This window comes from Escherichia sp. UTM R2 (assembly GCF_048593455.1).
GTDB lineage: Bacteria > Pseudomonadota > Gammaproteobacteria > Enterobacterales > Enterobacteriaceae > Escherichia > Escherichia coli.
The window spans coordinates 54,671-110,910 of the sequence record NZ_JBFWDY010000001.1; the positions used below are offsets into that span (position 1 = coordinate 54,671).

54 protein-coding genes and 17 pseudogenes (2 of these 71 running past the window's edge) are annotated in these 56,240 nt (G+C 50.2%); 34 read left to right on the forward strand and 37 right to left on the reverse strand.

Going from position 1 to position 56,240, the window contains the following annotated elements:
- Both AB4H76_RS00390 and AB4H76_RS00395 read left to right on the forward strand, forming a co-directional pair.
- Positions 1-304, forward strand: the 3' portion of a protein-coding gene (locus tag AB4H76_RS00390; RefSeq protein ID WP_038988888.1) for a hypothetical protein. Its footprint begins 44 nt before the window's first position; the window shows 304 of its 348 coding nt (coding positions 45-348); the start codon falls outside the window, past its left edge; its stop codon occupies positions 302-304.
- Between the two features lie 14 nt (positions 305-318).
- A pseudogene (locus tag AB4H76_RS00395) lies at positions 319-384 on the forward strand (EAL domain-containing protein); the annotation flags it as partial.
- Positions 385-523: 139 nt separating this feature from the next.
- Here AB4H76_RS00395 and AB4H76_RS00400 read toward each other — a convergent pair.
- The 5 genes and pseudogenes from AB4H76_RS00400 to dfrA14 form a co-directional block, all read right to left on the reverse strand.
- Positions 524-697: pseudogene (locus AB4H76_RS00400) on the reverse strand (IS6 family transposase); the annotation flags it as partial.
- 1 nt (position 698) lies between these two features.
- Positions 699-1,160, reverse strand: a complete 462-nt coding sequence (locus tag AB4H76_RS00405; RefSeq protein WP_196451626.1) for a DMT family transporter — start codon at positions 1,158-1,160, stop codon at positions 699-701.
- Between the two features lie 86 nt (positions 1,161-1,246).
- A pseudogene (locus AB4H76_RS00410) lies at positions 1,247-2,059 on the reverse strand (Tn3 family transposase); the annotation flags it as partial.
- Between the two features lie 52 nt (positions 2,060-2,111).
- Positions 2,112-2,816 (reverse strand): IS6-like element IS26 family transposase, encoded by a 705-nt coding sequence (locus AB4H76_RS00415; RefSeq protein ID WP_001067855.1) that lies wholly within the window; start codon positions 2,814-2,816, stop codon positions 2,112-2,114.
- A 246-nt stretch (positions 2,817-3,062) separates the two neighbouring features.
- Positions 3,063-3,536, reverse strand: a complete 474-nt coding sequence (gene dfrA14, locus AB4H76_RS00420) for a trimethoprim-resistant dihydrofolate reductase DfrA14 (RefSeq protein WP_004201280.1) — start codon at positions 3,534-3,536, stop codon at positions 3,063-3,065.
- Between the two features lie 158 nt (positions 3,537-3,694).
- Here dfrA14 and intI1 (AB4H76_RS00425) point away from each other — a divergent pair, with 158 nt between their 5' ends.
- Positions 3,695-4,807 (forward strand): class 1 integron integrase IntI1, encoded by a 1,113-nt coding sequence (gene intI1 / locus AB4H76_RS00425; RefSeq protein WP_024166810.1) that lies wholly within the window; start codon positions 3,695-3,697, stop codon positions 4,805-4,807.
- On the opposite strand, the gene AB4H76_RS00430 is transcribed toward intI1 (AB4H76_RS00425), so the two are convergent.
- Together AB4H76_RS00430 and AB4H76_RS00435 are read right to left on the reverse strand one after the other, a co-directional pair.
- Positions 4,753-5,457 carry an IS6-like element IS26 family transposase gene (locus AB4H76_RS00430; protein ID WP_086525284.1) on the reverse strand — a complete coding sequence of 235 codons (705 nt, stop codon included), beginning with the start codon at positions 5,455-5,457 and terminating at the stop codon, positions 4,753-4,755. The two genes, intI1 (AB4H76_RS00425) and AB4H76_RS00430, sit on opposite strands and share 55 nt — an antisense overlap.
- Before the next feature lie 66 nt (positions 5,458-5,523).
- Positions 5,524-6,140: pseudogene (locus AB4H76_RS00435) on the reverse strand (transposase); the annotation flags it as partial.
- A gap of 394 nt (positions 6,141-6,534) precedes the next feature.
- Between AB4H76_RS00435 and AB4H76_RS00440 the strand changes: the two are divergent.
- Positions 6,535-7,191 (forward strand): quinolone resistance pentapeptide repeat protein QnrS1, encoded by a 657-nt coding sequence (locus tag AB4H76_RS00440; RefSeq protein WP_001516695.1) that lies wholly within the window; start codon positions 6,535-6,537, stop codon positions 7,189-7,191.
- Positions 7,192-7,509: 318 nt separating this feature from the next.
- Here AB4H76_RS00440 and AB4H76_RS00445 read toward each other — a convergent pair.
- The 4 genes and pseudogenes from AB4H76_RS00445 to AB4H76_RS00460 all read right to left on the reverse strand — a co-directional run.
- A pseudogene (locus AB4H76_RS00445) lies at positions 7,510-7,938 on the reverse strand (recombinase family protein); the annotation flags it as partial.
- A gap of 32 nt (positions 7,939-7,970) precedes the next feature.
- The gene (locus tag AB4H76_RS00450; RefSeq protein ID WP_001493761.1) at positions 7,971-9,362 is read right to left on the reverse strand and encodes an ISKra4-like element ISKpn19 family transposase; all 1,392 of its coding nucleotides are present in this window, start codon (positions 9,360-9,362) and stop codon (positions 7,971-7,973) included.
- Between the two features lie 36 nt (positions 9,363-9,398).
- Positions 9,399-9,971 (reverse strand): recombinase family protein, encoded by a 573-nt coding sequence (locus tag AB4H76_RS00455; protein ID WP_001493762.1) that lies wholly within the window; start codon positions 9,969-9,971, stop codon positions 9,399-9,401.
- A gap of 136 nt (positions 9,972-10,107) precedes the next feature.
- The gene (locus AB4H76_RS00460; protein ID WP_012477564.1) at positions 10,108-10,698 is read right to left on the reverse strand and encodes a plasmid pRiA4b ORF-3 family protein; all 591 of its coding nucleotides are present in this window, start codon (positions 10,696-10,698) and stop codon (positions 10,108-10,110) included.
- Between the two features lie 117 nt (positions 10,699-10,815).
- On the opposite strand from AB4H76_RS00460, the gene AB4H76_RS00465 reads away from it, so the two are divergent.
- Complete coding sequence (locus AB4H76_RS00465; RefSeq protein WP_000844627.1) at positions 10,816-11,058, forward strand: transposase; 243 nt, start codon at positions 10,816-10,818, stop codon at positions 11,056-11,058.
- A 31-nt stretch (positions 11,059-11,089) separates the two neighbouring features.
- Here AB4H76_RS00465 and tetR(A) read toward each other — a convergent pair whose 3' ends face one another.
- Positions 11,090-11,740, reverse strand: a complete 651-nt coding sequence (gene tetR(A), locus AB4H76_RS00470; protein ID WP_001493764.1) for a tetracycline resistance transcriptional repressor TetR(A) — start codon at positions 11,738-11,740, stop codon at positions 11,090-11,092.
- Positions 11,741-11,845: 105 nt separating this feature from the next.
- Between tetR(A) and tet(A) the strand changes: the two genes are divergently transcribed.
- Positions 11,846-13,045: a tetracycline efflux MFS transporter Tet(A) gene (gene tet(A) / locus AB4H76_RS00475; protein WP_001493765.1), complete on the forward strand. Its 1,200-nt coding sequence runs from the start codon at positions 11,846-11,848 to the stop codon at positions 13,043-13,045.
- 31 nt (positions 13,046-13,076) lie between these two features.
- Here tet(A) and AB4H76_RS00480 read toward each other — a convergent pair whose 3' ends face one another.
- Together AB4H76_RS00480 and AB4H76_RS00485 are read right to left on the reverse strand one after the other, a co-directional pair.
- On the reverse strand, positions 13,077-13,961 hold the full coding sequence (locus tag AB4H76_RS00480) for a DMT family transporter (protein WP_000058717.1): 885 nt from the start codon (positions 13,959-13,961) through the stop codon (positions 13,077-13,079).
- A gap of 137 nt (positions 13,962-14,098) precedes the next feature.
- The gene (locus tag AB4H76_RS00485) at positions 14,099-14,491 is read right to left on the reverse strand and encodes a cysteine hydrolase family protein (RefSeq protein ID WP_001351729.1); all 393 of its coding nucleotides are present in this window, start codon (positions 14,489-14,491) and stop codon (positions 14,099-14,101) included.
- Positions 14,492-14,494: 3 nt separating this feature from the next.
- Between AB4H76_RS00485 and AB4H76_RS00490 the strand changes: the two are divergent.
- Positions 14,495-15,244: pseudogene (locus AB4H76_RS00490) on the forward strand (Tn3 family transposase); the annotation flags it as partial.
- A gap of 23 nt (positions 15,245-15,267) precedes the next feature.
- Here AB4H76_RS00490 and AB4H76_RS00495 read toward each other — a convergent pair.
- Complete coding sequence (locus AB4H76_RS00495; RefSeq protein ID WP_000509965.1) at positions 15,268-15,873, reverse strand: recombinase family protein; 606 nt, start codon at positions 15,871-15,873, stop codon at positions 15,268-15,270.
- Between the two features lie 94 nt (positions 15,874-15,967).
- Between AB4H76_RS00495 and AB4H76_RS00500 the strand changes: the two are divergent.
- The 4 genes and pseudogenes from AB4H76_RS00500 to AB4H76_RS00515 form a co-directional block, all read left to right on the forward strand.
- Positions 15,968-17,308, forward strand: a pseudogene (locus AB4H76_RS00500) (Tn3-like element Tn5403 family transposase); the annotation flags it as partial.
- A 78-nt stretch (positions 17,309-17,386) separates the two neighbouring features.
- Positions 17,387-18,091 carry an IS6-like element IS26 family transposase gene (locus tag AB4H76_RS00505; protein ID WP_001067858.1) on the forward strand — a complete coding sequence of 235 codons (705 nt, stop codon included), beginning with the start codon at positions 17,387-17,389 and terminating at the stop codon, positions 18,089-18,091.
- A 134-nt stretch (positions 18,092-18,225) separates the two neighbouring features.
- Positions 18,226-19,086, forward strand: a complete 861-nt coding sequence (locus AB4H76_RS00510; protein WP_050190632.1) for a class A beta-lactamase TEM-215 — start codon at positions 18,226-18,228, stop codon at positions 19,084-19,086.
- A 148-nt stretch (positions 19,087-19,234) separates the two neighbouring features.
- Positions 19,235-19,327 (forward strand): annotated as a pseudogene (locus tag AB4H76_RS00515) (tRNA modification GTPase); the annotation flags it as partial.
- A gap of 42 nt (positions 19,328-19,369) precedes the next feature.
- Here the strand turns inward: AB4H76_RS00515 and AB4H76_RS00520 are convergent.
- The 10 genes from AB4H76_RS00520 to AB4H76_RS00565 all read right to left on the reverse strand — a co-directional run bounded on the left by AB4H76_RS00520 (position 19,370) and on the right by AB4H76_RS00565 (position 27,941).
- Positions 19,370-22,006 (reverse strand): DEAD/DEAH box helicase family protein, encoded by a 2,637-nt coding sequence (locus tag AB4H76_RS00520; RefSeq protein WP_023281054.1) that lies wholly within the window; start codon positions 22,004-22,006, stop codon positions 19,370-19,372.
- 4 nt (positions 22,007-22,010) lie between these two features.
- Complete coding sequence (locus AB4H76_RS00525; protein WP_023281053.1) at positions 22,011-24,059, reverse strand: DNA methyltransferase; 2,049 nt, start codon at positions 24,057-24,059, stop codon at positions 22,011-22,013.
- A gap of 248 nt (positions 24,060-24,307) precedes the next feature.
- Positions 24,308-24,511, reverse strand: a complete 204-nt coding sequence (locus AB4H76_RS00530; RefSeq protein WP_001567330.1) for a hypothetical protein — start codon at positions 24,509-24,511, stop codon at positions 24,308-24,310.
- A gap of 42 nt (positions 24,512-24,553) precedes the next feature.
- Entirely contained in the window at positions 24,554-24,961 is a 408-nt protein-coding gene (locus tag AB4H76_RS00535; protein WP_001567331.1) for a hypothetical protein, read from the reverse strand.
- Positions 24,962-25,032: 71 nt separating this feature from the next.
- Positions 25,033-25,551, reverse strand: a complete 519-nt coding sequence (locus tag AB4H76_RS00540; protein WP_224435189.1) for a hypothetical protein — start codon at positions 25,549-25,551, stop codon at positions 25,033-25,035.
- Positions 25,552-25,558: 7 nt separating this feature from the next.
- Entirely contained in the window at positions 25,559-26,008 is a 450-nt protein-coding gene (locus AB4H76_RS00545) for a hypothetical protein (protein ID WP_039021304.1), read from the reverse strand.
- Positions 26,009-26,018: 10 nt separating this feature from the next.
- On the reverse strand, positions 26,019-26,558 hold the full coding sequence (locus AB4H76_RS00550; protein WP_039021305.1) for a hypothetical protein: 540 nt from the start codon (positions 26,556-26,558) through the stop codon (positions 26,019-26,021).
- 519 nt (positions 26,559-27,077) lie between these two features.
- A complete protein-coding gene (locus AB4H76_RS00555) occupies positions 27,078-27,227 on the reverse strand; it encodes a hypothetical protein (RefSeq protein ID WP_152930637.1) in 150 nt (49 codons plus the stop codon).
- Positions 27,206-27,655, reverse strand: a complete 450-nt coding sequence (locus AB4H76_RS00560) for a helix-turn-helix domain-containing protein (RefSeq protein WP_023281052.1) — start codon at positions 27,653-27,655, stop codon at positions 27,206-27,208. The genes AB4H76_RS00555 and AB4H76_RS00560 overlap by 22 nt, the downstream gene beginning before the upstream one ends.
- 7 nt (positions 27,656-27,662) lie before the next feature.
- Positions 27,663-27,941 carry a hypothetical protein gene (locus AB4H76_RS00565; protein WP_063116921.1) on the reverse strand — a complete coding sequence of 93 codons (279 nt, stop codon included), beginning with the start codon at positions 27,939-27,941 and terminating at the stop codon, positions 27,663-27,665.
- Between the two features lie 24 nt (positions 27,942-27,965).
- Between AB4H76_RS00565 and AB4H76_RS00570 the strand changes: the two genes are divergently transcribed.
- The 3 genes and pseudogenes from AB4H76_RS00570 (at position 27,966) to AB4H76_RS00580 (ending at position 29,913) form a co-directional block, all read left to right on the forward strand.
- Positions 27,966-28,670 carry an IS6-like element IS26 family transposase gene (locus AB4H76_RS00570; RefSeq protein ID WP_001067855.1) on the forward strand — a complete coding sequence of 235 codons (705 nt, stop codon included), beginning with the start codon at positions 27,966-27,968 and terminating at the stop codon, positions 28,668-28,670.
- 53 nt (positions 28,671-28,723) lie between these two features.
- Positions 28,724-29,395: pseudogene (locus tag AB4H76_RS00575) on the forward strand (winged helix-turn-helix domain-containing protein); the annotation flags it as partial.
- Positions 29,395-29,913, forward strand: a complete 519-nt coding sequence (locus AB4H76_RS00580) for a FidL-like protein (RefSeq protein ID WP_034169467.1) — start codon at positions 29,395-29,397, stop codon at positions 29,911-29,913. The pseudogene AB4H76_RS00575 and the gene AB4H76_RS00580, both read left to right, overlap by 1 nt.
- Positions 29,914-29,917: 4 nt before the next feature.
- Here the strand turns inward: AB4H76_RS00580 and AB4H76_RS00585 are convergent, their stop codons facing one another.
- Positions 29,918-30,334 (reverse strand): fosfomycin resistance glutathione transferase FosA4, encoded by a 417-nt coding sequence (locus tag AB4H76_RS00585; RefSeq protein ID WP_034169466.1) that lies wholly within the window; start codon positions 30,332-30,334, stop codon positions 29,918-29,920.
- Positions 30,335-30,719: 385 nt separating this feature from the next.
- On the opposite strand from AB4H76_RS00585, the gene AB4H76_RS00590 reads away from it, so the two are divergent.
- Positions 30,720-31,424 carry an IS6-like element IS26 family transposase gene (locus tag AB4H76_RS00590; protein ID WP_001067855.1) on the forward strand — a complete coding sequence of 235 codons (705 nt, stop codon included), beginning with the start codon at positions 30,720-30,722 and terminating at the stop codon, positions 31,422-31,424.
- Positions 31,425-31,476: 52 nt separating this feature from the next.
- Here AB4H76_RS00590 and intI1 (AB4H76_RS00595) read toward each other — a convergent pair.
- Positions 31,477-32,274: pseudogene (gene intI1, locus AB4H76_RS00595) on the reverse strand (class 1 integron integrase IntI1); the annotation flags it as partial.
- 148 nt (positions 32,275-32,422) lie between these two features.
- On the opposite strand from intI1 (AB4H76_RS00595), the pseudogene AB4H76_RS00600 reads away from it, so the two are divergent.
- From AB4H76_RS00600 to AB4H76_RS00620, 5 genes and pseudogenes are all read left to right on the forward strand, one after another.
- A pseudogene (locus tag AB4H76_RS00600) lies at positions 32,423-33,261 on the forward strand (AadA family aminoglycoside 3''-O-nucleotidyltransferase).
- 84 nt (positions 33,262-33,345) lie between these two features.
- On the forward strand, positions 33,346-34,167 hold the full coding sequence (gene lnu(F), locus AB4H76_RS00605; protein WP_000939727.1) for a lincosamide nucleotidyltransferase Lnu(F): 822 nt from the start codon (positions 33,346-33,348) through the stop codon (positions 34,165-34,167).
- A 152-nt stretch (positions 34,168-34,319) separates the two neighbouring features.
- On the forward strand, positions 34,320-35,024 hold the full coding sequence (locus AB4H76_RS00610) for an IS6-like element IS26 family transposase (protein ID WP_001067855.1): 705 nt from the start codon (positions 34,320-34,322) through the stop codon (positions 35,022-35,024).
- A gap of 53 nt (positions 35,025-35,077) precedes the next feature.
- Positions 35,078-36,034, forward strand: a pseudogene (locus AB4H76_RS00615) (Tn3 family transposase); the annotation flags it as partial.
- Entirely contained in the window at positions 35,968-36,459 is a 492-nt protein-coding gene (locus AB4H76_RS00620) for a hypothetical protein (RefSeq protein ID WP_000068661.1), read from the forward strand. The pseudogene AB4H76_RS00615 and the gene AB4H76_RS00620, both read left to right, overlap by 67 nt.
- Positions 36,460-36,935: 476 nt before the next feature.
- Here the strand turns inward: AB4H76_RS00620 and AB4H76_RS00625 are convergent, their stop codons facing one another.
- From AB4H76_RS00625 to AB4H76_RS00635, 3 genes are read right to left on the reverse strand one after another with little or no spacing between them, the layout of a single operon-like run.
- The gene (locus AB4H76_RS00625; RefSeq protein WP_000627831.1) at positions 36,936-37,202 is read right to left on the reverse strand and encodes a hypothetical protein; all 267 of its coding nucleotides are present in this window, start codon (positions 37,200-37,202) and stop codon (positions 36,936-36,938) included.
- Positions 37,202-37,696 carry a hypothetical protein gene (locus AB4H76_RS00630; RefSeq protein ID WP_001442119.1) on the reverse strand — a complete coding sequence of 165 codons (495 nt, stop codon included), beginning with the start codon at positions 37,694-37,696 and terminating at the stop codon, positions 37,202-37,204. Before AB4H76_RS00630 ends, AB4H76_RS00625 begins: the two co-directional genes overlap by 1 nt.
- Before the next feature lie 55 nt (positions 37,697-37,751).
- Complete coding sequence (locus tag AB4H76_RS00635) at positions 37,752-38,354, reverse strand: ProQ/FINO family protein (RefSeq protein WP_000517689.1); 603 nt, start codon at positions 38,352-38,354, stop codon at positions 37,752-37,754.
- 353 nt (positions 38,355-38,707) lie between these two features.
- Here AB4H76_RS00635 and yagA point away from each other — a divergent pair.
- Both yagA and AB4H76_RS00645 read left to right on the forward strand, forming a co-directional pair.
- Positions 38,708-40,053 (forward strand): annotated as a pseudogene (yagA, locus tag AB4H76_RS00640) (protein YagA).
- Between the two features lie 278 nt (positions 40,054-40,331).
- Positions 40,332-42,212 carry a colicin Ia central receptor-binding domain-containing protein gene (locus AB4H76_RS00645; protein ID WP_001283356.1) on the forward strand — a complete coding sequence of 627 codons (1,881 nt, stop codon included), beginning with the start codon at positions 40,332-40,334 and terminating at the stop codon, positions 42,210-42,212.
- 17 nt (positions 42,213-42,229) lie between these two features.
- On the opposite strand, the gene AB4H76_RS00650 is transcribed toward AB4H76_RS00645, so the two are convergent.
- Complete coding sequence (locus AB4H76_RS00650) at positions 42,230-42,577, reverse strand: colicin E1 family microcin immunity protein (protein WP_000762580.1); 348 nt, start codon at positions 42,575-42,577, stop codon at positions 42,230-42,232.
- A 118-nt stretch (positions 42,578-42,695) separates the two neighbouring features.
- Here AB4H76_RS00650 and AB4H76_RS00655 point away from each other — a divergent pair, with 118 nt between their 5' ends.
- Entirely contained in the window at positions 42,696-43,043 is a 348-nt protein-coding gene (locus AB4H76_RS00655) for a DUF6404 family protein (protein WP_000142424.1), read from the forward strand.
- A 17-nt stretch (positions 43,044-43,060) separates the two neighbouring features.
- Here AB4H76_RS00655 and AB4H76_RS00660 read toward each other — a convergent pair whose 3' ends face one another.
- Both AB4H76_RS00660 and AB4H76_RS00665 read right to left on the reverse strand, forming a co-directional pair.
- On the reverse strand, positions 43,061-43,651 hold the full coding sequence (locus tag AB4H76_RS00660) for a hypothetical protein (RefSeq protein WP_000194555.1): 591 nt from the start codon (positions 43,649-43,651) through the stop codon (positions 43,061-43,063).
- The gene (locus AB4H76_RS00665; protein WP_000343102.1) at positions 43,648-43,908 is read right to left on the reverse strand and encodes a hypothetical protein; all 261 of its coding nucleotides are present in this window, start codon (positions 43,906-43,908) and stop codon (positions 43,648-43,650) included. The genes AB4H76_RS00660 and AB4H76_RS00665 overlap by 4 nt, the downstream gene beginning before the upstream one ends.
- A gap of 570 nt (positions 43,909-44,478) precedes the next feature.
- On the opposite strand from AB4H76_RS00665, the gene AB4H76_RS00670 reads away from it, so the two are divergent.
- From AB4H76_RS00670 to cmi, 4 genes are all read left to right on the forward strand, one after another.
- On the forward strand, positions 44,479-44,829 hold the full coding sequence (locus tag AB4H76_RS00670) for a hypothetical protein (RefSeq protein ID WP_000493379.1): 351 nt from the start codon (positions 44,479-44,481) through the stop codon (positions 44,827-44,829).
- 43 nt (positions 44,830-44,872) lie between these two features.
- The gene (locus tag AB4H76_RS00675) at positions 44,873-45,562 is read left to right on the forward strand and encodes a hypothetical protein (protein ID WP_000796228.1); all 690 of its coding nucleotides are present in this window, start codon (positions 44,873-44,875) and stop codon (positions 45,560-45,562) included.
- Positions 45,559-46,350 (forward strand): site-specific integrase, encoded by a 792-nt coding sequence (locus AB4H76_RS00680; RefSeq protein WP_000016493.1) that lies wholly within the window; start codon positions 45,559-45,561, stop codon positions 46,348-46,350. Before AB4H76_RS00675 ends, AB4H76_RS00680 begins: the two co-directional genes overlap by 4 nt.
- A 177-nt stretch (positions 46,351-46,527) precedes the next feature.
- Positions 46,528-46,881 carry a colicin M immunity protein gene (gene cmi, locus AB4H76_RS00685; protein WP_000864812.1) on the forward strand — a complete coding sequence of 118 codons (354 nt, stop codon included), beginning with the start codon at positions 46,528-46,530 and terminating at the stop codon, positions 46,879-46,881.
- A 49-nt stretch (positions 46,882-46,930) separates the two neighbouring features.
- Here the strand turns inward: cmi and cma are convergent, their stop codons facing one another.
- Entirely contained in the window at positions 46,931-47,746 is an 816-nt protein-coding gene (gene cma / locus AB4H76_RS00690; RefSeq protein WP_001312845.1) for a lipid II-degrading bacteriocin colicin M, read from the reverse strand.
- Positions 47,747-47,989: 243 nt separating this feature from the next.
- On the opposite strand from cma, the gene cbi reads away from it, so the two are divergent.
- The gene (gene cbi, locus AB4H76_RS00695) at positions 47,990-48,517 is read left to right on the forward strand and encodes a colicin B immunity protein (protein WP_000203272.1); all 528 of its coding nucleotides are present in this window, start codon (positions 47,990-47,992) and stop codon (positions 48,515-48,517) included.
- A 17-nt stretch (positions 48,518-48,534) separates the two neighbouring features.
- Here the strand turns inward: cbi and AB4H76_RS00700 are convergent.
- Positions 48,535-48,702 (reverse strand): annotated as a pseudogene (locus AB4H76_RS00700) (colicin-B); the annotation flags it as partial.
- A gap of 172 nt (positions 48,703-48,874) precedes the next feature.
- Here AB4H76_RS00700 and AB4H76_RS00705 point away from each other — a divergent pair.
- From AB4H76_RS00705 to iroN, 6 genes and pseudogenes are all read left to right on the forward strand, one after another.
- A pseudogene (locus AB4H76_RS00705) lies at positions 48,875-49,078 on the forward strand (hypothetical protein); the annotation flags it as partial.
- A gap of 541 nt (positions 49,079-49,619) precedes the next feature.
- A complete protein-coding gene (gene cvi, locus AB4H76_RS00710; RefSeq protein ID WP_014640552.1) occupies positions 49,620-49,856 on the forward strand; it encodes a colicin V immunity protein in 237 nt (78 codons plus the stop codon).
- Positions 49,834-49,908 (forward strand): annotated as a pseudogene (locus AB4H76_RS00715) (colicin); the annotation flags it as partial. The gene cvi and the pseudogene AB4H76_RS00715, both read left to right, overlap by 23 nt.
- 51 nt (positions 49,909-49,959) lie before the next feature.
- Positions 49,960-50,657, forward strand: a protein-coding gene (locus AB4H76_RS00720) for an IS1-like element IS1B family transposase (RefSeq protein ID WP_225375057.1) whose coding sequence is annotated in 2 segments (ribosomal slippage) — positions 49,960-50,209 and positions 50,209-50,657 — 699 coding nt in all. Because the reading frame shifts where the segments join, the coding sequence is not laid out codon by codon here.
- Between the two features lie 17 nt (positions 50,658-50,674).
- A pseudogene (locus tag AB4H76_RS00725) lies at positions 50,675-51,601 on the forward strand (3-deoxy-7-phosphoheptulonate synthase); the annotation flags it as partial.
- Between the two features lie 853 nt (positions 51,602-52,454).
- Positions 52,455-54,632 carry a siderophore salmochelin receptor IroN gene (iroN, locus tag AB4H76_RS00730; protein WP_072657522.1) on the forward strand — a complete coding sequence of 726 codons (2,178 nt, stop codon included), beginning with the start codon at positions 52,455-52,457 and terminating at the stop codon, positions 54,630-54,632.
- A gap of 44 nt (positions 54,633-54,676) precedes the next feature.
- Here the strand turns inward: iroN and iroE are convergent, their stop codons facing one another.
- On the reverse strand, positions 54,677-55,633 hold the full coding sequence (iroE, locus tag AB4H76_RS00735) for a catecholate siderophore esterase IroE (protein WP_000271276.1): 957 nt from the start codon (positions 55,631-55,633) through the stop codon (positions 54,677-54,679).
- Between the two features lie 84 nt (positions 55,634-55,717).
- On the reverse strand, positions 55,718-56,240 hold the end of the coding sequence (iroD, locus tag AB4H76_RS00740; RefSeq protein WP_001552738.1) for a catecholate siderophore esterase IroD. Its footprint extends 707 nt past the window's final position; only the last 523 of its 1,230 coding nucleotides appear in the window; its start codon lies beyond the right edge, outside the window; the stop codon is at positions 55,718-55,720.

Consider the following 56,240-nt stretch of genomic DNA (forward strand, 5'->3'; position numbering starts at 1 on the left):
TGCTGCGCCGGAGCGGATGAACGCTGATGCGACCGGGTACTACATCATCCGGCGCGGCGATGACGTGTTAGTCCGCGAGCACGGCCAGGAACGGCCCATGCCTGAGCGGCTGACCGTAGCCGGGGTGCCATTTGACCGGGAGCAGTTCGAGCACACCCACCCCCTGCCTCTGCGAGCGGAGATGAAACGAGACGGCCAATGGGCGCGGGCGCAATTGCAGGCCCGCGACCGGGCCGAAATCGCCCTGCCGCTGGAATTGCCCATTTGGGTGACGAAAACGCCGCTGACCGAGGGCAAGGCGTGATCCTGTCGCCCGTTGTCATTTTCAGAAGACGACTGCACCAGTTGATTGGGCGTAATGGCTGTTGTGCAGCCAGCTCCTGACAGTTCAATATCAGAAGTGATCTGCACCAATCTCGACTATGCTCAATACTCGTGTGCACCAAAGCGAGGTGAGCATGGCGACGGAGGCTCTGTTGCAAAGATTGGCGGCAGTCAGAGGTAGGCTGTCGCTCTGCGCCGATCAGGCGGCTGCTGCGAAATGGTGGTTGAGCATGCCCATGGCCTCCGTCAGCGCCGAGGGCCCAATGCCAAAAGCTCTCTCCACAAGGCGCACCTCGCCCCTGATGCCGGGCTGCAGGCACCAGGGGCGAGCCTGTCCTTTGCGCAGGGCTCGCATGACTTCGAATCCCTTGATCTTATGCCTGCCATCTGATCAGCACTACCCCAAGAACAAGCAGGACAACGCCCAGCAGGCGGATACCGGTGACAGGATAAACCGGGATACCAAGAAGGCCATAGTGATCGAGCATCAGGGAAAGCAGCATTTGCCCGACCACCATCAATGCCAGAACCGTTGTTGCTCCCAGTTTCGGGATCATGAAAATGGCCGTGGCAATGTAAATCGCCCCTAAAATACCGCCTGTCCATGAAAACGGGCTGGTACGCGAAAGCATATCCCATGACAGGCCAGGGCCGCGACAAACCAGCGCCATGACCAGCATGGCCAGGGAACCGCCGACATAACTGATGAAACCTGCCCACCATGGTGAAAGCAGTTCTGCGCGAAGATGGTTGTTGGCCGCCTGTTGCAGGGAAAAGCTGGCGCCGGCAGCAACAACCAGGAGATAAAACGCCAGATTCATCAGAATGTTTTGCATGGTTTTTCTCGTCGAAGAAGTGAACCGCCCCGGGTTTGGCGGAGGGTATTTTGTTTAAGTTAAGGCGTGTTGACGGATAGTTCGTCAAGTTGCCGATAGTAGTCCTGTTCAAGATATTCGCCGACTTCGTACAAACGGGTATCCAATTCCATGGCCATCTGTTTGATCAGCTTTTCAGGCTCCTCCGCTAATTTTGTAAAATGGCTCTGTTGAAGCAGCGTATATTTGTTTTTTCGCCAATGTTCCCCGTCGATCAGGTCGGCGTCGAGTGCCCGGTATTTAGTGATATCAGGCAGCGTCAGCTGGCCATTCAGGCGATCAGGAATCTGTTGATAGAGGAACCACTCATAACGATCGATCAGGATATTCCCTTCACCATCCAGCAGGAATTCACGTGATTTTTTGGAAAGGAGTCTGGTGTCGGCAGTTTGCAACTGAGCGTCCTGGCCGTTGAGTTCGTTTTGTGTTTTCGCCAAGGCGGCCGCTAAGTGCTGGGTGCCGTCGCAGCCTTCGAAGCGCAGACATAGGAACAACTCTCGCAGCAAACCTTTCCGCAGACTTTCTTTCTCGTCGCAGTACTGCCACATGGCTTCATCGACCGATCGTCGCTGCTCGTTCAGGAAGAGACATACAGATTCCAGATCCCTTTTGGTCAGCAGGCTCAGTGCTTGCTGTCTTACTGTTGCAAACGGTAGTTGCAGATCAATGCTGTCATCAATGAACAGGTGCAGTACTTCAGCTGCCTTGCTGACATTTTTAGCTGCTTTTTGCCAATCCTTAAACACCGCTTCCTGCGCATAATCCTTTGCCTTCTGTTTGGTCTGTCTGACATGATGCACAAAGCCATCGGCAATACGTTCCAGCGCTTGCTGCCATCGCGTTTGAAGATAGCACAATAAGGCACTGTTGCAAAGTTAGCGATGAGGCAGCCTTTTGTCTTATTCAAAGGCCTTACATTTCAAAAACTCTGCTTACCAGGCGCATTTCGCCCAGGGGATCACCATAATAAAATGCTGAGGCCTGGCCTTTGCGTAGTGCACGCATCACCTCAATACCTTTGATGGTGGCGTAAGCCGTCTTCATGGATTTAAATCCCAGCGTGGCGCCGATTATCCGTTTCAGTTTGCCATGATCGCATTCAATCACGTTGTTCCGGTACTTAATCTGTCGGTGTTCAACGTCAGACGGGCACCGGCCTTCGCGTTTGAGCAGAGCAAGCGCGCGACCATAGGCGGGCGCTTTATCCGTGTTGATGAATCGCGGGATCTGCCACTTCTTCACGTTGTTGAGGATTTTACCCAGAAACCGGTATGCAGCTTTGCTGTTACGACGGGAGGAGAGATAAAAATCGACAGTGCGGCCCCGGCTGTCGACGGCCCGGTACAGATACGCCCAGCGGCCATTGACCTTCACGTAGGTTTCATCCATGTGCCACGGGCAAAGATCGGAAGGGTTACGCCAGTACCAGCGCAGCCGTTTTTCCATTTCAGGCGCATAACGCTGAACCCAGCGGTAAATCGTGGAGTGATCGACATTCACTCCGCGTTCAGCCAGCATCTCCTGCAGCTCACGGTAACTGATGCCGTATTTGCAGTACCAGCGTACGGCCCACAGAATGATGTCACGCTGAAAATGCCGGCCTTTGAATGGGTTCATGTGCAGCTCCATCAGCAAAAGGGGATGATAAGTTTATCACCACCGACTATTTGCAACAGTGCCGTCCTGCGAATATGTGAGTTTTGACCTAATGAGCCACAAAAACTCATTTTCGCCCACGATAATTTTTCTACTTCCTTTCTTTGGAATGCTCATTTCAATATTCACATAACGTCGCTATCAATCGCGGAAAAGGCGTAGTGCGCGAAGCGAACGAAGCTTTTTGCCGTCGATTGCATAGCTTTGTTAACCCTTTTTCCAAATTTGATAGCAATAGTTAATGTTTGAAGTAAAGTGTTGCTCAAAAACAACTTCGAAGGTATTTGGAATACTCGGGAAGAAAACATCCCCCTCTGGCTCGATGTCGATCGTCGATAAGTGGAGCGTAGAGGCCATGGGTAATGTTTCTCGGTAAATTTCTCCGCCACCAGACACTATAACGTGACCGGTGAATTCAGCTAGCCTGTCCATGGCCTCTTCGATTGACTGAAATACAACTACATTGTCATCATTTGATGTCCAACCTGAGCGGGTAACGACCGCGTATTTCCTATTGGGGAGTGCGCCCATAGATTCAAACGTCTTGCGACCCACCAGAAGCCACTGATTGTAGGTCAATGCTTTAAAAAGTAGCTGCTCCCCTTTCGCGGACCAGGGTATGTCTGGACCGCAACCAATCACGCCGTTTTTCGCTTTCGCAGCCATCAATGATACTTTCAAGGTTCTCATCCTGGGTTAACTTTGTTTTAGGGCGACTGCCCTGCTGCGTAACATCGTTGCTGCTCCATAACATCAAACATCGACCCACGGCGTAACGCGCTTGCTGCTTGGATGCCCGAGGCATAGACTGTACCCCAAAAAAACAGTCATAACAAGCCATGAAAACCGCCACTGCGCCGTTACCACCGCTGCGTTCGGTCAAGGTTCTGGACCAGTTGCGTGAGCGCATACGCTACTTGCATTACAGCTTACGAACCGAACAGGCTTATGTCCACTGGGTTCGTGCCTTCATCCGTTTCCACGGTGTGCGTCACCCGGCAACCTTGGGCAGCAGCGAAGTCGAGGCATTTCTGTCCTGGCTGGCGAACGAGCGCAAGGTTTCGGTCTCCACGCATCGTCAGGCATTGGCGGCCTTGCTGTTCTTCTACGGCAAGGTGCTGTGCACGGATCTGCCCTGGCTTCAGGAGATCGGAAGACCTCGGCCGTCGCGGCGCTTGCCGGTGGTGCTGACCCCGGATGAAGTGGTTCGCATCCTCGGTTTTCTGGAAGGCGAGCATCGTTTGTTCGCCCAGCTTCTGTATGGAACGGGCATGCGGATCAGTGAGGGTTTGCAACTGCGGGTCAAGGATCTGGATTTCGATCACGGCACGATCATCGTGCGGGAGGGCAAGGGCTCCAAGGATCGGGCCTTGATGTTACCCGAGAGCTTGGCACCCAGCCTGCGCGAGCAGCTGTCGCGTGCACGGGCATGGTGGCTGAAGGACCAGGCCGAGGGCCGCAGCGGCGTTGCGCTTCCCGACGCCCTTGAGCGGAAGTATCCGCGCGCCGGGCATTCCTGGCCGTGGTTCTGGGTTTTTGCGCAGCACACGCATTCGACCGATCCACGGAGCGGTGTCGTGCGTCGCCATCACATGTATGACCAGACCTTTCAGCGCGCCTTCAAACGTGCCGTAGAACAAGCAGGCATCACGAAGCCCGCCACACCGCACACCCTCCGCCACTCGTTCGCGACGGCCTTGCTCCGCAGCGGTTACGACATTCGAACCGTGCAGGATCTGCTCGGCCATTCCGACGTCTCTACGACGATGATTTACACGCATGTGCTGAAAGTTGGCGGTGCCGGAGTGCGCTCACCGCTTGATGCGCTGCCGCCCCTCACTAGTGGGCACTGTTGCAAAGTTAGCGATGAGGCAGCCTTTTGTCTTATTCAAAGGCCTTACATTTCAAAAACTCTGCTTACCAGGCGCATTTCGCCCAGGGGATCACCATAATAAAATGCTGAGGCCTGGCCTTTGCGTAGTGCACGCATCACCTCAATACCTTTGATGGTGGCGTAAGCCGTCTTCATGGATTTAAATCCCAGCGTGGCGCCGATTATCCGTTTCAGTTTGCCATGATCGCATTCAATCATGTTGTTCCGGTACTTAATCTGTCGGTGTTCAACGTCAGACGGGCACCGGCCTTCGCGTTTGAGCAGAGCAAGCGCGCGACCATAGGCGGGCGCTTTATCCGTGTTGATGAATCGCGGGATCTGCCACTTCTTCACGTTGTTGAGGATTTTACCCAGAAACCGGTATGCAGCTTTGCTGTTACGACGGGAGGAGAGATAAAAATCGACAGTGCGGCCCCGGCTGTCGACGGCCCGGTACAGATACGCCCAGCGGCCATTGACCTTCACGTAGGTTTCATCCATGTGCCACGGGCAAAGATCGGAAGGGTTACGCCAGTACCAGCGCAGCCGTTTTTCCATTTCAGGCGCATAACGCTGAACCCAGCGGTAAATCGTGGAGTGATCGACATTCACTCCGCGTTCAGCCAGCATCTCCTGCAGCTCACGGTAACTGATGCCGTATTTGCAGTACCAGCGTACGGCCCACAGAATGATGTCACGCTGAAAATGCCGGCCTTTGAATGGGTTCATGTGCAGCTCCATCAGCAAAAGGGGATGATAAGTTTATCACCACCGACTATTTGCAACAGTGCCCGTTCTCATAATGCGATACACCCGCTTTGCATTAACCACAGGCAGGCCGTCCCGCTCCGACTCCCGTCGCAGCAGCGCCCACACACGGCGATAACCATACGTCGGCAGGTCAGCCACCGCCATGTTTATCCGGGACAATACGGTGGTATCGTCAGAACGGGGCTGCCGTCTGCGATCCTGTCAGTCAGATGGCCGGTGAACCCGAATGCTCAACTGCGCACGCGACACGCTAAGACTTCTGCAAACGTCGCTTATTCGTCGTTCCCAGGCAACGAGGGCGCATGCGCAATCCATTTTTTTGCCCGGCCGAACTCCACGGCCTCTTTGAGTATCTCGGCTTCCATCGTCTTTTTGCCCAGAAGGCGCTGGAGTTCGCGAATTTGCTTATTGGCGGCAGCGAGTTCGGAGGCCGGCACCACTTCCTCGCCCGATGCAACAGCCGTCAGTGAACCGTCTTAATATTGCTTGCGCCATTTGAATATCTGGTTTGCATTGATGCCATGCAGGCGCGCGACATGAGACACGGTCATACCGGGCTCCATAGTCTGCTGAATAATGGCAATTTTTTCCTGCGGTGTACGACGCCGACGCCGCTCAGGTCCTGATAACACTTCAACCATCTTATCGTTCTGACTGGTATTAAACATAGTTCCAAGACTACCTCTTATTTTAAGAGAGTCGAAGTGTCTGGTGATCTATGGGGCCAGTCTAGCCCTCTTCCAAGTGTAGGGAGATATAGTCAAAGTTTGCTTCTCCGCCGATGAGTCCGCCCTGCGTCGGATAGTCCGATTTTTTACCGGCGAAGCACGGCTCTCCTAACCCTATCTAAAGCGAATAACTTTTTTCAACAGGGCCGCGTGCCAATGCAAGAGCGATAGGCGCTCTACGCGCCAATTTGACCACTTAAAACAGGTAAATTGAGGGGTTGTAATGTGTTGATGTAACAGGCTTTTATTTTAATGTCTTGGCATATGTATAATGGTAGTCTAGCCCTCCTTTCAACAAGGAGTACTCATGGAAACCTACAATCATACATATCGGCACCACAACTTTTCACATAAAGACTTAAGTGATCTCACCTTCACCGCTTGCACATTCATTCGCAGCGACTTTCGACGTGCTAACTTGCGTGATACGACATTCGTCAACTGCAAGTTCATTGAACAGGGTGATATCGAAGGCTGCCACTTTGATGTCGCAGATCTTCGTGATGCAAGTTTCCAACAATGCCAACTTGCGATGGCAAACTTCAGTAATGCCAATTGCTACGGTATAGAGTTCCGTGCGTGTGATTTAAAAGGTGCCAACTTTTCCCGAACAAACTTTGCCCATCAAGTGAGTAATCGTATGTACTTTTGCTCAGCATTTATTTCTGGATGTAATCTTTCCTATGCCAATATGGAGAGGGTTTGTTTAGAAAAATGTGAGTTGTTTGAAAATCGCTGGATAGGAACGAACCTAGCGGGTGCATCACTGAAAGAGTCAGACTTAAGTCGAGGTGTTTTTTCCGAAGATGTCTGGGGGCAATTTAGCCTACAGGGTGCCAATTTATGCCACGCCGAACTCGACGGTTTAGATCCCCGCAAAGTCGATACATCAGGTATCAAAATTGCAGCCTGGCAGCAAGAACTGATTCTCGAAGCACTGGGTATTGTTGTTTATCCTGACTAATTGCTTTGATGTGTGATTTTAAACGCTCAAATTTATAAAACGAATAATATTGTCAACCTTGCAATAATAGACATAGGGACAACCATGTATAAATTTTTACCCTCAGGCGTCTTCACAATAGAGCCATATAGCAGTGGGTCACTTAGTGGGCTTAATTTTTCCATTAAAGATAATATTAATATTGCTCAGTATAAAACATCATATGGTAGCCCATCTTGGCAAGTAAACATAAGGCTGCCATTTATAAGGCACTGTTGCAAAAATGTGGAGGTGATAGGGGTACTACGCCGGAACCCCAGATTTTTCCGTCCGTTCAAATTATCCACGGTTGAGCAGCTTGATCCCGTCCGCCCGCAGTTGACCAACAGGGGAAATATGCCTGTACAAAGTTTGCCGGGTTATCCCAAGTTCCTGGCATAGCGTACTGACCTTTGTTTCTGATTGTCCCATTGATGCCATTGCCAGTCGCAGTTTGACTGGCGTCATTTTATAAGGTCGGCCGCCGTTCCGCCCACGGGCTCTTGCTGATGCCAGACCTGCAGTCGTTCTTTCAGCAATCAGTTCGCGCTCAAACTCCGCCAGTGCGGCAAAGATACCGAAGACAAGCTTGCCAGCGGCCGTTGTTGTGTCGATAGTCGCCCCGTGACCGGTCAGCACTTTCAGACCGGTCCCCCTCGCGGTCAGGTCGTGCACTGTATTAATGAGATGACGAAGATCACGACCGAGGCGGTCCAGCTTCCATACGACCGAGAGCATAAAAAATATTGGGGCAGCGTGAGCTATGCTGCCATCGCTGGTCCCTTCCCGTCACTTTGAAAACCCGGATACCAGCAGACAAATTTATCCTGCAGTTCGTTATTCAAAACGGCGGTCCGGGTCTGTAACAAATAATGAGCCCCTTTTCTGCTCCACTGCATCTGCTGCTTTTTGGCCATTCGTCTGGCGATCACTTCATTGATCGTGGATTCCACAAACGCGGTTGATACCGGCTCTCCGTACCGACGCATTTCGCCGTAGTTTGGGATCATCATCTTATTATTCCGGATGTAGGTATACATTTCATCCAGATGTTTTTGCAGGGATTTCAGGCTAGGATAGCTGAGTTCAGGGTCATCGCAATACATAACGCAATTATCAATATGTTCCAGCGCAGCGACAACATTGCCATGCCAGAGATATCGTTTAATGCTTTCCAGCAGTGCCAGAACTTTACTCCCCGCCTCTGGATCTGATACCAGCAGTCCCCGGGCATATTGCATGAGCACCTTCAGCCTCATGGTGATATGAAACCAGTCCAGCACATGCGTTGACTCAGGGTACATACCGAACTGGAGGTCCCTGAGATTATCCGCGCCGTCGGACAGAAAAAATATCTGCTGGTTGGCCTGCATTCCCTGCGCTGAAAGGTGGGTCATGAGCCTGCGTTCCGGATGACAGTCATCCTTCTGAACAAAACCGAAGCGGCGGGTGTCAGCAGGCGCACCAACGGAAAAAGACTTCCCGGCAATAATTTCAAAATTACGCTTTTTGTCATCCCGATCGCGAACATAACCACCATCTATACCCACCACAAGCGGTTTTCCTGGCCTGGGCAGGTTCCCCCAGTCGCGGGGGCAGCCGGAAAGAAAACCTGAATGAGCTTCAGCCTCAGCGTCAAGACGCTGCGCCACCTGGCATAAATGATTCCTCACCGTTGAGGCATTCAGGCTGTGGCCCACCGGCAGAATATCTTTCAGCAGACGAGTCGTCATTTCATAGGAGATCATCGAGGCCCAGCGGGTTTCAATATATTTCAGTGCCGGGTGAGAATAATCGCCGGCCCAGTCGCTGAGCAAACTGACTGTCTTTGTATCACTCTCTTCACAACGGCACCGGTACACCCGAAGCCCGGATACCGGAATAACGCCAAACAGCGTCCGGTACCGTATTTTCTGTTTGCCTTTGATTCTGCGCGCAGCAAGGCAGTGAGGGCACCGGATATGGTGTTGAGTATATTCGTCTGCCTGCAGCTGGACCACCGACTGCTGGACCGTATTCAGCAACAGCTTGGATTCTGACACCGATAATCCGATGTCGTTCCGGGTCTCCCCTGATTTCTGGATTGTCATCAGTTCCTCCGTTCGACTGGAGCCTGATTCATCGGTGATGACTATCTGGAGCGTCAGTTGCATCATTGCCTCCTGCTGTGGTGGATGACTATCTCCCGGCTACTGGTTGTTCATCTGGTGACGAAGCTTATAATATGTGGAAACGCCAAGGCCCGCATGGTCGCAGGCGATCCTGAGCCTGACCCCTCTGCTTCTGAGTGCGTCAATTTCCTGGATCTTTTTGATATCGGCGCCGGGGCGCCCTGTTTTTTCACCCCGTGCTTTTTTCGCGGCGATGCCGTCGGCCTGCCTTTCCTTCAGTAAGGCTCGTTCAAACTGGCTGAATGCCGACATCATGTGCAGCTGCAGTTCCTGCATCGGATTGTTTGTGCCGGCGCTGAACGTCAGCTGCTCTTTCAGAAAAATAAGGGTAACGCCCTGGTCACGAAGCCGGGTGGTGACAGCGCACATATCCGACATATTCCGGCAAAGGCGATCGATGGAATGAACCAGAAGCGTATCACCAGGGCGTAATTGCCCCAGGAGTTCCTGTAACCCCGGGCGGTTTGTGTCCTTCGCGCTGGCATGCTCAACACAAATTTTATCAGGCTGAAAACCCGCCTTTGACAATGCCTCTTCCTGACGGGCCGTATTCTGATCGGCCGAGCTTACCCTGATGTAGGCATATTGCACGCAAAACCTCCGGAAGGTCTTTAAACATCATAGAGATTTAAAGAATAATCCATAAACACTGATTTAGGGAGGTTTATAGACATTTTTTCGGGGATCTGAGAGGCATGCTGAAAACGTATACCTTTATAGACATCAGTCAGCGACGACGGCCCAGCCAGATAACTTCAGGCTCCAGTACCGGAGATGCAAGGTCGAGCCTGCTCAGTTGCCGGTTGATTTTGTGGCGGTTGAACCTGACAGCATCCAGGTCGTCAGCAAAAGGGCGGATCTCGCCGACCGTTGTTTCATCATCCGCATTAACGATAGCTTCAAGAAACGCCAGGGTTTTATCGAACTCATCCGCAGCTGTGGCTCCGGGCATACCATGGCCGCTTATACAAAACGGCGCTTTCAGCGTAGAGTTTTCATAAATGGCCTCAACACGAATGTCATGAAGCCAGTGCTCAAAGAAATTGTATTCATAGGTAAAGCGATCGCCAGCATCAAAAGCAAAATCATCAATCACGACCCGGAACGGATTATCGACAAAACCGATGCCTCCTTCGTAGGAGATACCGTAATCTTTGCCATAAATGTGAAATTGATGGAGATGGTCGTCCCCCCAGCCCTGCACTATCTGGAAAATGAAGTGAAGCGCGGCCAGTGACGTGTCGGCAGCAATTCTCAGCCGACGCCAGACCATCGGACTGACTCCATGAACTGCTATTTTGATGACGTAGATCTTCATAGTCAGCAGGTATTGTTATGAAATGATGGTGGTTATTTTAACCCCTGTAGATGGCATCATTCGATGGCTGCCCCGAGGTTTTTCATGCTCTCCTATCTCATCTGCGCAAGGCAGAACGTGAAGACGGCCGCCCTGGACCTCGCCCGCGAGCGCCAGGCGCACGAGGCCGGCGCGCGGACCCGCGCCACGGCCCACGAGCGGACGCCGCAGCAGGAGCGCCAGAAGGCCGCCAGAGAGGCCGAGCGCGGCCGTGAGGCTTGGACGCTAGGGCAGGGCATGAAAAAGCCCGTAGCGGGCTGCTACGGGCGTCTGACGCGGTGGAAAGGGGGAGGGGATGTTGTCTACATGGCTCTGCTGTAGTGAGTGGGTTGCGCTCCGGCAGCGGTCCTGATCAATCGTCACCCTTTCTCGGTCCTTCAACGTTCCTGACAACGAGCCTCCTTTTCGCCAATCCATCGACAATCACCGCGAGTCCCTGCTCGAACGCTGCGTCCGGATCGGCTTCGTCGAAGGCGTCTATCGCGGCCCGCAACAGCGGCGAGAGCGGAGCCTGTTCAACGGTGCCGCCGCGCTCGCCGGCATCGCTGTCGCCGGCCTGCTCCTCAAGCACGGCCCCAACAGTGAAGTAGCTGATTGTCATCAGCGCATTGACGGCGTCCCCGGCCGAAAAACCCGCCTCGCAGAGGAAGCGAAGCTGCGCGTCGGCCGTTTCCATCTGCGGTGCGCCCGGTCGCGTGCCGGCATGGATGCGCGCGCCATCGCGGTAGGCGAGCAGCGCCTGCCTGAAGCTGCGGGCATTCCCGATCAGAAATGAGCGCCAGTCGTCGTCGGCTCTCGGCACCGAATGCGTATGATTCTCCGCCAGCATGGCTTCGGCCAGTGCGTCGAGCAGCGCCCGCTTGTTCCTGAAGTGCCAGTAAAGCGCCGGCTGCTGAACCCCCAACCGTTCCGCCAGTTTGCGTGTCGTCAGACCGTCTACGCCGACCTCGTTCAACAGGTCCAGGGCGGCACGGATCACTGTATTCGGCTGCAACTTTGTCATGCTTGACACTTTATCACTGATAAACATAATATGTCCACCAACTTATCAGTGATAAAGAATCCGCGCGTTCAATCGGACCAGCGGAGGCTGGTCCGGAGGCCAGACGTGAAACCCAACAGACCCCTGATCGTAATTCTGAGCACTGTCGCGCTCGACGCTGTCGGCATCGGCCTGATTATGCCGGTGCTGCCGGGCCTCCTGCGCGATCTGGTTCACTCGAACGACGTCACCGCCCACTATGGCATTCTGCTGGCGCTGTATGCGTTGATGCAATTTGCCTGCGCACCTGTGCTGGGCGCGCTGTCGGATCGTTTCGGGCGGCGGCCGGTCTTGCTCGTCTCGCTGGCCGGCGCTGCTGTCGACTACGCCATCATGGCGACGACGCCTTTCCTTTGGGTTCTCTATATCGGGCGGATCGTGGCCGGCATCACCGGGGCGACTGGGGCGGTAGCCGGCGCTTATATTGCCGATATCACTGATGGCGATGAGCGCGCGCGGCACTTCGGCTTCATGAGCGCCTGTTTCGGGTTCGGGATGGTCGCGGGACCTGTGCTCGGTGGGCTGATGGGCGGTTTCTCCCCCCACGCTCCGTTCTTCGCCGCGGCAGCCTTGAACGGCCTCAATTTCCTGACGGGCTGTTTCCTTTTGCCGGAGTCGCACAAAGGCGAACGCCGGCCGTTACGCCGGGAGGCTCTCAACCCGCTCGCTTCGTTCCGGTGGGCCCGGGGCATGACCGTCGTCGCCGCCCTGATGGCGGTCTTCTTCATCATGCAACTTGTCGGACAGGTGCCGGCCGCGCTTTGGGTCATTTTCGGCGAGGATCGCTTTCACTGGGACGCGACCACGATCGGCATTTCGCTTGCCGCATTTGGCATTCTGCATTCACTCGCCCAGGCAATGATCACCGGCCCTGTAGCCGCCCGGCTCGGCGAAAGGCGGGCACTCATGCTCGGAATGATTGCCGACGGCACAGGCTACATCCTGCTTGCCTTCGCGACACGGGGATGGATGGCGTTCCCGATCATGGTCCTGCTTGCTTCGGGTGGCATCGGAATGCCGGCGCTGCAAGCAATGTTGTCCAGGCAGGTGGATGAGGAACGTCAGGGGCAGCTGCAAGGCTCACTGGCGGCGCTCACCAGCCTGACCTCGATCGTCGGACCCCTCCTCTTCACGGCGATCTATGCGGCTTCTATAACAACGTGGAACGGGTGGGCATGGATTGCAGGCGCTGCCCTCTACTTGCTCTGCCTGCCGGCGCTGCGTCGCGGGCTTTGGAGCGGCGCAGGGCAACGAGCCGATCGCTGATCGTGGAAACGATAGGCCTATGCCATGCGGGTCAAGGCGACTTCCGGCAAGCTATACGCGCCCTAGGAGTGCGGTTGGAACGTTGGCCCAGCCAGATACTCCCGATCACGAGCAGGACGCCGATGATTTGAAGCGCACTCAGCGTCTGATCCAAGAACAACCATCCTAGCAACACGGCGGTCCCCGGGCTGAGAAAGCCCAGTAAGGAAACAACTGTAGGTTCGAGTCGCGAGATCCCCCGGAACCAAAGGAAGTAGGTTAAACCCGCTCCGATCAGGCCGAGCCACGCCAGGCCGAGAACATTGGTTCCTGTAGGCATCGGGATTGGCGGATCAAACACTAAAGCTACTGGAACGAGCAGAAGTCCTCCGGCCGCCAGTTGCCAGGCGGTAAAGGTGAGCAGAGGCACGGGAGGTTGCCACTTGCGGGTCAGCACGGTTCCGAACGCCATGGAAACCGCCCCCGCCAGGCCCGCTGCGACGCCGACAGGATCTAGCGCTGCGTTTGGTGTCAACACCAACAGCGCCACGCCCGCAGTTCCGCAAATAGCCCCCAGGACCGCCATCAATCGTATCGGGCTACCTAGCAGAGCGGCAGAGATGAACACGACCATCAGCGGCTGCACAGCGCCTACCGTCGCCGCGACCCCGCCCGGCAGGCGGTAGACCGAAATAAACAACAAGCTCCAGAATAGCGAAATATTAAGTGCGCCGAGGATGAAGATGCGCATCCACCAGATTCCCGTTGGAATCTGTCGGACGATCATCACGAGCAATAAACCCGCCGGCAACGCCCGCAGCATCGCGACCGTCATCGGTGAGAAGTTCGGCAGGTATTGGGTGGTGACAATGTAGGTGCTGCCCCAAATGGCAGGTGCTATCGCTGTGAACAATAAATCGGGCGTGCGTAATGACATGCGATTACAAGACCTCCGCTACGGCGATGGGTTTTTGAGAGTTGCAGGCGCCGCGATGACCGCACCCTGACTTGGACTGGCCCTGCCTCGCACCAATCCACCTGCGGCTATGGCCGCGATCATGCGAGGCCCGAAAATTACACGACCTGTACACGTCCGCCGAACCCGGAACGCAACAGAGCTTCGTGGGCATCCCGATCCGGGTCGTAGCAGCAGTCCTGGACCAAACGCACGTCGTAGTCCGCATCACTAGCCCAGGCGACGCTTGAAAGAACAACGCCGGTGGTGCTTATCCCGGCCATGACAAGCGTGCTTACGCCGCGCGTCCGAAGGTCGGCGTCGAGCGCCGTGCCATAAAAGACGCTGGCTCGCGGACATGCATAGAAAAGGTCGCCCCGTTCGATCGCAAGCCCTTCGACGGGCAGACCGGTGCGAAATCGTCCGCTCGGGAGATACGGTGAGATTTGGCGATTCGTCGCCGGCGGCGCATGTTCATACTCTTCGCCGAGCGAAAAGTTGGGGAACAGCACGGGCCGGCCGCGCAAGGCGTGCTGGCAGCCGTGCAGACCCTGCGTGAGATGAACGCCGACAACCTGCGCAAGGTGCCGGCCGATGCACCCACGGCCTTCATCAAGCCGCGCTGGAAGCCGCTGGTGATCACCCCGGAAGGCCTCGACCGGAAATTCTACGAAATCTGCGCCCTGTCCGAGCTGAAGAACGCCCTGCGCTCCGGCGACATCTGGGTCAAGGGCTCGCGGCAGTTCCGCGACTTCGACGACTACCTGCTGCCGGCCGAGAAGTTCGCCGCACTCAAGCGCGAGCAGGCCCTGCCCCTGGCGATCAACCCGAACAGCGACCAGTACCTGGAAGAGCGTTTGCAGCTGCTGGACGAGCAGTTGGCCACCGTCACCCGCCTGGCCAAGGACAACGAGCTGCCCGATGCCATCCTCACCGAGTCAGGGCTGAAAATCACCCCGCTGGATGCGGCGGTGCCGGATCGGGCGCAGGCGCTGATCGACCAAACCAGCCAGTTACTGCCGCGCATCAAGATCACCGAACTGCTGATGGACGTGGACGACTGGACGGGCTTCAGCCGCCACTTCACCCACTTGAAGGACGGGGCCGAGGCCAAAGACAGGACGTTGCTGCTGTCCGCAATCCTCGGTGATGCGATCAACCTCGGGCTGACCAAGATGGCCGAGTCGAGCCCCGGCCTGACCTACGCCAAGCTGTCCTGGCTGCAAGCCTGGCACATCCGCGACGAAACCTATTCGGGGTCGGTTCCGGCTGAGGGCGAAATGACACCCTAAGCGTTAGCTCTGTGTCGTTGCACGATGTCAGCGACGGTATTCTTGCTGATACCGAGCTCGCGTGCGATCCAGCGATAGCTGCGTCCCTCGGCCCTCATCGCAACCACCTTAGGCAAAAGTCGGTCTGATTTTGGTCGCACTCCGGCCTGACGACCAAGCCTCTTACCACGTGCCTTCGCAACAGCAAGGCCTGACTTGACCCGCTCGCTGATGAGATCCCGCTCAAACTCCGCAATGCCGGAAAGAAACGTCGCCAGCATTCGTCCATACGGCGACGAAAGATCGAACGCCATTCCATTCATGGCTATCACGGAAACCTTCCAGTTCTCCAGTTCACGTAGCGTATTGAGCAGATCGAGCGTCGAGCGCCCCCACCGGGAAAGCTCAGTGACCAGGATTGCATCAATTTGTCTGGACTGGGCAAGCGCCAGGACTTTCTTTCGCTCGGCCCGGTCGAGTTTAGTTCCTGAACCTGTTTCCTTAAATATTCCCACCACGTCGTAGCCGGCACAGCCGGCGAAGGCTCGCAGATCAAATTCCTGGCGTTCACAAGACTGATCCGCTGTTGAAACCCGGCAGTAAATGGCGGCACGATGTCCCAATTGAACCCTCCTGGATTTTTGTATCGGAACGCCCTGATTTATATGGGCTGGCTGTTGTCCAAAACAGACTATACTTCAAAAGGGACGAATTTGTATGTCACGACGCCATATTTTCACCGAACGGCAGCGAGCAGCGCTGTTCGATCTGCCCACGGACGAACTGTCGCTACTGAAGTTCTACACGCTGGGCGATGATGACCTGGAAAACATTAGGCAGCGCCGCAGACCGGAAAACAGGATTGGCTTTGCCCTGCAACTTTGTGCCTTACGATATCCGGGCCGTGCACTGGCTCCTGGTGAGATGATCCCGCGTGAAGTCCTTTCCTTCGTCGGTGCTCAGCTTGGAGTTCCGGCTGATGCGCTTCTCACTTATGCCACACGGCGCCAAACCCGTCAGCAGCACATGGACACGCTGCGCGAAATTTACGGCTACAAGACCTTCACGGGCCGTGGTGCCCGTGATCTGCGGGAGTGGACTTTCGGCCAGGCCGAAGATGCCAGATCAAACGAGGATCTTGCTCATCGTTTTATTGTGCGGTGTCGGGAAACTTCCACCATTCTGCCCGCAGTATCGACAATCGAGCGCTTGTGCGCGGATGCTCTGGTCGCCGCTGAGCGGCGGATTGAAACGCGGATTGCGGAAAATTTAACAGCGGATGTTCGCGATCACCTGGACAAACTTCTGAGTGAAATGCTCGCCGGCAATATCAGTCGTTTCATCTGGCTTCGCAACTTCGAGGTTGGTAACAACTCGGCTGCTGCTAACCGTTTGCTCGACAGGCTCGAATTTCTGCGTACCCTGAATATCAATCATAGTGCTTTGGCCAGCATACCTGCCCATCGCATTGCCCGGCTGCGTCGGCAGGGTGAACGCTACTTCACCGACGGTTTGCGTGACATCACTTCGGACCGCCGCTGGGCGATCCTTGCCGTCTGTGTTGTGGAGTGGGAAGCGGCGATTGCTGATGCCATAGTCGAAACCCATGACAGGATCGTAGGAAAAACCTGGCGGGAAGCGAAGCGCCAGCATGACGAAACAATTTCCGGCTCTAAAGCCACACTCACGGATACGATCCGTACCTTCACCGCGCTGGGAGCTTCGTTGCTTGAGGCCCGCAGTGACGGAACCCCGCTGGAGATGGCTGTCGCCAGTTCGGTTGCATGGGACCGGCTCGCTCAACTGGTAGCGACAGGGACTCAACTCAGCAACACGCTAGCCGATGAGCCTCTTGCATATGTCGGGCAGGGATACCATCGCTTTCGTCGTTATGCGCCCCGCATGTTGCGCTGTCTGAAGCTCGAAGCCGCGCCGGTCGCCGGACCATTGGTAGCAGCAGCTTTGTCGATCGGAGAGATGAAAGGTGTTGCATCGCCAGAAAGGCGTTTCCTGCGGCCCAGCTCCAAATGGAACCGTCATTTACGAGCTCAGGAAAAAGGAGATACCCGTCTTGGCACTGTTGCAAATAGTCGGTGGTGATAAACTTATCATCCCCTTTTGCTGATGGAGCTGCACATGAACCCATTCAAAGGCCGGCATTTTCAGCGTGACATCATTCTGTGGGCCGTACGCTGGTACTGCAAATACGGCATCAGTTACCGTGAGCTGCAGGAGATGCTGGCTGAACGCGGAGTGAATGTCGATCACTCCACGATTTACCGCTGGGTTCAGCGTTATGCGCCTGAAATGGAAAAACGGCTGCGCTGGTACTGGCGTAACCCTTCCGATCTTTGCCCGTGGCACATGGATGAAACCTACGTGAAGGTCAATGGCCGCTGGGCGTATCTGTACCGGGCCGTCGACAGCCGGGGCCGCACTGTCGATTTTTATCTCTCCTCCCGTCGTAACAGCAAAGCTGCATACCGGTTTCTGGGTAAAATCCTCAACAACGTGAAGAAGTGGCAGATCCCACGATTCATCAACACGGATAAAGCGCCCGCCTATGGTCGCGCGCTTGCTCTGCTCAAACGCGAAGGCCGGTGCCCGTCTGACGTTGAACACCGACAGATTAAGTACCGGAACAACGTGATTGAATGCGATCATGGCAAACTGAAACGGATAATCAACGCCACGCTGGGATTTAAATCCATGAAGACGGCTTACGCCACCATCAAAGGTATTGAGGTGATGCGTGCACTACGCAAAGGCCAGGCCTCAGCATTTTATTATGGTGATCCCCTGGGCGAAATGCGCCTGGTAAGCAGAGTTTTTGAAATGTAAGGCCTTTGAATAAGACAAAAGGCTGCCTCATCGCTAACTTTGCAACAGTGCCTTTCTAAATACATTCAAATATGTATCCGCTCATGAGACAATAACCCTGGTAAATGCTTCAATAATATTGAAAAAGGAAGAGTATGAGTATTCAACATTTTCGTGTCGCCCTTATTCCCTTTTTTGCGGCATTTTGCCTTCCTGTTTTTGCTCACCCAGAAACGCTGGTGAAAGTAAAAGATGCTGAAGATCAGTTGGGTGCACGAGTGGGTTACATCGAACTGGATCTCAACAGCGGTAAGATCCTTGAGAGTTTTCGCCCCGAAGAACGTTTTCCAATGATGAGCACTTTTAAAGTTCTGCTATGTGGTGCGGTATTATCCCGTGTTGACGCCGGGCAAGAGCAACTCGGTCGCCGCATACACTATTCTCAGAATGACTTGGTTGAGTACTCACCAGTCACAGAAAAGCATCTTACGGATGGCATGACAGTAAGAGAATTATGCAGTGCTGCCATAACCATGAGTGATAACACTGCTGCCAACTTACTTCTGACAACGATCGGAGGACCGAAGGAGCTAACCGCTTTTTTGCGCAACATGGGGGATCATGTAACTCGCCTTGATCGTTGGGAACCGGAGCTGAATGAAGCCATACCAAACGACGAGCGTGACACCACGATGCCTGCAGCAATGGCAACAACGTTGCGCAAACTATTAACTGGCGAACTACTTACTCTAGCTTCCCGGCAACAATTAATAGACTGGATGGAGGCGGATAAAGTTGCAGGACCACTTCTGCGCTCGGCCCTTCCGGCTGGCTGGTTTATTGCTGATAAATCTGGAGCCGGTGAGCGTGGGTCTCGCGGTATCATTGCAGCACTGGGGCCAGATGGTAAGCCCTCCCGTATCGTAGTTATCTACACGACGGGGAGTCAGGCAACTATGGATGAACGAAATAGACAGATCGCTGAGATAGGTGCCTCACTGATTAAGCATTGGTAACTGTCAGACCAAGTTTACTCATATATACTTTAGATTGATTTAAAACTTCATTTTTAATTTAAAAGGATCTAGGTGAAGATCCTTTTTGATAATCTCATGACCAAAATCCCTTAACGTGAGTTTTCGTTCCACTGAGCGTCAGACCCCTATCTCTACGTGTGACGGAAAGCCCTGCGTTAAGGTGGACACCCGCACCACGTATGGGGATAAAGAGAATACCTGGATGATTATTAAGAAATAAAATAACGGAGCATTACGCTCCGCTATTGGGTGTTGTTGCGACCTACAACGGCAGGGAGAACGAGGCGGTTTCGAGCGATTCTCCCTCATTCAGCCTGTTCTGCATGTCGCTGACGAAGGCATCCATCTGACTGTTGGCAAAGAATTTAATCCCGACCAGCCTGACGTCCTCATTTTCATCAATCACAATGCGCTCCCTGTCATTCAGCGTTTCCAGCATCTGCTCTTTCCATGCGTCATCCAGCAGCCGGTCATCCCCCTTTGGCTCAAGGAACACCTGCCAGTAAGTGTTGTCCGAATGGCGCGTCAGTATCATGATGAAATCCGGCATAAACCCGCGCACGCCGCCGAACTCCGTGAGTTTAAAGCGCGTTGACTGCTCGTCGTTACGCAGTACGTAAATGTCGTCGTAACGCGCTTTCAGCTTCGGCATGAATGCTTCCAGCGTTTTCACAAGGCGATGCTCAAGCTGGTTCAGTATCGCGTTATCGTACACGTACCATTTTTTACCGATGGTCGGTGCGGTGGTGATTTTCTGGTTAATGACCACCGACGGGTCAATGTGCAGGCTGTAGTCTTTAATCACCTCCTTCACCGGCTGGCTGATAAAGCGGTACGTGCCTTTCACCTTCTGGTCATTGCGGCGTATGTTCTCTGAGATGCGCAGCAGCACAGTTTCCAGCAGGTGCAGTTTCTCTTTTGCCGGTACAGAGGAGAAATCCAGTGACTGCGGTACGGTGACGGTGATTTTTAGCTTGCCAAGATAGGCGTCACTGCGAATAAACTCACGGATGCCGGTCAGTTTCGGGAAGAAGCGTTGCAGGTTATCCAGCGCGTAGAAGCTGATCCTCTGCATCGCCTTGCGGTAAAAACGCTCGTCCAGTACCAGGGGTTCCGGTTTTGTTATGACTGCCGTTGCGCCCGTCAGGTTGTCCAGCGACTCCTCACCGGCGGTCTGATACGGTATCTCAAAGCGTGTTTCCAGCGAGTAGGTTTCCCAGCGCCGGCTGCTGCTCTCAATCTCTTCCACTTTGTTGAAATACAGCTTACCCGTCTGATAGACCGTGGATTTCTTGAAGTCTTCTTTCAGTCTGGCGTGTTCAATCGTGCCGCTGCCATCCTGATGCACGTCAATGTCCGCCTGCTCTAATGATGCGTGCAGCGTTTTTATATAAGCTGGTTCATTGATGGTGTGATAGTGCAGTTGCTCCAGCACACTCAAATCTTTCGCGCTGTTATCAAACCGGCGGGTGAAGCTGCGCTTACCGTCATAAACGAACGGGTAGTAACGCGCACCACGCCCGATAAGCTGCGCCTCGCTGTCCGTGCCGGTTTTGCTGCTGCTCGCCTGCTCGCTGATGCGGACAATGTCGTAGAGGTTGAGCACGTCCCAGCCTTCGTTGACCTTCGCCACGGCAAAGACGGCTCTCACCGGATTATCGATGTTTTCCAGTGTGTTCAGCAGGACGGGGTTTTCTTCCAGCAGGTCTGACTTGTTGACGTTCAGCAGGTTGAAGTCGTTAAAGTCTTCCTGAATCTGTTGGATAACCGTCACTAAATCGCTGTCAGCGTAACGCTGAATCACTTTGTGCCAGATACTGGTGTCAGAGCTGAGCTGTACTCTTTTGTTCGCCAGGTGGCGTCTGACGCTCTCAGGCGTCATTGCCGCAATCAGTTGCGAAAACTCCTCCTGCTTCGCCTTTGATATCGCAATCTTGTTCGACTTGAACAGAATGACCGGCTTGAAGCCGGTGATGCCGTTATCTGCTGCTGTCAGTTTACGGTACTGGCTTAACAGTACCGCATCGAGCATCTTGTCACCGTCATTCTGGTTGGCTTCCAGCAGCATGACTTTCTTCGAATAGCCGTCTGACATGAACTGCTTCAGGTCATACTGATAAACCACTTTGTCACGGTATTTTTGCCCGATATCTTTATTTGCCAGGTCAATGGTGGCGGTGAACTCGAACAGCCGGTTATCCGGTCGCAGGTCGAGGATGTTCTCAATCGTGCGTTCCCAGGTCTGCTCCTCGTTCTCCGGTGAGGTTTTCGACTTTCCTCTGGCTTTGGTGCCGGCGTTGAAGTGATGCGCCTCGTCACCAAGCAGCACAAGCGGAATTTCCTTCAAATCCTCGTAGGTGATGCTGTTCTCACGATAGCTGTTCAGCTCATCGTGCATCTTATGGATGGTTGAGAGCTTAAGGTAAATCGTGTTGCGTTCCGGTACGGACGGGAACGTCTCCACCGGTGCGATGGTGATTTTTTCCCCGTCGATTTCCAGCTCCTGACTGAACAGGTACTTCGGCGACTGCGGATTCAGCAGGTTCTCACGGGTTTTCTGGATAATCGCGTCGGTATGCACGAAGAAGATGAAATTCTGATACCCGTACTCTTTAAACAGATAGAGTATCGTCCCCGCCATCACCATCGTTTTCCCTGCACCGGTTGCCATGTGAAACAGCAGATGACGGTAATGCAGCAGCGCCTCTTCACGTTTACGCTGCGTGTAATGCAGGTAACGCAGTGCACCGTGCTGATACGGACGCAGGGCATCCTTCAGATTCGCCTGAATGTAGTCCGGCGTCTGGTAGTTATCGTGGAACAGCCCCGGTTCATCAAATTGCTTCAGCTTGTTAAACAGCAGCTTCTCGCTGCCGGCTGAGGTCGGTTTCTTCGCCATGCCGTCACTCCATTCCGTAGAAGCTGCGGGTAAAGGCTTTATCGCTCTCTGAAATGTTCAGGTCACTGTCATCCATATCGGAAGCGTTCACATAGAGCTGATTTTTATCGAGGATTTCAATCAGCAGTTGCTTCTGCTCATGCAGTTCCAGTTCGCTGAAGGCGACTTTACGGAAAATACCATCCACTTCGTACTCAGCCGACAGCACGTTCTCCAGTGCCACCTGATAGTTGAGATGTGCCTCTGTTTTCATCACGGCAAAGAGCTTTTCGAGTTCTTCAGTGGACTGCGCTTTCTGTATTTCATGCACAAAGTAGGCGTTCAGCTCCATCAGTTCAGCGTAGACAAAGCTGCCGCCACCCTGCCAGTTGATGTCTTTTGAGATCCCCCCCTGTTCACCTCCGATGACTTTTTGCAGGCGTGGTACCGTTATGTCGTTGATGTAATCCATCTGTTCAATACCAATGTAGCGACGCCCCATCTTATGGGCTACTGCTGCGGTTGTTCCGCTACCTAAATGAAAGTCTAAGATTAAATCGCCTGCCTTTGTAGATAGCTCTATGACCCTTTTAATTAACAACTCTGGTTTCTTTCCGTTTTCGAAACTTACATATCCACCTTCTTTATTTAAATTGTTATATTGGATGTCATCCCATAAGGTATTTATTTTCTGCATGTAGTTATAACTTTCACCATTTTTCTCCAGCATGTCGGATAGGAACATAAACATATCTTTATTGCTGGCGTTGTAGAATATTTCAACTGGCGTTCCTTTGTTTTTCCCTTTTAATGGTGTGTACTCTACGCTAACAATGCCATTATTTATTTCTTCTAGTTCTTTTAGAACTCGGCCTCTGACACTGGATTGTGCATTTGTTGTTCTATAAACAATCCCTGCATAGTCTTTATATACGTCGTTTTCACTTATGCCTTTTTCTTTTGAAAATCTAGATATGGAGGTGGTTTTGGCATAGGGGTAGTGATTGTAAGTAACTCCATCTTCACTTTTTATGGGCGTTTTTGCACCTAAATCTAAGAGTATTTGAGTGTATTTCCAGCTCTTACCGCTATCCTTGTATTCATTTACATACTGAATTACCTCTGTTTTTTTGAAAACAGGGTTAAGCATGGCAAGTTCTTTTCTTTTCGAATATAAAATTATAAATTCAGTTGCATCTCTTAAGCTTTTTCCTTCCGAGCTTCCAGATACACCACCTATCTTTGTTTTTATTGTTATAATATTGATGAAGTTTTCTACACCAAATATGTTATCCATTAACACCTTCAAATGGAATAACTCGTTATCATCACATTGTATAAAAATAAACCCATCATCTGATAATAATTTAAGTGATGTTTCAAGCCTATTTTTCATGAATGTTAACCACGTGGAGTGGTTAAATCTATCATTATATTTAAAGCTATCGGAACCAGTGTTATATGGAGGGTCAATATATATTAACTTTACCTCGCCTTTATGGGGGGTTATTAATGAATTAAGGGCAATTAAGTTATTTCCTTTGATGATTAAATTATCACTTTGATCAAAGTAAGATATATTGTTTTGTGCACCATTTTTTGTATGTCGTTTAACATTAGTGAATACCTTTGGAGAGAAAAGTCGATCAATCTCATCACGAGCAATGATTTCATTGTAATAAATCTCATCTTTCCCCTGATTTTCTTTGGTCATTCCGCCTTCAAGAACACAATCCTTAAAAGGAAAGTCCAGCACCACATCAGAGCTGTAATCAAGGTATTTCCCTTCACTGGTTAATCCCACCTTGTTCCGGTATTTAGTGAAGCTGTTCGCCCAGTATTCTTTGTATTTAAGAAATTTGCATAAATTATCAAAATCAAAAATAAAAATTCCGTCTATATCCGTACCGTAAACAGCGCGGATTTTTTCATTCGCCACCAATGCCTTGATAAGGTCTGGCTGCTTTTGACTGATAGCGTCACTCACCATTGAACGTTGTAATTCCTCTCCGTTCCAGAACTGCGGGAATGCTTTTAAAACCTTGTTAAGTTCTTTTATTAATTCTGTCTGCATGTCATGACCTTATGACTGTTTAATATCTGAATGATTGTAAGATATAGCGTCCGGCGCTGGAACCCGACAGCGATGAGTTGAATTCAGTTGCGGGAAAATGCACCAGAATAAGTGGTATTTAACATAAACTCTCTTACGCGCACCACCCGAACACCACTCACCACGAAAACACGCCGGAACACGTAAAAGGGGTCCGTTTGGGAAACGGACAATATTGTACGGCAAGCCTGTTTTTTGAACAGGCCAAATCATCGCAGTAGGGTACGCCCTTTGTAGGTGCCGTCTTCGATGTGAGAAAGAGCGTCCAGCGATACCAGGCCCGAGAACAGCGTGAACTGCCGCAATGAGCTTTTGTATGCGTGGGTAACTATACCGCGCACTTCACGCGCGGTGCTCGGTTTTGAGGCCGAAAATTGCAGGATCTCAAAGACGTGGTGTAGGGCTAGTGCCATGGGGCGTCCTTAAAATAAAGCCCCATAGCATGAGCAGTGTCGTTAGTCGTTAAACTCGCCATCTCGCAGTTGGCGATTGCCTTCAACAATTTCCCACGCACGATTTAACCCTTCACGCATCAGATCGAAAGTACAGTCGCGGTCGTTAGAATAGGCACCGACAAAAATGATGTATTCCATTTCAGGTTCGCCGAACTCAGGCGAGCAGCCAAAGTTATGGAAAGCCGCCTGCCATTTGCCATTGTTCTCATTCGGCATGTGGAAAAGCTGCATTGGACGCTCATTAGGTGAGAATTCTACAAAGCTCGCTGAACTACCTGCGGATAAGCCTACTCTGGAATGCCCATCAAAAAAGTAATTATGGGCACATCTGATACCTTCCACATAGATCACCCGCCCATCTGGCAGCTTTTTCAGGACCAGGTACACTTCACGACGCTGAATACTCATTTTTATTCCTGTAGTTATGGGTAGCAGTGGAGAGTAAGAATGACCCCAGCCGGTGCCAAGGCCAAAGAACTTTAGCCAGCCAGGGAAAGGGCTTCTGCGATGGCTCGGTTGAACTCGGGGATCGCCTCATCGTAAGACATTCCGCCGCAGGGATGCTTGACGCAAGCCCATGTTACCGGCAGTTCCGGTAAGTGATCCCACATCTGATAGCCCAACACCAAAATGACATCGGGCCTCAGCTCGGCCACCACTTCTTCAAGCACAGTAGCTGCATCACGCCACATAGCACGCGTGGGACGTATACGGCCAGCATCGCCCACAAACTCCTGAACGTAGTTGTAGAAGGCTACATGCTGCCAGGCTTCACGCCGTTCCTCTGCGGTCGGCTCGTCAGTTGTGCCTCGTAGCAGATTGGTGGCTATCGTGAAAAAACGAAGCCCTGGCTGGAAAGCATGCTCGTTAATAACGTGCTGGGTAAAGTCAGGGGCGTAGTCTTCCGGTTCACCATAGTGGGACTCACCCAACACCATAACGCGGACGCCGTAGCGGCTTGAGTGATAATGGTCACCCACCCAAGGCTGAAATTTCACGCTGGAATTAGTTGCTGTTTGCATACGTTACATTCTCACACTTTGCATCACTGATGGGCATGGACGCATTATAAATATCCTCAAGTGCCAACGTTACCTCGCTTTTGCGCAAGATGGCGTCCCGCAGCATCGTCAATCGGAAGTTAGAGCCTTTCCAGTAATACTCTTTGTACTTGTCATCTGCGACGAAACCGCCTTCTCGATGGCGTTCATACACGATAGGTGGCATGCCCCCTTTGTCGGACGGGTGAAGCTCCAGCCAACGCTCATATTTTCCGTTCTCGTAGATTGTCAGCCGCTGCGCTGGGTCGGTCAACTTACCCCCGTCCAGCACCCACCGGCACATCATTGACGCTATTTCTTTTGCTGCGGGATCTATGGTTGATGGGGTGCCAGCATTAGCCTGGTAGGCCATAAGAAACGCCGCGGACATAATGAGTGTGTGGCGTAGTTTCATGAGAGATCCCTTAGTTCAGATTGCATCCAATGCGGAAGGCATTGCCGATTTCAGTGTATTCAGCACGGCTTGCGCCCGTGAGCTTAGTGGCTTCACTGCTGAAGTGCGTATTGTCGCGGGTGCATTTTTCTGGCGTGGATTGCGCGCCTTTGAGGCACATAGAGTACGCAACAGACGGATTAGCGAACTGGGTACGCTGGGCGTAGCCTTCGCACACAGCAGTTGCACGGGCCTGCTTCTGGCGCGCGGTCATCGGTTTGATTGCCTTACTATTGGCAGCCTTCAGCTTATAGCAGCTCAGATTACGCGAGCGGGCAGCTGCCTCTAGGGCTTTTGAGCGGCTAAGATTGTCGTTGTATTCAGGATGGCTGGATGGGTTAACATTCAGGCTCGGCTGTATCGCGTCAGATGCCTGGCAAAGTTGCTGATCGCTGTATCTGGCAATCTCCGCTGCCTCTATCGCGGCTTTGTCTGGATGCGGGGCTTTGGGTGCGGGAGTAGCGCATCCTGCTAATGCCAGCGCCAATGAGGCGGCTAATAGTCGTTTCATGGGTTCGAGTGCCCTGTATGCAAGTTGTAGAAGGGATCAGTTTAGAGATCGGAAATTATTGTACGTTCAGCGCGGTATTTAACCACTAATACCCGTAACGGATTGATTTAGAGCCAGTGGCTATCGCTTTTAAATTATCGCCTAATCAGTATCGCATTTAGGTTATCCGATTAGCCAAAAACCGCGGAAAACGTCGTATAGCGCGGGAGTTCACCCTACTGCGATGATTTCGACTGTTCAAAAAACAGGCTTACCGTACAATATTGTCCGTTTCCCAAACGGCCCCTTAAATCTTCTCCGCTCCAAAATTGCGGAAACGCTTTTAAAACCTTGTTCAGTTCTTTGATTAATTCGGTCTGCATGTCATGGCCTTATGACTGTTAGAGATTGAAATGATTGTAAGGTATCGCGTCCAATGCTGGAACCTGACAGTAATGCTGCTGATACAATTGCGGAAAAATGCACCAAAACAGGTGGTATTTAACATAAGGGATCTTACGCGCACCACCGATCAGGTACTCACGACGAAAACACGTCAAAACGCGCAAAACAGCCTGTTTTCTGCCCCCAAAATTGGCTGTTTTTGTGTTGCCGGTTTGTTATCAAAACGACGGATATGATTTCAGCCAGCAAACGGGCTGAAACCTCTATTTTTTCCAGAATTTCCATGATTTTTTCACCATCGGCTGCGTGACAGGTTCTGGTGTTGCCGGTAGCTTGGACTCTATCAGTAACAGGGCTTGCTTGAGATCCTCGTTGCGCTTGTCTTTTTCAGCGAGTAGGAGTTCTTTTTCACGCAGCAATGCCTTTACGAGTTCTATTTCAGCTTTTAAAGCATAGTTTTCATGCAGCAAATTCTGGTCAGTTAACTGTACGGATTCTCCTGCCAAACTCTGCACAGTGCTGCCTGATTGTTCACTGCCAAGTTGCTGACCAGTAAATGATCCGAAAACACGCAGAAGCTCTGATGTATCTAGCTTTGAAGAACCACTGCTATCTGTGCACTTGGTCAGTTTTCCCTGCTTAATGTATGACTGCACTGTTGTGCGACTTTTTCCTGTCAGTCTTGCGGCTTCGCTGATTGATACCAGTGCCATAGATACCTCAGAACCGTCCGTATTTAGCTAAAATTTTCTCTAGCGTGGCTCGTTGTTTTTGGGTCAGCCATGTAAATGAGTCGTTGAGATCGTGCTTGCTTTGCATATCGCTTAGAAATTTAGCCTCAAAGCTAGTGAGCTGGATTTTTGCGGTCAGTGCATCGTGTAGTGTCTTTTTAAGACCGTTATGCAATTGACTGTCTTGCGTGCTGTTTGTCACCGGAATGGGCGTTCTTGTTGTTTTTTCGGCACTGTTGCAAATAGTCGGTGGTGATAAACTTATCATCCCCTTTTGCTGATGGAGCTGCACATGAACCCATTCAAAGGCCGGCATTTTCAGCGTGACATCATTCTGTGGGCCGTACGCTGGTACTGCAAATACGGCATCAGTTACCGTGAGCTGCAGGAGATGCTGGCTGAACGCGGAGTGAATGTCGATCACTCCACGATTTACCGCTGGGTTCAGCGTTATGCGCCTGAAATGGAAAAACGGCTGCGCTGGTACTGGCGTAACCCTTCCGATCTTTGCCCGTGGCACATGGATGAAACCTACGTGAAGGTCAATGGCCGCTGGGCGTATCTGTACCGGGCCGTCGACAGCCGGGGCCGCACTGTCGATTTTTATCTCTCCTCCCGTCGTAACAGCAAAGCTGCATACCGGTTTCTGGGTAAAATCCTCAACAACGTGAAGAAGTGGCAGATCCCGCGATTCATCAACACGGATAAAGCGCCCGCCTATGGTCGCGCGCTTGCTCTGCTCAAACGCGAAGGCCGGTGCCCGTCTGACGTTGAACACCGACAGATTAAGTACCGGAACAACGTGATTGAATGCGATCATGGCAAACTGAAACGGATAATCGGCGCCACGCTGGGATTTAAATCCATGAAGACGGCTTACGCCACCATCAAAGGTATTGAGGTGATGCGTGCACTACGCAAAGGCCAGGCCTCAGCATTTTATTATGGTGATCCCCTGGGCGAAATGCGCCTGGTAAGCAGAGTTTTTGAAATGTAAGGCCTTTGAATAAGACAAAAGGCTGCCTCATCGCTAACTTTGCAACAGTGCCCTATTTTCTGCGCCATACCGAGATAGTCAGCCGGGAAGATGTTCTGAAAAAAGTCTGGGATGACAATGGATTAACCTCATCCAACAGCAATCTGAACCAATATCTCAGCATGCTGCGGAAAACCTTCCGTCATTACGGCGTCGATAACATCATCGTCACCGTCTCGCGCGGCTATTTGCAGTTGAATCCCGAGGTCATTATCGAAGCGCTGAACGACGCGCCACCGGTTTCACCACAACAGACACCGGCCGAACCGCCGCCCGTTGCGACAACGCCAGACGCACCGCGCTCCGCACATGCCCGCGGGATGTGCTGGTACATGGCCGGCGCCTGCTTGCTCACCATTGCGCTGCTTCTGGTTGCCTTCAGTCTGGTCGGCGTCAGCGAATCTCAGCCTATCGCGCTGACCCGCCTCAGCCATAGCCAGTGCGAACTGCTGGCCAGCGATGAAATGCGACGTTCGGTCAGCGAAGAGTCCTACGGCAAGAACTTCGATGAAGTGCGCCAGCGGCTGAATATTGCCTGTAAACCCGGTGAACGTTTTCTCTTCTTCTACGGCGACCGACTGGAAACCAACGGGCTGGGGCGCGTGTTCCTTGCCCACTGCGCCATGCACGAAGACAACCCGTTCAGCTATTGCGATAACTACTTTTACTATTCCTGGAAGCCGTAATGAGACTCGCGCCGCGTCCGTTCTTTGCCCTCTGCGTTCTGGTATTTATTGCCGCCGCCGCGTTTAGCGCCTGGCGGCTGCTCCCTGACGACAACGCGGGTGTCATGAGCTGTTCCACTAAGGGCATCATGCGCTTTGAAAACATGGAAAAAGAGAACGTTAACGGCAATATTCACTTCAATTTCGGCGCGCAGGGTAAAGGCTCGATGGTGGTCGAAGGTTACACCGACTCTGCCGCCGGCTGGCTCTACCTGCAACGCTACGTGAAGTTTACCTACAGCAGCAAACGCATCTCCGCCACCGAGCGTCATTACCGCATCAATCAGTGGGAATCGAGCGCCTCCTCGATTGATGAATCGCCGGACGTGATTTTCGACTACTTTATGCGCGAGATGTCCGACAGCCACGACGGGCTGTTTCTCAACGCCCAGAAGCTCAACGAAAAGGCTATCCTGCTCAGCTCTATCAATTCACCGCTGTGGATCTGCACGTTGAAATCCGGCAGTAAGCTGAACTAACCCGTCAGTCAAAAAAGACCATCCCCTTGTACGGGCGTTCCCGACAGGCGGCCAGCCGCTGTGCCAAATGACCCACATGCAGTTCCAGCTTATGGCCGTCAGGGTCGAGAAAATAGTACGACGCCCCTTCGCTGCGGTTGTCTTTCCATACTTCGGCCCCCGCGTGCGCCAGCTGGGCGACCACCTCGGCAAAGTGCTCTTCCGCCACGCTGAAAGCATAATGGGTATAGTCGCTTTCCTGAGCGGGCGTTTTACGCCGCTGCGCATCCAGCGACAAGCATAGCCACAACGCCCCGCAGGAAAGATATGCTCCGCTATCCCAACGGGCGTGCAGACGCATTCCAGGTAACCGCTGATAAAACGCCAGGCTTGACGCCAGATCGCTGACCGCCAGCGTCAGATGATTCAATCCCTGCAGCATGACTTTTCCTCCCGTTATCAAACCCTGTTGTAAACTGTGATCGGCCACGCATCCCCTCATGGCCTCACCTCATCACCGGCTAAAAAGCGCATTTTTTGCGTTTAGGCTACCGTCGGAAACCTGCGCCTCGCCACACTAATCCCCGCGCTATGTTACCCCTTTTTTGAAATCATTTAGCAATCTAATAACATTTCATGCGCCCGATAAAATCGGGCTAAAAACCGCCTTATTGAAGGCAAAATCAATATGGGCTTTACAGCATAAAGACATAAATACGTTATCTAAAAAGACTAAATCACAGAGTTATATCCTAAATAATTACGGCACTGTTGCAAATAGTCGGTGGTGATAAACTTATCATCCCCTTTTGCTGATGGAGCTGCACATGAACCCATTCAAAGGCCGGCATTTTCAGCGTGACATCATTCTGTGGGCCGTACGCTGGTACTGCAAATACGGCATCAGTTACCGTGAGCTGCAGGAGATGCTGGCTGAACGCGGAGTGAATGTCGATCACTCCACGATTTACCGCTGGGTTCAGCGTTATGCGCCTGAAATGGAAAAACGGCTGCGCTGGTACTGGCGTAACCCTTCCGATCTTTGCCCGTGGCACATGGATGAAACCTACGTGAAGGTCAATGGCCGCTGGGCGTATCTGTACCGGGCCGTCGACAGCCGGGGCCGCACTGTCGATTTTTATCTCTCCTCCCGTCGTAACAGCAAAGCTGCATACCGGTTTCTGGGTAAAATCCTCAACAACGTGAAGAAGTGGCAGATCCCGCGATTCATCAACACGGATAAAGCGCCCGCCTATGGTCGCGCGCTTGCTCTGCTCAAACGCGAAGGCCGGTGCCCGTCTGACGTTGAACACCGACAGATTAAGTACCGGAACAACGTGATTGAATGCGATCATGGCAAACTGAAACGGATAATCGGCGCCACGCTGGGATTTAAATCCATGAAGACGGCTTACGCCACCATCAAAGGTATTGAGGTGATGCGTGCACTACGCAAAGGCCAGGCCTCAGCATTTTATTATGGTGATCCCCTGGGCGAAATGCGCCTGGTAAGCAGAGTTTTTGAAATGTAAGGCCTTTGAATAAGACAAAAGGCTGCCTCATCGCTAACTTTGCAACAGTGCCTTCTACGGCACGTTTGAAGGCGCGCTGAAAGGTCTGGTCATACATGTGATGGCGACGCACGACACCGCTCCGTGGATCGGTCGAATGCGTGTGCTGCGCAAAAACCCAGAACCACGGCCAGGAATGCCCGGCGCGCGGATACTTCCGCTCAAGGGCGTCGGGAAGCGCAACGCCGCTGCGGCCCTCGGCCTGGTCCTTCAGCCACCATGCCCGTGCACGCGACAGCTGCTCGCGCAGGCTGGGTGCCAAGCTCTCGGGTAACATCAAGGCCCGATCCTTGGAGCCCTTGCCCTCCCGCACGATGATCGTGCCGTGATCGAAATCCAGATCCTTGACCCGCAGTTGCAAACCCTCACTGATCCGCATGCCCGTTCCATACAGAAGCTGGGCGAACAAACGATGCTCGCCTTCCAGAAAACCGAGGATGCGAACCACTTCATCCGGGGTCAGCACCACCGGCAAGCGCCGCGACGGCCGAGGTCTTCCGATCTCCTGAAGCCAGGGCAGATCCGTGCACAGCACCTTGCCGTAGAAGAACAGCAAGGCCGCCAATGCCTGACGATGCGTGGAGACCGAAACCTTGCGCTCGTTCGCCAGCCAGGACAGAAATGCCTCGACTTCGCTGCTGCCCAAGGTTGCCGGGTGACGCACACCGTGGAAACGGATGAAGGCACGAACCCAGTGGACATAAGCCTGTTCGGTTCGTAAGCTGTAATGCAAGTAGCGTATGCGCTCACGCAACTGGTCCAGAACCTTGACCGAACGCAGCGGTGGTAACGGCGCAGTGGCGGTTTTCATGGCTTGTTATGACTGTTTTTTTGGGGTACAGTCTATGCCTCGGGCATCCAAGCAGCAAGCGCGTTACGCCGTGGGTCGATGTTTGATGTTATGGAGCAGCAACGATGTTACGCAGCAGGGCAGTCGCCCTAAAACAAAGTTAGACATCATGAGGGTAGCGGTGACCATCGAAATTTCGAACCAACTATCAGAGGTGCTAAGCGTCATTGAGCGCCATCTGGAATCAACGTTGCTGGCCGTGCATTTGTACGGCTCCGCAGTGGATGGCGGCCTGAAGCCATACAGCGATATTGATTTGCTGGTTACGGTGACCGTAAGGCTTGATGAAACAACGCGGCGAGCTTTGATCAACGACCTTTTGGAAACTTCGGCTTCCCCTGGAGAGAGCGAGATTCTCCGCGCTGTAGAAGTCACCATTGTTGTGCACGACGACATCATTCCGTGGCGTTATCCAGCTAAGCGCGAACTGCAATTTGGAGAATGGCAGCGCAATGACATTCTTGCGGGTATCTTCGAGCCAGCCATGATCGACATTGATCTAGCTATCCTGCTTACAAAAGCAAGAGAACATAGCGTTGCCTTGGTAGGTCCGGCAGCGGAGGAATTCTTTGACCCGGTTCCTGAACAGGATCTATTCGAGGCGCTGAGGGAAACCTTGAAGCTATGGAACTCGCAGCCCGACTGGGCCGGCGATGAGCGAAATGTAGTGCTTACGTTGTCCCGCATTTGGTACAGCGCAATAACCGGCAAAATCGCGCCGAAGGATGTCGCTGCCGACTGGGCAATAAAACGCCTACCTGCCCAGTATCAGCCCGTCTTACTTGAAGCTAAGCAAGCTTATCTGGGACAAAAAGAAGATCACTTGGCCTCACGCGCAGATCACTTGGAAGAATTTATTCGCTTTGTGAAAGGCGAGATCATCAAGTCAGTTGGTAAATGATGTCTAACAATTCGTTCAAGCCGACCGCGCTACGCGCGGCGGCTTAACTCCGGCGTTGTGCTGACGAAAAAAAACAAAAATCTGCGTATACCTTTCCTCATAATCTGTGGCTTCAATAAAAGGATATTTCTATGCTTCAACTGAAAATGATCGAACTCTTCAAGGAAGGTTGTCATGAGGATGCACGAATAATCGCGGCATTGATGTTCGGCTCATTTGCTATCGGAGAGGGTGACGAGTTCTCTGATATCGAATTCGCAGTGTTCATCCAGGATGACCATTTTGAAAATTTCGATCAGCGCTCGTGGCTTAATGCCGTAAGTCCGGTTGCTGCTTACTTTCCGGACGACTTCGGCCACCACACCGCACTTTTTGAAAACGGCATTCGCGGTGAATTCCATTTCATGCGAAAATCGGACATACCGGTCATTTCCACTTGGCAAGGCTATGGGTGGTTTCCCTCGCTTGAGGCGGCTGTTTTGTTGGACCGATCAGGAGAGTTGTCAAGGTACGCAAGCGCTCTCGTGGGCGGTCCCCCGATACGTGAAGGCGCGCCGCTGGTGGAAGGGCTTGTGTTGAACCTCATCAGCCTGATGCTCTTTGGGGCCAATCTTTTAAATCGGGGAGAGTACGCTCGCGCCTGGGCTTTGCTCAGCAAAGCACATGAAAACCTACTCAAGCTGGTTCGACTCCACGAAGGGGCAACAGACCACTGGCCGACACCTTCACGCGCGCTCGAAAAGGATATCTCGGAGGACTCGTATAATCGCTATCTGGCATGCACAAGCAGTGCAGAACCAAGAGCACTATGTGCAGCCTATCATCAAACGTGGACGTGGAGTCTCGAATTGTTCAAGAGCGTGACAGAACCTCTGAATATCGAGCTTCCGAGAACTGTAATTGCGCAGGCAAAAAGGTTGCTCAATGAGTCTGCGACGCCGCACAACAAGTAAATCCAGCGGACGCATAAAAACGCGCCGCTGATTTTGACGTTAGATGCACTAAGCACATAATTGCTCACAGCCAAACTATCAGGTCAAGTGGCACTGTTGCAAATAGTCGGTGGTGATAAACTTATCATCCCCTTTTGCTGATGGAGCTGCACATGAACCCATTCAAAGGCCGGCATTTTCAGCGTGACATCATTCTGTGGGCCGTACGCTGGTACTGCAAATACGGCATCAGTTACCGTGAGCTGCAGGAGATGCTGGCTGAACGCGGAGTGAATGTCGATCACTCCACGATTTACCGCTGGGTTCAGCGTTATGCGCCTGAAATGGAAAAACGGCTGCGCTGGTACTGGCGTAACCCTTCCGATCTTTGCCCGTGGCACATGGATGAAACCTACGTGAAGGTCAATGGCCGCTGGGCGTATCTGTACCGGGCCGTCGACAGCCGGGGCCGCACTGTCGATTTTTATCTCTCCTCCCGTCGTAACAGCAAAGCTGCATACCGGTTTCTGGGTAAAATCCTCAACAACGTGAAGAAGTGGCAGATCCCGCGATTCATCAACACGGATAAAGCGCCCGCCTATGGTCGCGCGCTTGCTCTGCTCAAACGCGAAGGCCGGTGCCCGTCTGACGTTGAACACCGACAGATTAAGTACCGGAACAACGTGATTGAATGCGATCATGGCAAACTGAAACGGATAATCGGCGCCACGCTGGGATTTAAATCCATGAAGACGGCTTACGCCACCATCAAAGGTATTGAGGTGATGCGTGCACTACGCAAAGGCCAGGCCTCAGCATTTTATTATGGTGATCCCCTGGGCGAAATGCGCCTGGTAAGCAGAGTTTTTGAAATGTAAGGCCTTTGAATAAGACAAAAGGCTGCCTCATCGCTAACTTTGCAACAGTGCCCTGGGGCGATGGCACCACATCATCATCGGACGAACAGAATTTCCGAACCGCTAGCAAGGCAAAGAGCACGGGGCACATCAACCCAAAATATGGCAGCAGCCCAGGACGGACTTTCTACACCCACATCTCCGACCAATACGCGCCATTCCACACCAAGGTGGTCAATGTCGGCCTGCGCGACTCAACCTACGTGCTCGACGGCCTGCTGTACCACGAATCCGACCTGCGGATCGAGGAGCACTACACCGACACGGCGGGCTTCACCGATCACGTCTTCGCCCTGATGCACCTCTTGGGCTTCCGCTTCGCGCCGCGCATCCGCGACCTGGGCGACACCAAGCTCTACATCCCGAAGGGCGATGCCGCCTATGACGCGCTCAAGCCGATGATCGGCGGCACGCTCAACATCAAGCACGTCCGCGCCCATTGGGACGAAATCCTGCGGCTGGCCACCTCGATCAAGCAGGGCACGGTGACGGCCTCGCTGATGCTCAGGAAACTCGGCAGCTACCCGCGCCAGAACGGCTTGGCCGTCGCGCTGCGCGAGTTGGGCCGCATCGAGCGCACGCTGTTCATCCTCGACTGGCTGCAAAGCGTCGAGCTACGCCGCCGCGTGCATGCCGGGCTGAACAAGGGCGAGGCGCGCAATGCGCTGGCCCGTGCCGTGTTCTTCAACCGCCTTGGTGAAATCCGTGACCGCAGTTTCGAGCAGCAGCGCTACCGGGCCAGCGGCCTCAACCTGGTGACGGCGGCCATCGTGCTGTGGAACACGGTCTACCTGGAGCGTGCGGCGCATGCGTTGCGCGGCAATGGTCATGCCGTCGATGACTCGCTATTGCAGTACCTGTCGCCACTCGGCTGGGAGCACATCAACCTGACCGGTGATTACCTATGGCGCAGCAGCGCCAAGATCGGCGCGGGGAAGTTCAGGCCGCTACGGCCTCTGCAACCGGCTTAGCGTGCTTTATTTTCCGTTTTCTGAGACGACCCCTGGCTGAAGTGGCTAATTACAGTAACGACCGCTGGGAAGCACCGCAACGTGCCTCACGCCTGGCTGCCAGCGTAAAGCGTTACAAGACATCAGAAATGCTGCGCTTTATTTTTGCTACCATTGCCTACGATCCCGATCCAGATTTAACCCCGCTGACTGTGAGACGTTTGTGCAAGGCATTGTTCGGCAGAACCGGAAGCCAGTGGCTGGTTGTTGAAGTTTTTGGGGAGAAGGGGCGTCAGCACCGCAGCGCGGACAGCAATCCGGAGATGGTGGAAAAAATGGCTGCCAGATATCGTCATGCCGCCGAACTACACTGGTCCGCAACGCTGGCAGAAATTGAACGGGTAAAGCGGCTTTATCAGACGAAAATTAAGAAATCCAAAAAATAAGTGGGTTGACTGCCATTGTTGTTCTTCTCCTTCATCATTAATGCTAATGTATGCATACATTAGCATTAATGATGGTGCGTTAAAGTATCACTGGTATAATCTGGTAAAGAACATATTGAGAATGAGAACTTATCATGTCGTCACGCAACTCTGTACATGATTTTATAATGCTGCTCCCGGCGCTGCTGTTGGTTGGGTGGTTAGTTTTGGTGATAATTCTCATGTTTAGGGATGATAAATGTGACAAAACTTACCGTGAAGGTTCGTTTCCCGAATTTATTTGTCTCCATTCTGATCGCTCGTCACTTCGAGAAACCGATTCTGAGAGACTCATTGTCAAATATACAGAAATAAAATCACAAAAATAGGTAAAACCAATAATACTATAGCTAAAAAATAGTTACTTTTCTGTATCACCCTGTCTCTCTCTGCTTTTTCATGGCTACTGTCATATTTATGTCTGTTGCGCGGTTTTGTTACTTTTTCATGACCGAACCCGAAATTTTGCGCGTCAATAAGAGACGTTGTGTAAACTCAGTCCTTTTATCTGGCAGGTTAACCCCTATCAATCTTAGGATGAAACCACGCCATCCTCTGTTTGCCTGGTTATTAATTTCATAAAGACGATTGTTTTCCTCTCGTAGTTTTGTCCACTCTAAACAAAGTGTTATATCATCCAGTTCTGTGATGTGTTTCACTTTTCCATTGACAGTTACAGTGTTTATTCCATTTCCTGTGATCATCATCTTATGCCTTTTTTATCTTCATTTGGGACCGTGCTTTTCTTCGGAGTATCACTATTCGTTAACTGCTGTTTATCAATAAAATTCCTGATGTTATCAAGTGCTTCCTTTGTTTTTAGAATGCGCTTGATATCCATTTCATCCCGCCCGGTCATTCTTTTTCCGGACAAAAGACGCTCAAGAAGCTCCTGTTTCGCATCAGGAGAATCTTTGGCGAGCTCCATCAGTTTAAGCAAATCTTCACGATCGAGAGGAAAGAAGTATTTTACAAAATACTTGAAAAGCGAAAGAAAGTAGTATGCTGTCCATGCAATACAGAAACCGATTCTGAGAAACTCATTGTCAACTATACAGAAATACAGGTATACAATCAGGAGAATAGGTAAAATCCATAATACTATAGCTAAAAAAATATATACGGGGATCAGGCGTCTGTATGCCCGTTCATGTTTATTCAGGATGAATAAAATCTTCTCCGCTTCTGAATCACACATAACATTCTCTTCCCATTTTTTCTGATACGTAATGTCCACCTGTTATCAGGAGTGTTTATTGCCCAGAAATATTCTCCTGCTGTGCCTGCATCCTGAGCCACTTTTGTTCTAATGTCGCCAGTCTGCGACCGGCACTCTGTGCTTCAGAGTCTGAGACCTGCCCTTTGGGGTGACCATCCAGGCCATAACGTGGGACGCCGGCGACAGCTGTCCGCTGCAGATATACGCGGCGGGATGTGATGCAGGACACTGCACAGAGCCATTCGTCCATGGTCAGTTCTGTCTCCGGGTGTTCTGCCAGAAATGCCGAAATATCATTGTTTATGCCAATTTTCAGGGGAATAAATCCACCACCTTCAGCACGAAGATGAGGAAACAGGGCCTTTATTTTTTCCACGCACTCGTGAGTATACTCACGGGTCCAGTGGGAGGGACGTGGAAAACGGTGTCTTTTCTTTTTCTTCTTCCTGGCTGGCGCTTCGGGGATATGTGTTTCGACGGCAGATGAATTTATTCCGGCGGGGGCTGATTCTGCCGTCTGTTCAGTAAATACAGGTGCGATAATATCTGTTTTTTCGGATAAGGACGGTAGCGAAAAAGTACGACGTTTTTTCACCACAATGACGGGAGTTTTCCTTTCTTCCTGATTTTTTCCCATAAATACCTCGGCTGGCTGGTTTTACTCTTTAATAATATCACAATTCATAAATTAGTAAATTTCCCATCAGGTGATTTTTCATGGCTAATAAGTCCGTTCTCTGAATATTTATACTCGAGGTAGTAACAGTTATGGCGTGACAGTCGAATTGATATTCTACTGAACCCTGACAGAAACATGGTTGATATATTCTCTCACTTTAATGTTGTCATGATATAAATAAAAACAATTCATTTGAAAGGATATCAGAAGAAGATATCGGGGCGCACAGTTCATCTCTGCCTTTGTTTCATGGGGTGTTCTTTGTATATTTTACTTACTGTTTAAGCATGTACATAAGGAGTGCTTTCATTATGCCAATGATACTTGTAAAGAAGAATCCCCGGGGCAAAGTGATTCGGGAGCTTAGCAGTGAGGAAGAGACTGCAGTAAAGACGGTCTGTGGACTGAAAAAGCCAGCAACCATGGCACTACATAACCTGGCCAATGATATTCTCCGGGAAATGCGTGAGTATGATGCATGGTTACAGTGTGACTGTATTCCGGGAGATTCGCCGGCCATGAATTTTGCTGCTCTTAAAAACAATACGGGTACTCTTTATCTGTCCAGTTTTAATCATGAGCATGCACCTGAATGCCCCATGTATCGTCAGTTATCCGGAAATGAAGAGGAAACATCTTCCGGAGCAAGCCGGCATCCCGTTAGCACCCGTATAAATTACAGAAACTTTTTACCACCTGATGACAGTAATTCTGTTATCAGACTGCAGGCCCGCTCTGCTTACCATAATGGTGAGAGCTCCTCCGTTCGCAAGAAACGTCTGCGCCTTGCCCGTTTACTCCTGTCTCTTATTGACGATGCTGGGCTGAATAAACTGGATTCCCTGGCTAATCCCCGTATCCGGACTAATTATCGTGAGTGTCTTGATGCCATACGGCAGGTTACACTGCAGCAGGAGTATATTCGGGAAGATCCTTATCTGAAATTATCCATTTCCGGCCTGGAATGTCTGAAAGGTCTCAGGAGCGGTTAATGGAAACGCTGGAGAATTCAGAACGACACTGGCCTGCCAGAAGAAAGCATATGTTCTTTCAGATTTTTATGGCGCAGCACATCTGTCGTGATGCTGTGGAAATTCACTGGGCGAACGGTAATATTCAGGTCATCAGACCTGTGCGGGGGATCAGTATTAATGGTGAAGCGCAGGGCGGAATACGTCCCCCTTACTGGGTTATTCTTGCTTTTTGCCGGAGTGCCGATGGCAGAATCATCTGCAGTGAAGGGTATGCTCATGCTCTTTATCAACTGACATGTCCGGTGCCTGTGGACAGCAAACTGGAACGAAACACGCTCACTGCTCTTCTGAATGTGGCCAGCTGGCTTAAAAGAAAGCCAGGTACGCCGGAATTAAGTCTGGAAAGGCCCCTGTTTGATACAGAAGTTTATGTTAATGGTGAAAAGAAATATGTACTGCCGGATTTCATTGTTACAGCAAGGGCTCCTGACGGAAAGACGGCCAGAGTGGTCATCGAAACGATGGGATATGAAGACAGTGATTACTGCGCGAGAAAATCCAGGCAGCATACCGGCATGAAGCAGATTGGTGTTCTGCATACCGATCCACCGAAATGGCTGGATAACGATCATCCCCCTTTTGAGAAACATATGTACGGTGTTTTTATGCATCTCAGGTACTGAGATATTTTGTGGCTCAGTTCTGTAACTTTTCCCGTAACATTGTCTGTTGTTACGGGAAAGTCCGGTTTTTGTATTGCACCAGAGAATACCCAGACTGTGATGCTGCCACAACGTCAGCAGGCTTTCTGAACGGTTTAACACCACTTCATGTTAATGATAATCACTATCATTAAATCTTGACATGCCATTTTCTCCTTAATAAATTAATACTGTATATGTATCCATATACGTAAGCAGTTAATTCATTTGTTTTCCTCAGAGGATGAAGGAGATACCGAATGTCTGACCCTGTACGTATTACAAATCCCGGTGCAGAATCGCTGGGGTATGATTCAGATGGCCATGAAATTATGGCCGTTGATATTTATGTAAACCCTCCACGTGTCGATGTTTTTCATGGTACCCCGCCTGCATGGAGTTCCTTCGGGAACAAAACCATCTGGGGCGGAAACGAGTGGGTCGATGATTCCCCAACCCGAAGTGATATCGAAAAAAGGGACAAGGAAATCACAGCGTACAAAAACACGCTCAGCGTGCAGCAGAAAGAGAATGAGAATAAGCGTACTGAAGCCGGAAAACGCCTTTCTGCGGCAATTGCTGCAAGGGAAAAAGATGAAAACACACTGAAAACACTCCGTGCCGGAAACGCAGATGTCGCTGATATTACACGACAGGAGTTCAGACTCCTGCAGGCAGAGCTGAGAGAATACGGATTCCGTACTGAAATCGCCGGATATGATGCCCTCCGGCTGCATACAGAGAGCCGGATGCTGTTTGCTGATGCTGATTCTCTTCGTATATCTCCCCGCGAGGCCAGGTCGTTAATCGAACAGGCTGAAAAACGGCAGAAGGATGCGCAGAACGCAGACAAGAAGGCCGCTGATATGCTTGCTGAATACGAGCGCAGAAAAGGTATTCTGGACACGCGGTTGTCAGAGCTGGAAAAAAATGGCGGGGCAGCCCTTGCCGTTCTTGATGCACAACAGGCCCGTCTGCTCGGGCAGCAGACACGGAATGACAGGGCCATTTCAGAGGCCCGGAATAAACTCAGTTCGGTGACGGAATCGCTTAAGACGGCCCGTAATGCATTAACCAGAGCTGAACAACAGCTGACGCAACAGAAAAACACGCCTGACGGCAAAACGATAGTTTCCCCTGAAAAATTCCCGGGGCGTTCATCAACAAATCATTCTATTGTTGTGAGTGGTGATCCGAGATTTGCCGGTACGATAAAAATCACAACCAGCGCGGTCATCGATAACCGTGCAAACCTGAATTATCTTCTGACCCATTCCGGTCTGGACTATAAACGCAATATTCTGAATGACCGGAATCCGGTGGTGACAGAGGATGTGGAAGGTGACAAGAAAATTTATAATGCTGAAGTTGCTGAATGGGATAAGTTACGGCAACGATTGCTTGATGCCAGAAATAAAATCACCTCTGCTGAATCTGCGGTAAATTCGGCGAGAAATAACGTCAGTGCCAGAACAAATGAACAAAAGCATGCAAATGATGCTCTTAACGCCCTGTTGAAGGAAAAAGAGAATATCCGTAGCCAGCTTGCTGACATAAATCAGAAAATAGCTGAAGAGAAAAGAAAAAGGGATGAAATAAATATGATAAAGGATGCCATAAAACTCACCTCTGATTTCTACAGAACGATATATGATGAGTTCGGTAAACAAGCATCCGAACTTGCTAAGGAGCTGGCTTCTGTATCTCAAGGGAAACAGATTAAGAGTGTGGATGATGCACTGAACGCTTTTGATAAATTCCGTAATAATCTGAACAAGAAATATAGCATACAAGATCGCATGGCCATTTCTAAAGCCCTGGAAGCTATTAATCAGGTCCATATGGCGGAGAATTTTAAGCTGTTCAGTAAGGCATTTGGTTTTACCGGAAAAGTTATTGATCGTTATGATGTTGCTGTGGAGTTACAAAAGGCTGTAAAAACGGACAACTGGCGTCCATTTTTTGTAAAACTTGAATCACTGGCAGCAGGAAGAGCTGCTTCAGCAGTTACAGCATGGACGTTTTCCGTCATGCTGGGAACCCCTGTAGGTATTCTGGGTTTTGCAATTATTATGGCGGCTGTGAGTGCGTTTGTTAATGATAAGTTTATTGAGCAGGTCAATAAACTTATTGGTATCTGACACATAATGATGCCCTTTCATTTTCCTGAAAGGGCTTTGCAGAATATAAAAATTAAGTAAATGGCAACCACAGGAACTGATATAACGAAACAGAATAATTCAAATATTGCAGTTAAGCTTCCGCCAACTGGATTTGTAAAGAAGTCTTTTTGCCAGAATTCTTTCCCTGTAAACCTTATTACCATTTTCTGTATTATCCTCATTGAAAAAGGAAAAGTAATGGCACTGATAATGCATCCGATGAACGCATAAAACATTCTTGCATTTTCCTGGCTATCTTTCCATCCCAGATAAAAAACTGTAAGAATAATGAGGCTTGGTATCAGGCTCTTCAGTAAATACTTTACAGATATATCCAGTTTCATCTGTTTTCTCCTTTATTGTTATCGTGTACCGGTGCGTGATAACATAATCACAGCATGATAATAATAATCAATAACAATAAGCTGTGTCACGTTTACATCATGGAACGGAGGTGCTCCTGTGACCTTTGAGCAGAAAAAAGCCCGGGCCATTGCCCTGATGGACAGCAAAAAGATGTGGCGGAGCAATTATGCCCCTCCTCTTCTGTGTATTCTCTGGCGGCTGGGTATCCGGCTTCCGCCATTACCCTTTATGCCGTTCTGGCAGGTCACGCTGTTGATGGGGAGCTTATGGGGCATTTCCTGGGGATGTGCAATGTGGTTTATCTACCGGGGGCCGTCAGGAATGGTGGCAGGTGAGGCCATAATTATAAGTATCACGGGTGGTTTTTTGTTCGGACTGCTCACGGCCTCTTTCCACTGGTGGCGCAGGAAAGTTAACCGGCTGCCACCATGGGGTGATGTGTAAACCGTGCTGGCATGTTTTTACGGAGTGACGCTTTCATTAACCTGTACACGAACTTCTATTCCGGCATCATGACAGGCCTGCAGCCACTGCGCCACTTCCAGCGGATCGCCCTCCCGGCGTACCACTCTGCCTTCTTTATTCCATAACTGCAGACAGGTGCTGCCGTCGAGACGCACCACAAAATCCCCACGGCAGGCCTGATACGTTATGCCGTTCAGCTCCACCTCCAGATCAGTGGCAGAAGTGCCATCTGCGGGCAGACCTGCTGCCGGGACCAGCGGCAGTACGACGACTTCTGCCGCACGCTGTTCTGCCCGGAGGCGGTCCTGTTCTGCCAGCAGCAGAGGCTGTGCCACGGCCCGGCCGGCGTCCGTCAGCTCCACTGCCAGCTGCAGGTTCGGAGCGCGCAGGGTACGCAGCCAGCCGGCATCCTCCAGACGACGGCAGGAGGCGCGCAGGTTTGGCCCGTAGACCGGGGCTTCCCCGCTTCGCTCCAGCACCCGTTCTATGTCCCGCGTCAGCACGGGTCCTGGCCGTTTTTCATCAAGGGCAGCCAGCACAATCAGCACTCTCCGCTGCAGTGGCGACGGTCGGCGGCTCTGAGTCATTTCCAGTCATCCTCCGGCCAGATGAGCTTTCTGAGGCGCTGAAAGTCGGCGTCAATGAGCTCCTGTCTCTTTATGGCATTCATTGAGGCATAGCCATTTATGGCCAGTTCATGCCAGAAGATCAGCACGGCTCCGGCTTTGGCTGACTCGCAGAGATAAATCGCGCCCTGGCTGTCCAGATTGCATTCCCGGATGCGTCGTTCCGTAAACCGGGTTAGTTGTTCATAGCTGAGTGAAAACACCCTTTCTTCATCCATCCTGCACGCTCCATCTGATAATGTTCTTAAAGGTAAAAATCACATCCTGCATGATTTGTGTGTTATTGATTTATGATAATATCAGGTATGGTTTTATATTTAATGGTGAAAATCATATCAGATATGATTTTATGTGTGCTGCTTAATTATCATATCTCCTGCCCGTTCTCTGCCGCACAGATCCGGTTTCCGGCTGTTACGGATCTTCCTCTCCCCCCACACAACGCCACCTCCTGTCAGCACAACATGTGGTATCTCATTCAGCTGCTCATGACACTATATGTTGTGTCATCTCCCTGACCTGTGATGCGCCGCGCAGGGGCGGAAAACAGCGATATGATTATTTTCTCAGCGTGGTACACTTCCGGAAAGTTGTGATATTCCGGAAAGTCGGATCTGACGGAAACGGCTCTCCGGTAATTTAACTGCGTTTCTATATGGCTACTTATTATTTCAGTATGTGAAATTCATTTTTTGTGAAAGTCACTGTTCTCAACAGAGTGGCACTCATCTGGCGATGATTGAGGTGTGGTAAAATTGCACGGCTAACTATTCAACTGAGGAAAGGACATGTTTACTGCATTCAATGAGAGAAATGATTTCAGTTATGCTTTTGAAAAAATCCGTAATGCGATTTCCGCGCCAGGAGAAAATAATGTTTATGCTGCAACAGAATTAGGTCTTGGCATTCTGCTCCGTAAATACGAGCAGTTTCGCCGGGAGCTGGATGCGGCCGGTGAGCTGGGAAACTGGGAATATGATCTCGATACCTACAATCACTGTATTGCGGTGCTGCAACGTTACTTCACCGGCAATCCATCCGGGCTCACAGAACGTGATGCCCGGATTTACAGCCATTACCTGCAGACTGAGCACAAAGGCTTTGTGAAGCTGGCTGAAGAACTGGCTGCCGACCGCTGAATACATACAGAAGGCGGGATTTCTCAACAATAAAGGAATAAACATGGCTGACTGGTTTATTGCGACCGAAGGCGTGAAGGTGGTGAAGGACAGCGCCAGTCTGGGGCCGCAGATAATTACAGCTGTATCGACCATCGCATCTGCTGTCGGAGCGGTGTTCCTTACTCACCACTTCACACTCAGACGTGAGGAGAGAACTGCAGCAGCGAAGCTGGCCAGCGAGCGTCTTTACATTAGTACAGAACTGGTTTTTTTACTTGAGCGATTTGCGCAGCGTTGCGCTCCAGCAGCAACAGCAACTGTGGAGCACGATCAGGATGGCAGAGGAGAAGCTGAGTTCTTATTACCGGAAATCGATTATTCCCCGGTATCTGGTAACTGGCGCTCCCTTCCTTCTGGCCTGATGTATAGGCTCAGCGAACTCTCTGTTCTCAGCTACGAAGCTGTCGTGTGTGTAGATAATGTGTTTGTTGAAGATACTCCTTATGGTGGAGCGGGTGAATATAGTTTGCATAAAAACGCAGCTATGTTGGGAGTAAAAGCACTGCGGTTATCACGAGAACTGAGAATGTTATGTGGCCTCCCTCTGCACGGCCTTTCCGATACACTATCGCCAACGAGGTTGGTATTGTTGAAAGCCAGAGGTAAAACACTCCAAAAGGAGTACGAAATGGTAAAGAAGTCTAAAAAGACCGAGCAAGAGATTGAGGATTTCATAAAGGGGACATCATGAGTGGCCCACAATTGCTTTCCCTGCCTGGTTCTTTTTTAACGCCTCCGGCAACATTACCTGTTGCCATTGATTACCCGGCTGCGCTGGCACTACGTCAGATGGCACTTGTGCAGGACGAATTACCAAAATATCTGTTGGCGCCGGAGATCAGCGCCCTGCTCCACTATGTACCGGATCTGCACCGCAAAATGTTGCTGGCCACCCTGTGGAACACGGGCGCACGTATAAACGAAGCGCTGGCGCTGACGCGGGGAGATTTTTCTCTGGCGCCGCCATATCCGTTCGTACAGCTGGCCACGCTCAAACAACGGACTGAAAAAGCGACCAGAACGGCAGGCCGTGTCCCTGCTGGCAGTCAGGTGCATCGCCTGGTTCCCCTGTCCGATACACAATACGTCAGCCAACTGCAGATGATGGTGGCCACGCTGAAAATCCCACTGGAGCGCAGAAACAAACGAACCGGAAGAATGGAGAAGGCGCGCATCTGGGGAATCACCGACCGCACAGTTCGCACCTGGCTGAATGAAGCTGTAGAGGCCGCTGCGGCCGACGGCGTGACGTTCTCTGTTCCGGTTACCCCACATACTTTCCGCCATTCCTACGCGATGCATATGCTGTATGCTGGTATTCCGCTGAAGGTGCTGCAGAGCCTGATGGGGCACAAGTCGATTAGTTCGACAGAGGTGTACACGAAGGTGTTTGCGCTGGATGTGGCTGCACGGCACCGGGTGCAGTTTTCGATTCCTGAGTCCGATGCTGTCACAATGCTGAAAAACAGACACGCATAAGTCACAAATCATAATTATGAATTGTGATTTATTCTATAAAAGAAGAGACCACTGCAATATGTGATCTCTTGTATTATTTCATAATTGTTAAAGCCACTTCACAGTATGCTCACATTGTACGGATATATTCGTAATGTTTTTTTATATCGAATGAACGACAGAAGTTGTGGAGATTTTATGAAAGTAATTAGCATGAAATTTATTTTTATTTTAACGATTATTGCTCTTGCTGCTGTTTTTTTCTGGTCTGAAGATAAAGGTCCGGCATGCTATCAGGTCAGCGATGAACAGGCCAGAACGTTTGTAAAAAATGATTACCTGCAAAGAATGAAACGCTGGGACAACGATGTACAACTTCTTGGTACAGAAATCCCGAAAATTACATGGGAAAAGATTGAGAGAAGTTTAACAGATGTTGAAGATGAAAAAACACTTCTTGTCCCATTTAAAGCTGAAGGTCCGGAGGGTAAGAGAATGTATTATGGCATGTACCATTGTGAAGAGGGATATGTTGAATATGCGAATGACTAATACACTGTTATAAAGGCTGCATAAAAAGGCCGGAATCCCGGCCCTTATATTATCGCTTACCACTTTCTTTAATGTGAATTTCACCAGGAAGCAGTATCTGGTACTCTTTACCAGAAAACATCGCCCCGAGCCTTGTGAGCGACTCTCCGATGACGCCACGGTGAGTGCTGGCGTTAAAATCGTATTTATCATCATATGAACGAACAACGCCATTGTAAGTCCAGGAGCCATTGGCAGAGATAGTTAAAGTACCTTCTGTTTTCAGTGTGATATTACCAAGATATGCACCGGTAATAACATTATAATCACCAGTGGCATGTGTGAACTTTGTAGAAACAGGGAATGTACCTACTACACCAGATTTTATAATGTCTTTTATCTGATTAATTTTCATAGGGGAAATTTTAAGACCAATGTTGGCGATATTAACGCTCCTTTCAGCGCCATTACCCCATAAATAGTGAGCAAGCGCCACAATTGGTGTAGTGACATTACCGCTCATTTGTTTCATATTCATTGAGCGATAGTCATATTGACTTGGCGCTGGTTTTGAGAAGTGGTAAGCGTCATAAACGCTTATTCCAGGGTGAAGAACCAGATTTCGGTCGGCGTTACAGAAGTAACCAATATTTGTCGATATGATCTGCAATGTGAGAGGGTTGCTAGCCCCATGTTTTTTGATGTAATCCTCAAGTTGAGTTAAAGCCTGAAGACACATGTTTGGACTCTGGAAAAAACTATAAACAACCTGGACTAAAAGAGGTCCAGCACCAGGAACATGCGGTGCTGAAAGAGAAAATGCACCATTGCCATAACTTGGTAAGTTAGTTGATGGTGATGGTGCATGAACAGTTAAGGTTTCCATACATAACTCCTTATAAGTTAATAAGATAATAGAGTTCGCGGCTGGCTAACGCTTACACCGGCGAACGAACCCCATGAGAGAGGCTCCCCATAACATTGTTTGCCGGATATGCCGTTAAAAATGGTAGGGAAGCACCTGAACTACCATATATAAGATATATATCTGTACACTCCATTAAATACTGGAAATATATTGAGAACTCTGATATATAATCTATATATAAAAATACAAAAAGGTATATATATGACCAGCAATAAAGATAAGAACAAGAAAGCAAACGAAATATTATATGCATTTTCCATAATCGGTATTATTCCATTAATGGCTATATTAATACTTCGGATAAATAATCCATATTCTCAAGTGCTGTACTACTTATATAATAAGGTTGCATTTCTCCCTTCTATTACATCATTGCATGATCCCGTCATGACAGCACTTATGTCAAACTACAACAAGACAGCACCAGTTATGGGTATTCTCGTTTTTCTTTGCACATATAAGACAAGAGAAATCATAAAGCCAGTAACAAGAAAACTTGTTGTGCAATCCTGTTTCTGGGGGGCCGTTTTTTATGCCATTCTGATTTATATCACACTGTTCTATAATCTGGAACTAACAACAGCAGGTGGTTTTTTTAAATTATTATCTCATAATGTCATCACTCTTTTTATTTTATACTGCTCCATTTACTTTACTGTTTTAACCATGACATATGCGATTTTACTGATGCCATTGCTTGTCATTAAATATTTTAAAGGGAGGCAGTAACACTGCCTTCCTTTTAATTATTTTATGATCTTGTGATTCAACTCATCAACAAATTTATCATCGATAAATGCACCAATAGCACCTGCAATAACTACGCCAACAAAACCAACAACTGTGGCCGGAAGACCAAAGGCTATAAGGGCCGAGCCTAATGTCAAAGAAAACAAACTAAGAGCTACAGCAGCTGGTTACGAACTTAATGGCCAGACTATTTATGTATTGCTCCTGTGGCACACACGAGAAAACAGGTAGATTGTGTGTGGGGACAACTTAACATAGCCTGCAGATATTAATTCTGGAACATTATTATCAGGCCAGATATTTTGCATTCCATTAAATAATCTTGTAGGAGATAAAATGAATTACGATGAAATAACGAAAATTACCGCTGAACGTATTAGCGACTACATGACTGAAGCAGTTAATACAGACTCTATAGCCGTTGCGGAAATGTTTCATAACGCTGCATGGGGAGTGCGAACATTGTGGTTTGAACTCGTCACAAAAATAGATATAGATATACATAAAAAGAACAGGTATGCGAGTTATGATCTTAGAAGGAAAATCGAAATGCAGCATGAAGAGTTTCAGAAAATGACAGAGCGTGAGCAAGTACCTTTATTGAAATCGCCAGAATGATGTTCAGCGACTTCGCCCAGGTATTTTCTTTCGCCCCTTTTATGCCCTGCCGGACATTGTATAAATGTAGGGCGGGCCGCTTGGAATTCGGAAAATAAACCACGTTAAGACTATTTTTTAGTCAAATGACTTTCAGGAATCGCCAGAATGGCGGGACAACAGCGGTTTTGGTGTCCGAAATCGTACAATTCTGAACATCTACGCAAGGGAATGTACGGAAGTAAGCCAAATGGTTATCGGACGGTAGGAGCATTTCGTACATCCTTTACGTTCAGTGAGTTAGCTGGCTTGGATGTAACCACTCGTTCAACTCAATTCTCTTGACGTGGGGAAATCCGTTTTCCAAGCGGACCCCTTATAGGGGGTGAGGGCCCCCTCCCCTTCACTCTTGACTATGTGAACGATAATCATTATCGTTAGTGTTTGTATGGTAATGGGATAGAAAGTAATGGGATAAAAAGTAATGGATAGAAAAAGAACAAAATTAGAGTTGTTATTTGCATTTATAATAAATGCCACCGCAATATATATTGCATTAGCTATATATGATTGTGTTTTTAGAGGAAAGGACTTTTTATCCATGCATACATTTTGCTTCTCTATATTAATGTCTGCAATATGTTACTTTGTTGGTGATAATTATTATTCAATATCCGATAAGATAAAAAGGAGATCATATGAGAACTCTGACTCTAAATGAATTAGATTCTGTTTCTGGTGGTGCTTCAGGGCGTGATATTGCGATGGCGGTGATGCTGCCAACTTACTGATTTAGTGTATGATGGTGTTTTTGAGGTGCTCCAGTGGCTTCTGTTTCTATCAGCTGTCCTTCCTGCTCCGCTACTGAAGGCGTGGTGCGTAACGGCAAAAGCACTGCCGGACATCAGCGCTATCTCTGCTCTCACTGCCGTAAAACATGGCAACTGCAGTTCACTTACACCGCTTCTCAACCCGGTACGCACCAGAAAATCATTGATATGGCCATGAATGGCGTTGGATGCCGGGCAACAGCCCGCATTATGGGCGTTGGCCTCAACACGATTTTCCGCCATTTAAAAAACTCAGGCCGCAGTCGGTAACCTCGCGCATACAGCCGGGCAGTGACGTCATCGTCTGCGCGGAAATGGACGAACAGTGGGGATACGTCGGGGCTAAATCGCGCCAGCGCTGGCTGTTTTACGCGTATGACAGGCTCCGGAAGACGGTTGTTGCGCACGTATTCGGTGAACGCACTATGGCGACGCTGGGGCGTCTTATGAGCCTGCTGTCACCCTTTGACGTGGTGATATGGATGACGGATGGCTGGCCGCTGTATGAATCCCGCCTGAAGGGAAAGCTGCACGTAATCAGCAAGCGATATACGCAGCGAATTGAGCGGCATAACCTGAATCTGAGGCAGCACCTGGCACGGCTGGGACGGAAGTCGCTGTCGTTCTCAAAATCGGTGGAGCTGCATGACAAAGTCATCGGGCATTATCTGAACATAAAACACTATCAATAAGTTGGAGTCATTACCGGATCTCTCTGCAACGAGATATTATAGCGAATATTTTGCTGGGAAAAGATCCTCGCTTACTTGTGATTGTTGGTCCATGCTCAATCCATGACGTTCAGGCCGCAGTTGATTATGCGAAGCGATTGTTCGTATTACAGAATAAGTACTTATCGAAAATGTACATTGTAATGCGCACTTATTTTGAGAAACCTCGAACCCGTAAAGGCTGGAAGGGAATAATGCACGATCCTGATCTAAATGGAAGTTATGATGTTGAGAAAGGGATACGATATGCTCGCCAGTGTTTGTCTTCAATCACAACGATGCGTGTCGCAACCGCTACAGAATTCCTCGATCCTTTTCTTACTCCCTATATTGCTGATTTAATATGTTGGGGTGCTATTGGTGCCAGAACCACTGAATCACAAACGCATCGTCAACTTGCGTCTGGTTTACATTGTCCAGTTGGATTTAAAAACAGTACTGATGGAAATATTAACTTAGCTATTGACGCTATTATTGCAGCCCGTGAACAACATATTGTATATATGACATCTTTAACAAATAGTATATCTACACTATTAACCGATGGCAATCCACATGGACATCTAATATTACGTGGAGGTAGAGAACCTAACTATGGTTTGTCTGATATAACTAAGGCAGTGAAATTAATGCATGATGAGGGTATTAACCATCGTCTGATAATTGATTGTAGCCATGGTAATAGCGGTAAAGTGGCTAAACGGCAAATTTCCGTTGCACGTCAAGTTATAGATAATCGGAAAAAAATACCAGGATATGTAGCTGGCATTATGGTGGAAAGCTTTTTACAAGATGGAAAACAATCCGATAGTTTTCCGCTAGAGTATGGTCAGTCTGTTACTGATGAATGCATATCATGGCAACAGACAGAACAATTATTATCAACTCTGGCAGCACAGCTTTAACTTCAACTATTGCACATATATTGCTTTTAAAGGGGGAAAAATGAAATTACTTAGTTTAAGACACTCAATTAGTGTTATCAGAGAAGCAGATATTTTATCTCTACAGTTTATGATTATATAAAGCGCTATCGTAGCCGCGTATTTAATGGTCTTAAAATATAAAACAATTGGTTACTATCTATGGCAAACTCCTGAATTATGTGTGTGAACCAGGAGTTTCTCAGGAATTTCCTCACAATGTGGCACTATCACTGTCACCTTTTTCTCCTTGGAAACCTCCAGGGATGCCCCAAAGTTTCGGTCAGTTTTTAGATAGGTAGCATTCCTCATTAATAATGAGGACACCGAGGGTAGAATCTTAACTCCGTGTTAATAGAATAAAAAACAATCATCAGAACTGAGTAGGGAAAGCGAATCATGATGTATGAAGTTTCACACACAATGTGAATCAAAAACGCTCGTAGATAATCCGATAGTGCTGCCTGATACGCTGAAAGAAATTGTTCGCAGGAAGATCTGATTATGCTGATTCGTCGACCACAGGCCCTTATATACATAAGCAGCGCCCGCGCCTGAAATGCAGGTCAGAAACAATGTGAACACTATCCGTGAGAAATTGTGACAAAATTCCCGATGATCGACAAGTGCAATGAAATAAAAAACATATGTTATATATCAATTTGATATTTATGAAAAATCAATATATTTATCTTGTGAGGGATTGCTTTTTTTTTGCTAAATGATATTAATTATCATTCTTATATAAAAACAATAATGGCAGTAAAAAATATCTGGCAAGGATGTGAGCTTAACGATCAAACATTTTAAGTTAGGCATTTATTAGGGAATAGGTATGAGAATTAACAAAATCCTCTGGTCGCTAACTGTGCTCCTGGTTGGGTTGAATAGCCAGGTATCAGTAGCCAAATCCTCCGACGATGATAATGACGAGACTCTGGTGGTGGAAGCCACCGCTGAGCAGGTATTAAAACAGCAGCCGGGCGTGTCGGTTATTACCAGCGAGGATATTAAAAAGACCCCTCCGGTAAACGACCTTTCAGATATTATTCGTAAAATGCCTGGCGTCAATCTTACCGGCAATAGCGCCTCGGGCACACGCGGTAACAACCGCCAGATCGATATTCGTGGTATGGGGCCGGAAAACACCTTAATTTTAATTGATGGTGTACCGGTGACGTCACGTAACTCCGTGCGTTATAGCTGGCGTGGAGAGCGTGATACCCGCGGTGACACCAACTGGGTGCCACCGGAACAGGTTGAGCGTATTGAAGTGATCCGCGGCCCTGCGGCGGCGCGCTACGGTTCGGGGGCAGCCGGGGGGGTGGTGAACATCATTACCAAACGTCCCACCAACGACTGGCACGGTTCGCTGTCGTTATACACCAATCAGCCGGAAAGTAGCGATGAGGGCGCTACGCGTCGCGCCAATTTCAGCCTTAGTGGGCCTCTGGCTGGTAATGCTCTTACCACGCGTTTGTATGGTAACCTGAATAAAACGGATGCTGACAGTTGGGATATTAATTCTCCGGTCGGTACGAAAAACGCAGCCGGGCATGAAGGGGTACGTAACAAAGATATTAACGGCGTTGTCTCGTGGAAATTAAATCCGCAGCAGATTCTCGATTTCGAAGCCGGATATAGCCGCCAGGGGAATATCTATGCGGGCGATACGCAAAACAGTTCTTCCAGTGCAGTTACCGAAAGCCTGGCAAAATCCGGCAAAGAGACGAACCGCCTGTACCGACAGAATTATGGCATTACGCATAATGGTATCTGGGACTGGGGACAAAGTCGCTTTGGTGTTTATTACGAGAAAACCAATAATACCCGCATGAATGAAGGATTATCCGGCGGTGGTGAAGGGCGTATTTTAGCGGGTGAAAAGTTTACGACCAATCGCCTGAGTTCCTGGCGAACCAGCGGCGAGCTTAATATTCCTTTGAATGTGATGGTTGATCAAACGCTGACCGTTGGTGCAGAGTGGAACCGCGATAAGCTCGATGATCCTTCCTCTACCAGCCTGACGGTGAATGACAGTGATATCAGCGGTATTTCTGGCTCTGCTGCGGATCGCAGCAGTAAAAATCATTCTCAAATCAGTGCGCTGTATATTGAAGATAACATTGAGCCGGTTCCTGGCACGAATATCATTCCCGGCCTGCGCTTTGATTATCTCAGCGACTCCGGCGGGAACTTCAGCCCCAGTCTGAATCTTTCGCAGGAATTGGGCGATTATTTCAAAGTCAAAGCAGGGGTTGCCCGAACCTTTAAAGCCCCAAACCTGTATCAATCCAGTGAAGGCTATCTGCTCTACTCGAAAGGCAATGGCTGTCCAAAAGATATTACATCAGGCGGGTGCTACCTGATCGGTAATAAAGATCTCGATCCGGAAATCAGCGTCAATAAAGAAATTGGGCTGGAGTTCACCTGGGAAGATTACCACGCAAGTGTGACCTACTTCCGCAATGATTACCAGAATAAGATCGTGGCCGGGGATAACGTTATCGGGCAAACCGCTTCAGGCGCATATATCCTCAAGTGGCAGAATGGCGGGAAAGCTCTGGTGGACGGTATCGAAGCCAGTATGTCTTTCCCACTGGTGAAAGATCGTCTGAACTGGAATACCAATGCCACATGGATGATCACTTCGGAGCAAAAAGACACCGGTAATCCTCTGTCGGTCATCCCGAAATATACTATCAATAACTCGCTTAACTGGACCATCACCCAGGCGTTTTCTGCCAGCGTCAACTGGACGTTATATGGCAGACAAAAACCGCGTACTCATGCGGAAACCCGCAGTGAAGATACTGGCGGTCTGTCAGGTAAAGAGCTGGGCGCTTATTCACTGGTGGGGACGAACTTCAATTACGATATTAATAAAAATCTGCGTCTTAATGTCGGCGTCAGTAATATCCTCAATAAACAGATCTTCCGATCTTCTGAAGGGGCGAATACCTATAACGAGCCAGGCCGGACTTACTATGCCGGAGTTACCGCATCATTCTGATCGTAGTGTTTCAGGCGTACTGCCCGCGTAAAAGCGGGCAGTGTTTAGTGGCTTAACTCATGACAACCTGCTGTGTAATTTGCGTTTTCACCACTGATATCTAACAGTGCCTGGCGAAAGGAGGCATTGAACATCGGCCCGTGTCCTAGGTTGGGGAAATCCCAAAATACGGCATTGACGCCTTTATCTTTCAGTATAGTGAGGGTGGTATGAATTTTCGACAGCACCCCGACAGCATGCGTTTCCCGGTTATCACCCTGTGTCGCCGAGCCTTCCATTATCGCCAGGTGTTTGGCGCAGAATTGCAGAGGCTCAACCGCCGTAACGCGGCTTAGCAAAGCATCATAACCTCTGCCCAACGACGGGCTGGCGCTGTAGTACGACCGGAAGTAAGAGGAGGACAGCCAGGAATCCAGCACGAAGAGGCCGCCGTAGGAGTGCCCCCATAAGCCGCGGCGTTGCCGATCGATATTCAGTCCCTGTTCCACTTTTGGGGCAATACGCGTTTCCAGTAACTGGCGGAAGTTGTTGCTGCCACCACTCTTACGGCTAAAATGCCCTGAGTGGAGATCTGTTTTTCTGCTTTCTGCTGCTGGCGTATAGTCGTAAGCCCTGCTGTTGAGATCGAAAGGGAGGTTGGTCTGATACCCGACAGCCACGATCACTGGCGGTGTTTTTTCTGACAATTGTTTGAGCAGTTCGTCATCCAGGCGATCCATAACTGCGTTACCGTCAAGCATATATAAAATCGGGTAACCCGATGCCGGTGCGGTTGTATTCGGCACGGCCGTCCATACCCGATAATGGCGTGTGCCATCGACAGAGTCGAAAGAGGTGACGCTGAAATGGTAAAACACGGAGCCTTTATCGGCTATATTCGGCCCCAGTGGCCGCATATCCGGCTTCGCATAAACTTGCGCACTACAGATAAGGGTGAGGCAAGAAAGATGAAAGAAAATCGCTTTATGCGGGCGTGTTGAGCGATACTCGCGGGCATACATCTGATGATTATTCCTTTTCCGCAGGTGACTATTTGATTTATTCAGGAAGTCTGTACCGTTTCCTGAAAGTGTTTGTGGGTCAACTCAACCCTGTAGTAAACCAATCCCGTCAATCAGTGCACCGCGCCACCATGCGTAATCGTGACCACCGGTGTAGATTGCGCAATGGCTTTCGACGCCAGCGGTAATCAGCCGCTGGTGAAGCTGCTGAACGTGAGGCACTGTCGAACCTTCCAGCGATCCCACGCACAGGCTGATACGTACGCCCTGCGGTGGGGCAGAAAGCAGATGCTCACTCACCCATGAGGTATCGGTTTCGCTGAACAAGCCTGGTCGACTGGTTCTTTCTGGCGTCCACCACATTGAAGGAGAGTGGCTGAGCACCAGACCGAACGTTTCCGGTGCGTAACGAGCCCCCATTAGCGCACTGATCCCGCCGAGGCTCTGCCCGGCCAGCACTGTGCGCGAACGGTCTGCCCACTGACGCTGCGGTTGTTCAGCGCGAATCATCGGCAGCAGATGTCCGGCGATATCCTTTATCAGTTTGCTGCGCCCGCCGAGTATCTCAGTGCGTTCATGTTCATTAATGTTGTCAATGCCCAGTACA

Coding starts and splice junctions, on each gene's coding strand:
- AB4H76_RS00660 (WP_000194555.1), bottom strand. CDS start 43,651: ATGACTCAGAGCCGCCGACCGTCGCCACTGCAGCGGAGAGTGCTGATT.
- AB4H76_RS00670 (WP_000493379.1), top strand. CDS start 44,479: ATGTTTACTGCATTCAATGAGAGAAATGATTTCAGTTATGCTTTTGAA.
- AB4H76_RS00430 (WP_086525284.1), bottom strand. CDS start 5,457: ATGAACCCATTCAAAGGCCGGCATTTTCAGCGTGACATCATTCTGTGG.
- intI1 (WP_024166810.1), top strand. CDS start 3,695: ATGAAAACCGCCACTGCGCCGTTACCACCGCTGCGTTCGGTCAAGGTT.
- AB4H76_RS00680 (WP_000016493.1), top strand. CDS start 45,559: ATGAGTGGCCCACAATTGCTTTCCCTGCCTGGTTCTTTTTTAACGCCT.
- AB4H76_RS00440 (WP_001516695.1), top strand. CDS start 6,535: ATGGAAACCTACAATCATACATATCGGCACCACAACTTTTCACATAAA.
- AB4H76_RS00480 (WP_000058717.1), bottom strand. CDS start 13,961: ATGTCATTACGCACGCCCGATTTATTGTTCACAGCGATAGCACCTGCC.
- AB4H76_RS00635 (WP_000517689.1), bottom strand. CDS start 38,354: ATGGGAAAAAATCAGGAAGAAAGGAAAACTCCCGTCATTGTGGTGAAA.
- AB4H76_RS00665 (WP_000343102.1), bottom strand. CDS start 43,908: ATGGATGAAGAAAGGGTGTTTTCACTCAGCTATGAACAACTAACCCGG.
- AB4H76_RS00520 (WP_023281054.1), bottom strand. CDS start 22,006: ATGGCGAAGAAACCGACCTCAGCCGGCAGCGAGAAGCTGCTGTTTAAC.
- AB4H76_RS00630 (WP_001442119.1), bottom strand. CDS start 37,696: ATGTGTGATTCAGAAGCGGAGAAGATTTTATTCATCCTGAATAAACAT.
- AB4H76_RS00645 (WP_001283356.1), top strand. CDS start 40,332: ATGTCTGACCCTGTACGTATTACAAATCCCGGTGCAGAATCGCTGGGG.
- AB4H76_RS00550 (WP_039021305.1), bottom strand. CDS start 26,558: ATGAAACGACTATTAGCCGCCTCATTGGCGCTGGCATTAGCAGGATGC.
- AB4H76_RS00650 (WP_000762580.1), bottom strand. CDS start 42,577: ATGAAACTGGATATATCTGTAAAGTATTTACTGAAGAGCCTGATACCA.
- cbi (WP_000203272.1), top strand. CDS start 47,990: ATGACCAGCAATAAAGATAAGAACAAGAAAGCAAACGAAATATTATAT.
- AB4H76_RS00590 (WP_001067855.1), top strand. CDS start 30,720: ATGAACCCATTCAAAGGCCGGCATTTTCAGCGTGACATCATTCTGTGG.
- AB4H76_RS00415 (WP_001067855.1), bottom strand. CDS start 2,816: ATGAACCCATTCAAAGGCCGGCATTTTCAGCGTGACATCATTCTGTGG.
- AB4H76_RS00460 (WP_012477564.1), bottom strand. CDS start 10,698: ATGAAGATCTACGTCATCAAAATAGCAGTTCATGGAGTCAGTCCGATG.
- AB4H76_RS00580 (WP_034169467.1), top strand. CDS start 29,395: ATGAGACTCGCGCCGCGTCCGTTCTTTGCCCTCTGCGTTCTGGTATTT.
- cvi (WP_014640552.1), top strand. CDS start 49,620: ATGGATAGAAAAAGAACAAAATTAGAGTTGTTATTTGCATTTATAATA.
- AB4H76_RS00535 (WP_001567331.1), bottom strand. CDS start 24,961: ATGAGTATTCAGCGTCGTGAAGTGTACCTGGTCCTGAAAAAGCTGCCA.
- cma (WP_001312845.1), bottom strand. CDS start 47,746: ATGGAAACCTTAACTGTTCATGCACCATCACCATCAACTAACTTACCA.
- AB4H76_RS00560 (WP_023281052.1), bottom strand. CDS start 27,655: ATGGCACTGGTATCAATCAGCGAAGCCGCAAGACTGACAGGAAAAAGT.
- AB4H76_RS00565 (WP_063116921.1), bottom strand. CDS start 27,941: ATGATAAGTTTATCACCACCGACTATTTGCAACAGTGCCGAAAAAACA.
- AB4H76_RS00530 (WP_001567330.1), bottom strand. CDS start 24,511: ATGGCACTAGCCCTACACCACGTCTTTGAGATCCTGCAATTTTCGGCC.
- AB4H76_RS00675 (WP_000796228.1), top strand. CDS start 44,873: ATGGCTGACTGGTTTATTGCGACCGAAGGCGTGAAGGTGGTGAAGGAC.
- AB4H76_RS00525 (WP_023281053.1), bottom strand. CDS start 24,059: ATGCAGACAGAATTAATAAAAGAACTTAACAAGGTTTTAAAAGCATTC.
- AB4H76_RS00450 (WP_001493761.1), bottom strand. CDS start 9,362: ATGCAACTGACGCTCCAGATAGTCATCACCGATGAATCAGGCTCCAGT.
- AB4H76_RS00405 (WP_196451626.1), bottom strand. CDS start 1,160: ATGCAAAACATTCTGATGAATCTGGCGTTTTATCTCCTGGTTGTTGCT.
- AB4H76_RS00620 (WP_000068661.1), top strand. CDS start 35,968: ATGGCGCAGCAGCGCCAAGATCGGCGCGGGGAAGTTCAGGCCGCTACG.
- AB4H76_RS00585 (WP_034169466.1), bottom strand. CDS start 30,334: ATGCTGCAGGGATTGAATCATCTGACGCTGGCGGTCAGCGATCTGGCG.
- AB4H76_RS00510 (WP_050190632.1), top strand. CDS start 18,226: ATGAGTATTCAACATTTTCGTGTCGCCCTTATTCCCTTTTTTGCGGCA.
- AB4H76_RS00625 (WP_000627831.1), bottom strand. CDS start 37,202: ATGATCACAGGAAATGGAATAAACACTGTAACTGTCAATGGAAAAGTG.
- iroE (WP_000271276.1), bottom strand. CDS start 55,633: ATGTATGCCCGCGAGTATCGCTCAACACGCCCGCATAAAGCGATTTTC.
- AB4H76_RS00555 (WP_152930637.1), bottom strand. CDS start 27,227: ATGGAAATTCTGGAAAAAATAGAGGTTTCAGCCCGTTTGCTGGCTGAA.
- iroN (WP_072657522.1), top strand. CDS start 52,455: ATGAGAATTAACAAAATCCTCTGGTCGCTAACTGTGCTCCTGGTTGGG.
- AB4H76_RS00545 (WP_039021304.1), bottom strand. CDS start 26,008: ATGAAACTACGCCACACACTCATTATGTCCGCGGCGTTTCTTATGGCC.
- cmi (WP_000864812.1), top strand. CDS start 46,528: ATGAAAGTAATTAGCATGAAATTTATTTTTATTTTAACGATTATTGCT.
- AB4H76_RS00505 (WP_001067858.1), top strand. CDS start 17,387: ATGAACCCATTCAAAGGCCGGCATTTTCAGCGTGACATCATTCTGTGG.
- AB4H76_RS00610 (WP_001067855.1), top strand. CDS start 34,320: ATGAACCCATTCAAAGGCCGGCATTTTCAGCGTGACATCATTCTGTGG.
- AB4H76_RS00570 (WP_001067855.1), top strand. CDS start 27,966: ATGAACCCATTCAAAGGCCGGCATTTTCAGCGTGACATCATTCTGTGG.